We start from the raw sequence: 54,389 nt of genomic DNA on the forward strand, positions 1-54,389 counted from the left end.
CGCGGCGGCTCGGCGTTCGGGGCCTATGTGCTGGGGCTCGCCTTCGCCTTCGGCTGGACGCCTTGCATCGGCCCGCAACTGGGGGCGATCCTGTCGCTCGCGGCCTCCGAGGCTTCCGTGACGCGCGGCACCGTGCTGCTTGCCGTCTATGCTGCCGGGCTTGGCATTCCCTTCCTGCTGGCCGCGTTTTTCATCCAGAACGCCATGGGGGTGATGAACCGCATCAAGCCCTATATGGGCGTGATTGAGAAATGCATGGGCGGCTTGCTCATCCTCGTTGGGCTGGCGCTTGTCACCGGCGCGTTCAGCCGCTTTTCCTGGTGGCTGCTGGAAACTTTCCCGGGCCTCGCGCTTCTGGGGTAACGGGCGCGAAATTGGCTTAATTTCGCCCGCTTCCCTGCCTATGCTGCCCCCATGAGCGAGACAGGCACACAAGAGCAGACAGACCACCAACCGGGGCAGGTGCGCCGCCGCCGGGTGTTCTATATTCCGGGCTACGACCCGTTCCACCCGCGCCGCTACCGCGAGCTGTACCGTAGCGAAAGTCGAGTGCAGGCGGCGATTTCCGGCTACGACATTGCGCAAAAGCCGAAACAGGGCGAGGGCCCTTACGGCTGGCACGTGGAGGCCACCATTGAGGGCCGCGACGTGCAGAGCGATGTCGAGGTGCTCTACTGGTCCGACATCGTGCGTGAGTCGATGAATATCTCCGTGGCGCAGGCCTATTGGCTGCTGATCCGCACGGCCTGGGTGTACATCTCGTCAGGCTCGCTCTGGCGGCTGATGCGGCTGCGCAAGGGGCCCTTGATCGCAGCCTTCTACCCGGTGGGCATGCTGCTGCTGCAGCTGATCGTGGCGCTGTTTGCTGGCTTTCTGGCCTATTCCATCGTCTCCGTCTTCGCCCATCCGATCCTCGGCGTGATCGCAAGCTGGCCGGTGATCGGCGGCCTCCTGCGCTGGTTCAAGCGCAACGACAACAAGTTCTACGCCTATTACCTGATGCATGATTACGCCTATTCGTCGGCCACGCGCGGCGCGAACCCGCCCGCCCTTGAGGCGCGGATCCGCAGCTTTGGCGACGAGGTGGCCAAGGCGCTCACCGATGACGTGGATGAGGTGCTGGTGGTCGGCCACAGCTACGGCGCGCATATCGGCGTGTCGATCCTGTCCGATCTGCTGCGCGAGGGCCGCGTGCCCGCCAATGGCCCGGCGCTGGGGCTGCTGTCGCTGGGCCATGTGATTCCGATGGTCTCTTTCCTGCCGGAAGCCAAACGCCTGCGCGCCGATCTGCAGTTCCTCTCGGAGCGCGACGATATCACATGGGTCGATGTCACGGCGCCCGGCGATGGCTGCGCCTTCGCGCTGTGTGATCCGGTGGCGGTGAGCGGCGTGGCAACGGAGAATCAGCGCTGGCCGCTGGTGTTTTCCGCCGCCTTCACCCAATCGCTGAAACCCGAGACATGGAAAGCCAAGCGCTGGCATTTCTTCCAGCTGCATTTCCAATACCTCTGTGCGTTCGATGCGCCGAAGGATTACGACTACTTCCAGATCACCGCCGGCCCGCGCACGCTGGGGGATCGCTACGCCGGGCGCGCCTCGTCCAAATCCCTGAAAACGCGCCCGCAATCGCCCTATACCTCCATGGCGGCCTAAGCCTTGGCACCCCAGCCGCCCCTGCCTCCCAAGCCGCCGGTGCGGGCCGAGAAGGTCTCGCTCTTTCGCTACATGCGGCTGTTTCGGCGCGACATTCTCTCGGCCCAGCCGGAGAAGCTCTATCGCGCGTGGATGGCGGAGTTCAAAACGCCCTTCTTCCGCTCATACCTCGCCAATGATCCGCAGCTCGTGGATCTGGTGCTGAAGGAGCGGCCCGACGATTTCCCGAAATCCGGCCGCATCAGCGAAGGCCTGCGCCCGCTTCTGGGGGAGTCCGTCTTCCTCACCAATGGCGAGGTGTGGAAGCGCCAGCGCCGCATCATTGACCCGGCGTTCGAGGGCGGCCGCCTGCGCGATACTTTTCCCGCGATGAAGGCCGCCGGGGAGGCCGCCGTGGCGCGGCTTGCGGGGCAGGGGGGCTATGTGGAATTCGAGGAAGAGGCCAGCCATGCGGCGGCGGATGTCATCTTCCGCACGCTGTTTTCGATCCCGATCACCCATGATGTGGCCTCCCGCGTGTTTTCGGAGTTCCGCGCCTACCAGCGCACCCAGCCGATCCTGAACCTCGGCGCCTTCCTGCCCCTGCCGCGCTGGATGCCGCGCCTGCACCGGCGGCGCACGAAGGATACCGCGCGCAGCATCCGGGCGCTGATCACCGGCCTCACGAAAGAGCGCATGGCCGACATCGAGGCTGGCACCGCGCCCGACGATCTGGCCACCAAGATCATGACAACGGAAGATCCGCTCCACGGCGGGCGCTTCACCACCGAAGAGATGGTCGATCAGGTCGCCATCTTCTTCCTTGCTGGCCATGAAACCAGCGCCTCGGCCCTCGGCTGGGCGCTTTACCTGCTCGCCACCCATCCGGAGGCGCAGGAGCGCGCAGCGGCTGAAGCCAAAGCGGCCTTCGCGGCGGGGGAGGATTTCTCGGTGATGGGCCGGTTGAAATTCACCCGCGATGTCTTCCGCGAGGCGCTCAGGCTGTATCCGCCGGTGCCGATGATGGTGCGCGAAACCACCTGCCCGGAGGTCTTCCGCAAGCGGCCTGTGAAACCGGGCGCGCAGGTTGTGCTCTCGCCTTGGCACCTGCACCGCCACCAGCGGCTCTGGGACGCGCCCGACGCTTTTGACCCGGATCGTTACGCGAGCGAGAACGGCCGCGCCTGCCTGCGCTCGGCCTTCATCCCGTTCTCTGCCGGGCCGCGCGTCTGCACGGGCGCAGGCTTTGCGATGGTGGAAGGGCCCTTGCTACTGGCCCAGATGCTGCGCGCCTACCGCTTCTCTGCCGATCCGGCGCGTGTGCCCAGGCCCGTCGCGCATCTCACGGTGCGCGCGGAAGACGGGATCTGGTTGAAGGCGGAAAAGCGCTAAGAGGCGCGCCGCATCGACGCCTGCACCTGCAGGTGCCGCAGCACGTAAAGCCGGATCGACGAGGCCAGCCCGCTGTCTGCATCGCGGTTTTCGTCGATCTCCACGGCCAGCGCGTTGATCGGCATGTTCCGCTCCGCCGCGATCTCGCGGAAAGCTTCCCAGAATTCATCTTCCAGCGAGACGCTGGTGCGGTGGCCCTTCAGCGTCAGCGAGTGTTTTTGCGGGCGTGTGTTCATGCCGTCCTGTCTCCTGCAACATCGTCCGTGCCATGGCCTGCAGCGCGTTCTTCCTGCCCGAGCGGCCCGCAGCCCATGTGACCCTGTTTACGCAGCCATCCGCAAGGCCTTGATACACCCCGCGAAAGACTGAACCGTTTACGCAACCGCAGCGGCGCTGCCACCGGAACCTGACACGTCAGGCCGCATGGGGCAGACCCCTGCTGTAGTCGAGATAGAACGGGAACGGAGGCCGGACAGGGCAAAATCCTGCGACAGGATCACGCGGGTTCACTTTTTCTCGGGATCAGACGGCGTTTCGGCTTTGCGATGCTGATCCAGAAGGCGTGCCTTGCGCGCGTTTTCCGCCTTGAGCGCGGCCTTCTGTGCCTTGGTCAGGCCGTGGCGCAGAGCGTTGGCATCCGCCGCTTTGCGCTTTTCATCCCGCGCGCGGGCCTTCCGCGCGCGGTTTAGGTTGATGGGCGTGTCGCCCATCAGTCCTTGGGGCCGATCATCTGCTCAGGGCGGACAACGGCGTTAAAGGTGGCCTCATCCACGAAGCCAAGCCGCACGGCCTCTTCCTTCAGGGTGGTGCCGTTCTTATGCGCCGTCTTGGCGACCTTGGTGGCGTTGTCATAGCCGATGGTGGGGGCCAGCGCGGTGACGAGCATCAGGCTTTCCTTCATCAGCTTGTCGATGCGCGCCTCATTGGCCTCGATGCCCATCAGCATGCGCTCGGTGAAGCTGTCGGCCACATCGCCCAGCAGCTGCATGGATTGCAGCAGGTTGTAGCTCATCATCGGGTTGTAGACGTTCAGCTCGAAGTGGCCTTGCGAGCCGGCGAACTTGATCGCCGCATCGTTGCCCATCACATGGGCAGCGACCTGCGTCATGGCTTCGGCCTGCGTCGGGTTCACCTTGCCCGGCATGATCGAGGAGCCGGGCTCGTTTTCTGGCAGGATCAGCTCGCCAAGGCCGGAACGGGGGCCTGAGCCGAGGAAGCGGATGTCGTTGGCGATCTTGTACATCGCACCGGCCACCGTGGTGAGCGCGCCGGACATGAAGACCATCGCGTCATGGGCGGCCAGCGCTTCGAACTTGTTGGGCGCGGTGACGAAGGGCAGGCCGGTGATCTCGGCCATGTTCGCGGCCACGGTCTCGCCCCAGCCTTTGCGGGTGTTGAGCCCGGTGCCCACGGCGGTGCCGCCCTGTGCCAACTCGTAGATGCCCGGCAACGCCAGCTCGATGCGCTTGATGCCATTGCGGATCTGCATCGCGTAGCCCGAGAACTCCTGCCCCAGCGTGAGCGGGGTGGCGTCTTGCGTGTGAGTGCGGCCGATCTTGATGATGTCCTTGAAGGCCTCGGCCTTCGCCTCAAGCCCTTCGGCGAGCTTGGTGAGCCCCGGCAGCAGCACGTCGCGCGTCATCATCGCGGCGGCGATATGCATGGCGGTGGGGAAGGTGTCGTTGGAGGATTGCCCCATGTTGCAGTGATCGTTGGGGTGCACCGGATCCTTTGAGCCGATCACGCCGCCGAGGATCTCGATCGCGCGGTTGGCGATGACCTCATTGGCGTTCATGTTGGACTGCGTGCCCGAGCCCGTCTGCCAGACGACGAGCGGGAAGTTGTCGTCGAACTTGCCAGCCACCACTTCGCTCGCGGCCTGAATGATCGCATCGGCCAGTTTGGGGTCGAGCGCACCGCTCTCCTTGTTGGCCATGGCGCAGGCCTGCTTGATCACGCCCAGCGCGCGCACGATGGCCACGGGTTGTTTTTCCCAGCCGATGGGGAAGTTCATGATCGAGCGCTGCGTCTGCGCGCCCCAGTATTTCTCGGACGGAACCTCCAGCGGGCCAAAGCTGTCGGTTTCGGTGCGGGTCTCGCTCATCCCAGGCTCTCCTCAATGGTCAGATGACGTTGCGTATAAGCGCTGCCCCGGCAAAGAGCAATTGGGGCAGGGCGGCCGGATCGCCGCAGATTGTGCTGCATTTCGGCGCATTTGGGGCTAGGCTTATCGGATGTGATCACAAACGCATGGGCATGAGGGGAAGGCCATATGGACAGACCGGCGGAAGCCACACGGGACGCGCTCCGCTTCACCGCCTGTGTCTGGGGCAGCTACGCGGTGGCGGAACTGGCCGATGTGCCGCTGGCCTATATGACGCCCGTGTTCCTCGTACCGCTGCTGCAACTGCCCCAGCCGCTGCCGCTTGGCTTTTCGCTGCGGCTGCTGGCCTTTGCCTTCGCGGTGTTTTTCGGCGGTGCTTTCGCCTTCCTCTCTCTCGGCGCGCTCCCCCTGCTGTCCCTGGCGGTGCAGGCGGTCTGCCTCGGGCTCGTCTTTTGGTATGGGGCAAAAGGCGGCAACGGGCTTTTCGTGCTGATTGCCCTGATCGCACTTCTGCTGGTGCCTCTGCTCGTGCAACTGAGCGGGCGACAGGGAGCGGATCTGGCCCTTGTCATGATCGGACATCTCGGCGCGGCCCTCGCCCTGGCCCGGCTGGCGTGGGCGGTGCTGCCCACGGGCCGTATACCGGTGGCTCCCCCCACGCCGCCGCTGCCGGTGGAACGGCTCGCCCGGGTGATTGGCCTCGTGCTGGCGGTACTGCCCCTGATCGTCTGGCTGCAACGCTTCGCCGCGCCCTATCCGTTGCTGCCGGTCTTCGTCGCGGTGCTGCTGCAGAAACTCACCGCCATTTCCACCGAAACCGAGGGCCGTAAGGTGATTTACCGCCATATCCTTGGCAAAGGGCTGGAGCTCGCTGCCGCCAGCGCGCTCGGCGGCCTCGCCGCCCTTGCCACCTACCGGCTGCTCACGCTCGCGCCGAGCTGGCCGCTGCTTCTGATGATCGCCCTTTTGGTGATCGCAACCTGTGCTGGCTTCATCTGGTCGGGCAGGAGCTGGGGCAGCTTCGCCGGCTCCACTTGTTCGGCCTATGTGATCCTGATCGGCGCAGCGCTTGCGGGCGTGGAAAGCGAGGTGGACGCGCAGCTCGAAAGCCGCCTCTGGCAACTGACCTGCGCCGTTATCTACGTCTTTCTCTCCACCGGCCTCGTCATCCGCCTCGCCCTCGGCCTCCACCTGCGCCACCACAAGCTCCAGCCCGCAAGTTCCGACGACTGACAAGCAAAGAAAACCGCCCCCTTCCTCTCGCCGGAAATACCTCGGGGGTGCGGGGGCAGAGCCCCCGCTCTTTACCTGTGGTGCGGGGGCAGAACCCCCGCCGCCGTCAGGCGCAAGGCACGCCTGAAACCGGATTACTTGCGGAAACTGTCGAGACTCACCACTTCCGCGTCGCGCGGCGGGTTGCTTTCCTCTTCCACCATCTCCGACATCGGCGCCTCGTCGTGCTCCTCGGCGAGGAAGCCGTCCTCGTCTTCCTCATCGTCGCCGGACTGCTGCGTCTCAAACCGCAGGCCGAATTCGACGGAAGGATCCACGAAGGTCACGATGGCGTCATAGGGGATGTAGAGAGGCTCGGGGGAATCGCCGAAGTTCAGCGTGACCGAGAAGCCGTCTTCGCCCACTTCAAGGTTGTCATACCAATGCTGCATCACAACCGTCATTTCACCTGGATAGCGGTCCGAAAGCCAATCGGCCAGTTCCACATCGGGATGAAGCGTGTCGAAAGTGATGAAGAAATGGTGCTGGCCGGGCAGGCCATTGTCGGCCACGTCCTGCAGGACGGTGCGGATCAGGCCGCGCATCGCCGTGTGCATCAGGTTTCCGTAATCAATGGTCCGAGACATGCGGGCACCTTCCACTTCAACGGCTCCACTGTAGAAGCAGAGGGGGCGGATGAAAAGGGAGCAGCCGCATTATATTTTACCCCGCCAGCGTCAGCCCGGCTGCCCCCGCGGCAGCCATGACGGGCAACACCAGCAAGAGGTTGATCCGAAAGCGCAAAAGCAGAATTGCAGCCAGCGCGGTGAGGGCAATGGCGAAGGGCTGAAGGCTTGCAAGCTCAGGCATCAGCAGCCGCGCCGGGCCCAGCTCTGCCACCTCGAGCCGTGCGAAATAGACGTGCAGCGCGAACCAGATTGAGAGGTTCAGGATCACCCCCACCACGGCCGCCGTTATCGCCTTCAGCGCACCGGAAAGCGCGGGCCGCGCCGAGATCCATTCGATGTAGGGCGCACCTGCGAAGATCCAGAGGAAGCAGGGCGTGAAGGTCACCCAAAGCACCATCAGCGCCGCCGCCAAACCAAGCGCCGCGCCGCCTGCGGCATGGCCGGCCTGAAAGCCCACGAATTGCGTCACGAGGATCAGCGGCCCCGGCGTGGTTTCAGCCAGCCCCAGCCCGTCCATCATCTGGGCTGTGGTGAGCCAGCCGTGCTCCACCACCACGGCCTGCGTCATATAGGCCAGAACCGCGTAGGCGCCGCCGAAGGTCACCACGGCGAGCCTGGAGAAGAACAGCCCGATCTCGGTGAGCAGCGGCCAGCCCGCCAGCATCGCCAGTGCAATCGGCGCGGCCCAGAGCGCGCCCCAAAGCGCGACCGTGCGCAAGGTGGCGGCAAGCGGCACGTTTGCGGCGGGCGCGGCCTCGCTGGAAGCCCCCCGCGACGTGAGGTAGCCCCAGACAGCGGCCACCGCGATGATCAGCGGGAAGGGCAGGTTGAACAGGAAGATCGCCGCGAAGCTCATGCCTGCCACGATCCAATGCCCCCGCGAGGTGAGCGCCTTCTTCGCCACCTTCCGCAGCGCCTGCAGCACGATCACCACCACGGTACATTTGATCCCCAGAAACAGCGCCTCCACGAGCGGCACATCGCCAAGGGCCGCGTAAAGGCCCGAGAGCGCCATGATCACAAGCGCTCCGGGCACAACGAAGAGCAGGCCTGCGATCAACCCGCCGCGCACGCCCTGCATGCGCCAACCGGCATAGGTGGCAAGCTGCATCGCCTCCGGCCCCGGCAGCAGCATGCAGAAGGAAAGCGCGTTCAGATATTGCTGTTCGGTCAGCCAGGGGCGTTCTTCCACCAGCTCGCGGTGCATCAGCGCGATCTGGGCGGCAGGCCCGCCGAAGGACAAAAGGCCGATGCGACCGAACACCGAGACCATCTCGGAAAGGCTGGGCGTTGTCATCGTGTCTCCGTCCTTGCCACGCAGACCCGCGCGGCCTCTCTTGCTGTGAGGCCTAGCGCCCGGCGCTACGGCAATCAAGCGCTGTGCACGAAGCAGCCGCCAGCACGTCACAAATACCTGTGATCATCGCAAGGGAGGGGGGAGGAAGTGCAGGCTTCTGTTGCCAGGTGCCTGCGAACCCCGCCTGACGCGGCTAGGCGACAGGGCTTAAGATTTCGGCTTTTCGCACTGCATTAAGCAGCGAGAGCGACCGGAGCACGATTGTCGTTGGCAATTATGCTTAGCGAACCGATAACGGTGGTATCTCACCGGGACAAAGCAAACCCCTTTAGACGTTCGTCGATCCTGTTTCGACCCCATCTGCCCCCAACGAGGGTTGTTTGGTGGAGTCGCCGGGTACCGCCCCCGGGTCCGATCCGCTTATTACGAGCGCGTTTATGTCCATAGTCGGCGAACCGACCCCCCATATTTAGGCGCTTCACGGGGGGGATGCAAGCGGCGCGCGCGGTGGGTAAGGGGCGTATTTGGGGTATCATGTGTCGTGTTCGGGAAGCGGCGAATCGATTCGGAATTCGCGCAAGTAAGAAATGGCGCAAATGTGGCGGCCGATTTCCGCATCGAGAACGATCCCCTCAGGCGGCTTGGATTGTTTTCAGGGTTCCGCCAATAAAACAGGCCAAGGCTGAAGGGGCTGTCCAAATTTCGCCTTAATTCATATGAAATTAGCCGATCTTGCTGTATAGAAGTTTAAGGAAAAGTTGACGCTGCCTTGGCATCGGGTCCCAATTAGGATGACTGGCAAGACAGTATGTGCGGCGCCTGACGGAGTGCACCGACAGCGCGCAAATGGAGGTAATTGTGGTAGCGAACCCATCAAACCCGAATAACGTCACCGATACGGACAGCGGCCTCATCGATGGCGGGGTTGTCGGCGATATCGACGTGACCCTTGGCTCGGTGCTTGCCTACCCGGCGACGGATGAGCAGGCGGAACTGAGTTCGAACGTGACCTTCACCGAGATTGCCGAGACGATCAACATTGCGATTGTCATCGACTCATCCGGCTCCACGGCAAACAGCTCCGGCACCGATTTCGATGGAGATGGCAACAACGAGACCATTCTCGAGGCGCAACTCTTCGCGGCCAACGAATTGTTTCAGGCTTACATTGATGCCGGCTACACGCCGGAAGAGGTGAACATCACGCTCATCGATTACGCCTCGACTTCGGATGAACGCGGCACCTTCAACCTGACCGAAGGCGATGCATTCCGTCAGGCGCTTCAGGACATTGCAGATGACGGCCCCAACGGCTGGACTCGCTATGATCTCGGCCTCGAGGAAGTCGAGGAAAACTGGATCGCAAACGGCGTAAGCGCAGATGACACCAACATCGTGATCTTTGCATCGGATGGTTTCCCCAATCCGGATGGTCAGGACTTCAATACGCCTGCGCGTGCCCTGGAAAATGATTTCGGCGCCGTGATCAAAGCTCTTGGCCTTGGCGTTAACTCGTCGCTTGAGGATCTGAATACAGTCGCGACGGGAGATGCTGTCCTGATCACCTCCGGCGAGCAGTTGCTGGATGTCATCGTGGAGCCGCTGATTCCGGTGGAGTTCGCCGGTTTCGAGATCTTTGTCGAGGGCGAACTGTTCGAATTCATCCCGGTGGACGACCCGCGCGTGATCCTGACGCCGACAGGCTGGTCTTTCGAGTGCCTTGTGCTTGACGGATACAACTTGATGCCGGGCGATGTTCTGGACGTTCAGGTCAATGCTGTCTTTGGTGAGGATCCCAATATCCAGACGATCACCAACAACCTGTCGATTGGCGTTGTCGTGTGTTTCGTGGAAGGGACGCACATCCTGACACCGGATGGCCCTGTCGCCGTGGAGACGCTTGCGATTGGCGATCGCGTGGTGACGCGCGATCACGGGGTGCAGAAGGTGCGTTGGGTTGGCTCTTCGCCGGTGGAACCGGAAATCATGGCGATCAAACCGGCGCTCAAGCCGATCTTTTTCGCCGCCGGAAGCCTTGGGAAGGATCTGCCCGAGCGCGATCTGCGCGTCTCCCGCCAGCACCGTTTCCTCGTGCGCGACTGGCGCGCGGAAATGATGTTTGGCGAGCCCGACGGCGTGCTGACCCCGGCCTTCACGCTGTGCAATGACTCCACGATCCGCATGGATCATGGCAAGGAGCGGGTCGTCTACTATCACGTGGCTTTCGAAAACCACGAGGTGATCTATGCCGAAGGGGTGGAGACGGAGAGCTTCTTCCCCAACCGCAAGACGATCGAGGCGCTGCCCGAAGACATGCGCGAAGAGCTGCTGACGCTCTTCCCGGAACTGCTGGACAAGGACGAGCCCGACAGCATCTACACCTCGGCCCGCGATCAGCTGAAGCCGCGCGTGGGTGTGCTTCTGTCCTGAAGCCTCTGACATTGCAGAACAATCAGCGCCGCCCCTCGGGGCGGCGTTTTTCGTTTCTCAATCGGGCTTGAGGTATTTTTTCACCTTTTTCGGCCTTCTTTCCTGCGCGCGAGTGATCCATGCGCAGGGGCGGCGCGTATGTCTTTACAGAGATCGCGCCCCGCTCTGCGGGGTCACAACAGGATCCGGCCCGCATCAGTGGTGCGTTGCCGATCGCATAGAGGCGGCAGGGAGCAGATATGAGTGAAAACCAGCCTGTAATTTATTGGCTGCGCAGGGATTTCCGGCTTGAGGACAACCCGGCACTGAGCGCGGCTCTTGCCAGCGGCCAGCCGATCCTCTGCCTCTGTATCCGGGAGGCCCGCATCGATGCGCTAGGGGCCGCACCTGCACAGCGCTACGAGGCGGCTGTCGCGGCTTTTGCCGAGACGCTCGGCAAACTGGGCCAGCGCCTGATCCTGCGCAGCGGCCCGGCGCGCGAGGTGCTGCTGGAGCTGTGCCGCGGCACGGGCGCAACGCAGGTACATTGGAACCGCCTTTACGACGGCCTTTCCCGTGAGATCGATGCCGATGTGAAGTCCGCCCTGCAAGCTGTTGATATCCGTGCAGAAAGCCACGGCGGGCACCTGCTGTTTGAGCCCTGGACGGTGCAGACCGGCAGCGGTGGATTTTACCGCGTTTACTCACCCTTCTGGCGCGCGGTGAAGGATCTGCCGGTGGCCGAAGCCATCCCCGCGCCCAAGGCGATCCCTGCGCCCAAGGCGTTCCCGGCTTCCGAGGATCTCAGCGATTGGGCCTTGAGCGCCGCCTTGAACCGGGGCGCCGCCGTGCTTGCCCCTTACATGTGCGTGGGCGAGGCCGCGGCTGGCGCCCGGCTAGCGCAGTTCATCGCAACCCAGGCCGATGGCTACAAGGCGCGGCGGGATTACCCGGCGGAGCCGGCCACCTCCGGCCTGAGCGAAAACCTTGCCGTGGGTGAGATTGCGCCGCACAAGATCTGGCGCGCCGGGCAGGCCGCGCAGGCTGCCGGAGCGAAGGGGGCCGAGCATTTCCTGAAGGAATTGGTCTGGCGCGAGTTTGCCTACCATCTGATCTACCACACCCCCCATATCGAAACCGAGAGTTGGCGGCCCGAGTGGGAGAGCTTCCCCTGGCAGGACGGCAGCCCCGATGTACTGGCGTGGAAACAGGGGCGCACGGGCGTGCCCTTCGTCGATGCGGCGATGCGGCAGATGTATATCTCCGGCGTGATGCACAACCGCGCGCGGATGATCGTGGCCTCCTACCTGAACAAACACATGGGCGTGCACTGGCGGGTGGGCCAGCAGTGGTTTGCCGATTGCCTGATCGATTGGGATCCGGCCAGCAACGCCATGGGCTGGCAATGGGTGGCCGGCTCCGGCCCCGATGCCGCACCCTATTTCCGGGTGTTCAATCCGGTGACCCAGCAGGAAAAATTTGACGCCGACGGCGCCTATGTACGCCGCTGGCTGGCCGAGGCCAGCCGCGATCCGGGGGCGCAGGCGCTCAGTTTCTTTGACGCCGTGCCGCGTAGCTGGGGGCTTACGCCAGATCAGCTATACCCGGAACGACCAGTGGTTGACCTTGCGGAAGGCCGGGCGCGTGCATTGAAAGCCTATGAAATCCATAAACAACAACAGGAAGAAAACGTTGAATAACAGCGGTGTATCTGCTCAAGTGGCAGTCGGGACAGGAGAGATGTTGATGCAGGCCAGCAAGGGGAGCGCGCCGGCAGATAAGTTGCCGCGCTATTTCCCGCAGATCCTAGAGACTTTGAAGCGCGTGCCTGGCGGGCGCCTCGATGTCACGCTGTTTGATGGCCGCACATTCCGTGTGCAGGGCGCAGCGCCCGGCCCGGTGGCCGAAATCACCCTGCATGACCCCGAGATTTTCACCCGCCTGATCCGCGAAGGCGACGTTGGCTTTCTGGAAGCCTACATGGAGGGCAGCTGGAGCACGCCCGACCTGATGGCCTTCATGGACTACGTGCATCTGGCCAAGGACAGCCTTGTGCATGGGTTCTCCGGCGGCGCTTTGGTGCAGGCCTATGAGCGGCTGCGCTTTTGGCTGAAGTCCAACAGCAAAGCGCAGGCACGGCGCAATATTTCTTACCACTACGATCTTGGAAACGCCTTCTACGGGCTTTGGCTCGATGACACGATGACCTATTCCAGTGCGCTTTATGAAACCGGGCAGGAAGATCTGGAGAAGGCACAGGTGCAGAAATATGCCGCCATGGTGGATTCGATCGGCGCGAACCCCGGCGATCACATTCTGGAAATCGGCTGCGGCTGGGGTGGCTTTGCCGAATATGCGGCAGCTGAGCGCGGGCTGAAGGTGACGGGGCTCACCATTTCGCGCGAGCAATATGACTTCGCCGTGGCGCGGATGGAGCGGCTTGGCCTGAGCGATCGCGTCACGATCAAGCTGCAGGATTACCGCGACGAAACCGGCACCTATGACGGCATCGCCTCCATCGAGATGTTCGAGGCCGTGGGCGAGCGCTACTGGCCTGTCTATTTCGACTGTGTCCGCGAGCGGCTCAAGCCCGGTGCGCAGGCCACGCTGCAGGTGATCACCGTGCCGGATGAGAACTTTAAGGTCTACCGGAAGAAGGTTGACTTTATTCAGAAATACATCTTTCCGGGCGGGATGCTCCCAAGCCCAGAAGTGCTGCGCCGCGAAGTGGAACGCGCCGGGCTAGCGGTGCGCGGCTCCATCGAGTTCGGCGAGAGCTACTCGATCACCATGCGCCGCTGGTTCGAGAGCTTCAACGCCCAATGGGACAAGATCCGCGCCCTTGGCTTTGACGATCGCTTCCGCCGGATGTGGAACCTTTACCTCACCTCTTGCGCGGCCACCTTTCATAGCGGAAACTGCGACGTGACGCAGATAACGATAACAAGACCGAGCTAAGATCATGCCCACCGCCGCCAAACTCGTCGCCAGTATTGCCTTCGCACTTCTGGCCTACTTCACGAGCGAGTTGGTGAAGCCCCTGCTGGATGAAGGCACGTCCACGAAGTGGTTTTCCGAAGGCAATGCGCTGATCGGCCTGATCGCGGGCTGGCGCATCATGGGGCCGCGGGGCGGGCAGGGCCTGCGGGCCGGCATCGGCATCGGGCTGACGACGAGCGTGGCGATGACGGCGGTTGCCATTTTCCTCTATGCCTGTATCGAGATGCTCAAGCTGTCCCTGCGCAAGACCTACAAGGGTCCGATGGAAGCGGTGGCGGCTGTATTTGAAATAAGCATTGATAACGCGCTGGTGATTGCCGATCCCACGATCATCGGCACTTTGGCGATAGGTGGTATTTTCTGTGGTCTCCTCAGCAACTGGGCCGGGCGGCAATGGCGCTGATCCGGCGGTACGAAAGCTCTTCTTTTACGGCACCCTGAGGCATATTCCCCTTCTGGAACTGGTGCTTGGGCGCAAGCTGCCCGAGGCGCAGCTCGTCGCAACGCGGCTGCCGGAGCACCGCGTCTATGCGGTTCAGGATCAGATTTTTCCGATGATCGTCCAGTCGCCCGGCGGCATGGCCGAGGGGCTTTTGTTCTCGGGGGCTACGGCGGCGGACGTTGAGCGGCTGGAGTTCTATGAGGGCGGGTTCGACTTCGATCTGCGCCCGGTGACGTTGGAAAATGGCGAAGAGGCGCTGGTGTTCTTCCCCGAAGCCAGCCACTGGCAGCCGGGCGCGCCGTGGGATCTGGAGGCGTGGATTGCGGCTTATGGCGCTGTCAACCTGATGGCGGCAGAGGAGTTCATGAGTTATCTGGGCCGCTTCTCCTTTGAGGAGCTGACGCGCCGCTACCCGATGATGTGCAACCGCGCCTGGAGCCGGATGCTTGCGCGCGAAAAGCCACCAGTCAGCCTTGGCAGCGGCAAGGGCAGGGCGGATGTGGAAATCCTATCTCACACAAGGCCTTACAGCTCGTTCTTCGCGCTCGATGAAATCCGGCTCAGGTTCAATCGCTTCAACGGCATCAAGAGCGGTGAGATCATGCGCGAGGTCTTCGTGGGCACCGATGCCATCATCGTGCTGCCCTATGATCCGGTCCGGGATCGGGTGCTTGTTGTCGAACAGATCCGCATGGGCCCCTTCGTGCGCGGGGCCGATGTCTTGTGGATGCTGGAGCCTGTGGCGGGGCTGATCGATCTGGGCGAAAGCCCGGAAACAGCCGTGCGGCGCGAGACGCTGGAAGAAACCGGGCTTAACTTGGGCGATCTGCATCTGGTGTCGCGGGCGTATCCTTCGCCGGGTGCGACGACGGAATATTACCACACCTATATCGCCATCGCGGATCTGCCCGATGATGCGGGGGGCGTGGCCGGGCTGGCCAGCGAGGAGGAAGACATCCGCTCCCATGTGCTCAGTTTCGACCGGCTGATGGAGGTGGTGGACAGCGGCGAGGCGCAGACGGGGCCTCTGGTGATGTGCGCCCTCTGGCTGGCACGGAACCGTGAGCGGTTGCGCGGCGATGCTTGAAGTCCCCATGTGGGGCGCATACTAAAGGGAAAACCGGAACTTCTTGGGCGAGAAAACATGCGCGTGTGCAAAGACCTGCCGGACATGATCGGCAACACCCCCCTGATCCGACTGAAAGGGGCGAGCGAGGCCACCGGCTGCGAGATTCTCGGCAAGGCGGAGTTCCTGAACCCCGGCCAGTCGGTGAAGGATCGCCCGGCTCTGAAGATCATTCAGGAGGCCGTGGCCAGCGGGGCGCTCAAGCCCGGCGGCACCATCGTGGAAGGCACCGCTGGCAACACCGGCATCGGCCTTGCGCTGGTAGGTGCGGCGATGGGGTTCAAGACCGTGATCGTGATCCCGGAAACCCAATCCGAGGAAAAGAAGGACATGCTGCGGCTCGCGGGTGCTGAGCTGGTGCAGGTGCCGGCGGTGCCCTACCGCAACCCCAACAACTACGTGCGCTACTCCGAGCGGCTGGCAAACGAGCTGGCCAAGAGCGAGCCCAACGGCGCGATCTGGGCCAACCAGTTCGATAACGTGGCCAACCGTAAGGCCCACTACGAAACCACCGCGCCCGAGATCTGGGAGCAGACGAACGGCAAGGTCGATGGCTTCATCTGCGCCGTCGGCTCCGGTGGCACGCTGGCCGGTGTGGCCGCTGGCCTGCGCGAACGCTCCGCAGGCGTGAAGATCGGCCTTGCCGATCCCGATGGCGCGGCGCTCTACAACTTCTACGCCCATGGCGAGCTGAAAAGCGAAGGTGGCTCGATCACCGAAGGCATCGGGCAGGGGCGCATCACCGCGAACCTCGAAGGGCTCAAGGTGGATCACGCCTATAACATCCCCGACGCCGAGGCGCTGCCGATCGTATTCGATTTGCTGCAGCACGAAGGGCTCTGCCTTGGCGGCTCCTCCGGCATCAACGTGGCCGGGGCGATCCGGCTCGCAAAGGATCTGGGGCCGGGCCACACCATCGTGACGATCCTGTGCGATTACGGCACGCGCTACCAGTCCAAGCTGTTCAACCCTGATTTCCTGCGCGAAAAAGGCCTGCCGGTGCCGGGCTGGCTTGATGCGGGCCCGCGCTCGATCCCGGGCGTTTTCGTGGACTGATGCGGAACAGGATCCTCGCGCTCTGCTTCGCGGCATGCGCCGCACTGGCCGCTCCTTTAGCGGCTCAGGACGCCACGGCGGAGGATCCCACGCTCACCGCAGCAGGTGACACCGCCGTTGCCGAAGCTGGCGCGGCGGTCGGTCAGGCGATTGGCCTCGAAACGGCACCTGACCCGAAAGAGGAACTTCTCGAGAAACTTCAGGCGGATCTCGCGGAGGGCGGGCCGGATTACGACGCCTGGTTCAAGACGGTCGAACGGGCGCAGGAGGCCATCGAGAACAACCGGGCCTCCGACGCCGCCATGGAGGATCTGCGCGGGCAAGTCGTGGAATGGCGCAGCATCTTTGAGCAGGCGCAAGGGGTCAACGCCGCCCGGATCCGCACGCTTCAGGCCCAGATCGATGCGCTGGGGCCGCTTCCGGAGTCCGGCGAAGAGCCGGCCAATATCGCCGAACGCCGCGAAGAGCTGACCACCCGCATGGCGGTGCTGCGCGAGCCGGTGATCGAGGCGGAAGAAGCCTTCCTGCTGGCCGATGGTATCATCCGCGAGATCGACTCGCTGCTGCGCGAACGCCAGTCCGAGCGATTTTTCGAGCGTGGCCCGAGCCCGCTGAACCCGGCAAGCTGGGTCGCCGGGGGCGAGGCCGTGGAGCGGATGTTCTATCCGGTCTGGACGGAGATCCAATCGGCCTATGCGGTGGAACGGCAATCCCAGCAGCTGCGCCGTCACTTGCCGGAAACGCTCTTTTTCCTTGCGCTTGGCCTGATCTTCACGGTGCGGGGCAGGCGGCTGATGGTGCGCATGGCGCTTGCCGTGCAGGGCGAAGATCCTTCACCGGCGCGTTGGATCCTGGCCTTCATCGTCTCGCTCGGGCAGGTGCTTGTGCCGACTCTGGGCATCGGCCTTCTGGTGCAGGCGGCCTATAGCACCCAGCTCGTGGGGCTGCACACCGATGCGGCGCTGTCCTCCGTGGCCAGCATGGGCTTTGCCTTCTACGTGGCCAGCTGGCTTGGCTCCAACATCTTCCCCAAACGCGGGGCAGGCGGGCGCTTCCTGATCCTGACCCCGGCCCAATGCGCACAGGGCCGCTGGTTCTCCGCCGCCCTTGGCCTGACCTTCGGCATCTACTCGCTGATCGTGGGGATGATCCAGTTTCAGGACATCCCGGCCTCCTCCAAATCCGGCGTCGCCTTCCCGCTGATCATCACGGCAGCGGTGCTGCTGATGCGGGTGGCGCAGCTCATGGTCATCCACGCGCGCAACGTGGCCGAAGACGGCGAGAGCATGACCGTCTTCAACAACCCGAGCTACCTCTTTGGCCGCGCCACCATGGCGCTGGCGGTGGCCGGGCCGGTTCTGGCGGCCATCGGCTATTACAACGCGGCCGTGTCGATCGTCTTCCCCACGATTGCCTCGCTTGCGCTGATCGGCTTCATCGCTCTGATCCAGCGCCTGTTCCGCGAGGCCTTCGCGCTGGCCACCGGCGACAAGGATCGCGTGCAGAACGCGCTGGCGCCGGTGATCCTGAACATTTTCATCATCCTGCTCAGCCTGCCGGTTTTCGCGCTGACATGGGGCGCGCGCTGGACGGACATCACCGAGGCCTGGAAAAAGTTCCAGGACGGTTACGCCTTTGGCGACGTGCGCATCTCGCCCACCGATCTGATCCTCTTCTTCGTCGTCTTCGCCATCGGCTACACTGTCACGCGGCTGGTACAGAGCGCGCTGCGCACCACGGTTCTGCCGCGCACCAAGATGGACGTGGGCGGCCAGCATGCCGTTGTGGCCGCCGTAGGCTACGTGGGCCTCGGCCTTGCCGCGCTGGTGGCCGTGACAAGCGCGGGCATCGATCTTTCGGCCTTCGCGCTGGTGGCCGGGGCGCTCTCGGTCGGCATCGGCTTCGGCCTGCAGACCATAGTGTCAAACTTCGTGTCCGGGCTGATCCTGCTGGCGGAACGCCCGATCTCGGAAGGCGACTGGATCGAGGTCAACGGCCAGATGGGTTACGTGCGCGACATTTCCGTGCGCGCCACGCGGATCGAGACTTTCGACCGCACCGATGTGATCATACCCAATGCCGATCTCGTGTCCGGCGTGGTGACGAACTGGACACGCGGCAACCTGACGGGGCGGCTGATCGTGCCGGTGGGCGTGGCCTATGGCAGCGACACCAAACATGTGGAAACGGTCCTGCGCGAGATCGCCAATGCTCACCCGATGGTGATCGCCAACCCGCCGCCCTCGGTGCTGTTTCGCAATTTCGGCGCCGACGCGCTGGAATTCGAGATCCGTTGTTTCCTGCGCGACGTGAACTGGAAGCTTGCGGTGCAATCGGACATGAACCACGAAATCGCGCGGCGCTTCTCCGAAGAAGGCTTCGAGATCCCCTTCGCGCAGCGCGATGTCTGGCTGCGCAACCCCGAAACCCTGCCGGGCGCGGCCCCCGCACGGCCTGCGAAATCGACGCCGGTGACGGCCAACACCGCCCCGCGCGCGCCGGATACGTCGCCTTCCGATGTGCTGCGCGAAACGCCCGACCTGCCGCCGCCTGACGAGGATGAGTCCGGCGGATCGTGAGATCGTGAGAGGAGATGCCCTGACATGACCACCACCCGCGCGCTGTTCACAGAGAACGCCTATCACAACCTGCTGCCGGGCCGCGTGATCGCCCATACGCCCGAAGGCGGCGTGGTGCTGGAGGCGAGTGTGTTCTACCCCACAGGGGGCGGGCAGCCGGGTGATAGCGGGCGGCTCGAATGGCAGGGCGGCGCGCTTGAGATCGCGACAACGGTGAAGGGCGAGGCCGGTGCCATCGTGCTGGTGCCCGGAGAGCCGAGCCCGCTGCCGCCGGTGGGCAGCGAGGTGCTGCAGCGGCTCGACTGGGATCGCCGCCACCGCCACATGCGCATCCACACCGCGCTGCACCTGCTGTCGGTGGTGATCCCGCTCCCCGTCTCGGGCGGGGCGATCACGGCGGAGAAGGGTCGGCTTGATTTCGACATGCCCGACGCGCCGCAAGACAAGGACGCGCTGCAGGCCGCGCTCAACGCGCTGATCGTGCAGGATCTACCGGTGAGCGAGACCTGGATCACCGATGCCGAACTGGCCGCGAATCCGGGTCTTGTGAAAACCATGTCCGTGATGCCGCCCTCAGGCGCGGGCCATGTGCGGCTGGTGCGGATCGGGGTAGGGGAGCAGCAGGTGGATCTGCAACCCTGCGGCGGCACCCATGTGGCCAGCACAGGTGAAATCGGCCCGGTGCGGCTTGGAAAGATCGAGAAAAAAGGTCGCCAGAACAGGCGCGTGACCCTGTTTCTGGAGGCATGATCCTGGGTGGGAATGCCTTGGGGTAAGAGGCTGAAAAAAATGGCTCAGCCCCCCTTGCATCCCCGCCGCGATTGAGGGTAAACCCCGCGCAACGGAGAGGTGGCCGAGTGGTCGAAGGCGCACGCCTGGAAAGTGTGTAGGCGGGAAACCGTCTCCAGGGTTCGAATCCCTGTCTCTCCGCCATTTACCCAAATTTGATCGAGCAGCGCGCTTTTAAGGCGCGTTCAGGTTTTGCCCATCCAGCCCAGTGTCGCTTCGGTGCTCCCGCCCGGTTTGTATTCCGCACCCAGCGGGGCTGTGTGGCCGAGCGCGGCGATTTGCTCGAACACAAAAGGATAATGCACTTCGCCCACATCGGGCCGGCCCCGCGCAGGGACGCCAGCGAACTGGATGTGGCCGATGATCGGCAGGAGGCGCTTGAGTCGGTTGGTCAGATCACCTTCAGAAAGCTGTACGTGGTAGCAGTCAAACATCAGCTTCAGGTTTTCCGCCCCCACCTGCGCGATCAGGGCTTCGGCTTGCGTGGTGGTGGAGAGGAAATAGCCCGGCGCATCATAGCCGTTCAGCGGCTCGATCAGAATGGTGAGGCCCTTCGGGGCGGCTTGGGAGCAGGCGTAGGCGAGATTGGCCACGAAGGCGTCATGGGCTTTTTCGCCCGAGGCAAAGCCGGCCATCACGTGGATATTGGGCACGCCGAGCGCCACGGCCCAGTCGATGGCCTCATCGATGGCAGCGCGGGCGTCTGCCTCGCGGCCCGGGAGCGCCGAAAGCCCATTTTCACCCGCCGCCACATCGCCGCGCCGGGTGTTGAGCCCCAGCATTGGCAGGCGGGTTTCATTCAGCGCGGACCGAACGGCGGCGCGGTCCTGGTCGTAGGGCCAGTGGCATTCCACCGCGTCAAACCCGGCGGCTTTCGCGGCGCGGATGGCGTCAGGCAACGGCAGTTCGGCCCAGAGGAAGCCGAGGTTGGCGGAAAAGCGCGTCATGCGTCCTCTCCCGGTAGGGTGAGCTGCGCGTTGCGGGCATAGACCTTGGCCACGGCCGCATCGTCTTCGCCGCCCAATCCCATGCCGGCTGCTGCAAGGAACTGCTGGAGCGCGGCGGCGGTAATCGGCGCGCTGAAGCGGGCGTCGCGGGCGATGTCGAGCACGATCCCGAGATCCTTAGGCCAGATGTTGACGGCGGAGTGGGGCGTGTAGTCGCCGTCCACGATATGGGGCGCGCGGTTTTCCAGCATCCAGCTGGAGCCAGCGCACTTCGGGATCACCTCCATGAATTTCTCGGGGCTCACCCCCTGCGTCATGCCGAAGGTCAGCGCCTCGGCCATGGTGGCGATGTGGACCCCGGCCAGAAGCTGGTTCACCGCTTTCATCGCGCTGCCCGCACCGGCGGCCTCGCCCAGTTCAAACACCGTTTCCGCCATTGCCGAAAGCGCGGGGCGCGCGGCGGCGAAGGCCTCCGCCGTGCCCGAGGCCATGATGGAGAGCTTGCCCTGCGCCGCCTTTACGGCCCCGCCGGAGATCGGCGCGTCGAGGTAATGCACGCCGTGCTCCGCACAGCGGGCCGCCATGGCGCGGGCGAAGGCGGGCGGCACCGTGGCGCAGGCGATCACCACCGCGCCGGGGCGCATGGCGGCCACGATCCCGGTCTCGCCGAACAGCACCTCTTCCGTTTGCGCCGCGTTCAGTACCACCACGACAACTGCATCCAGCGCGCCCGCGTGATCGGCCAGAGCGCTGGCCTCGCCGCCGTCCGCGCGGAACCGCTCGGCCTGTGCGGCGTTCACATCGGTGCCCCATGTGCGGTGCCCGGCGCGCAGCACGGAAGACGCGATTCCGTAGCCCATGGAGCCAAGCCCGATCACTGCAATCTGTTGTGCCATTCTATCCCTCGCTGAAAAGTCCGCCCACCGGGGCTTTGACTCCCAGAGTATCGCGCCGCGCGGCGCTGGCAATCGCAACATGGCCCTTTTCGCGCGTAAAAGATTGCAGGCTGGCGCGCGGATTGATAGCGGTAACGCAAACGCGCCATGCCCCGGCGTCACCCGGATTTCAGGAGGCCCCATGTCTGCCAGTTCCACGCCCGTTACCGCCCCCGGCGACAGTGCTTCCCAAACGCCCTGGCGCGCCAGCGAGGCCCACCGCGCCTTCCTCAAGGCCGACGCGCTGCGGCAGTACGATTTCTTCCGGGCGAGCCTCGGGCAAGGCGCGGGATTTCACGTGCTGGGGGTGGACGGCGCTCCGCTGGCAAGCGCAAAGCAGGAGTTGCACACCACCACACGGCTCGTCCATTCCTACGCGCTCGGCCATCTTGCGGGCCTTTCGGGGGCCACGGCGCTGGTGGATCAGGGCATGGCCTACCTGTGGTCCCACCACCGAGACGCCGATCACGGGGGCTACCTCTGGGCGTTGGAGGGCGAGGGCATCGCAGACGCGCGCAAGCTCGCCTATGGCCATGTCTTCGTGCTGCTCGCCGCTTCGAGCGCCAAGGCGGCGGGACATGAGGATGCCGACAGGCTTCTGACGGATGTGGACGGCGTGCTGGATGCGCACTTCTGGGAGGAAGAAAACGGCCTCTTCTGCGATGAGTACAACCGCGATTTTACGCCGTTTTCCACCTATCGCGGCATGAACGCTAATATGCACGGCGTGGAGGCCTTGCTCGGCGCTTTTGAGGCCACGGGGCGGGAGAAGTTCTTGGCCCGCGCGGGCCGGATCCTTGATTTCTTCCTTCGCCGGATTGCGCCTGCGCATGATTATCGGCTGCCCGAGCATTACACCGCTCACTGGCAGGTCGATCCTGATTACGCGGGCGATCCGATGTTCCGCCCCGCGGGCACCACGCCGGGGCATTCCTTCGAGTTGGCCCGGCTTCTGCTGCAGCATTGGGATTTGTCGGGCCGTGCGCAGGATGACAGCCTCAGCATCGCGCGCGCGCTCACCTATCGCGCGTTACAGGACGCATGGGACAATGAGAACGGCGGCCTCTTCTACACGCTGAAAGCGGGCGGTGCGCCAGATATTCGCAGCCGCTACTGGTGGCCCGTGACAGAAGCCATCGGCGCGTTGGCGGCGCTGCAGAAGGCCGATCCGCAACCAGAGGATGAAGACTGGTACCGCAAGCTCTGGGTGTTTGCGTCTGAAGCTTTCATCGACCCCACCCACGGTGGCTGGTTCCCGGAGGTGGCGGTGAACGGCCGCGCTCCGGAAACGCAATTTGCCGGCAAGCCCGACATTTATCACGCGGTGCAGGCCGATCTTCTGCCGCTGCTGCCGGGGCTTTCCGGGGCTTATGGCGAGATCCGAGGGCTCCTAGCTTAAGCGCTGCGCCTATTCGAGGGCCGACAGGCCGCTCGTGTCCATATCGGCAACGGCGTCATTGGCAATGCGGTCAAAATCCTGAGATTTCTTCACGTCTTCGTTGACCTCTTCGGCGAGGATTGCGGCCGAGGCTGCTGTCGAGGCCGCACGCACTTCGTTTTCGCTCACGTCGCAAGCGGAGAGGGCCGCAAAGCCGATCAGCGCCACCCACGGCACCCGTTGTGCTGTGGTGGCCAAAGTTTTGATTTTCGATACACGCATTACCAATTCCTGTCGCTTTGAGAGTAACAGGGAGAACGTAACACGAACATGTTCATTGTCATCTCCCAATTTCGGATTGACCTAACGTAAGCGCGTCCCGCAGGAAATCGATCATCACCCGCACCTTGAGCGGCAGAAACGCCCGGCTCGGGTAGAGCGCCCAGGCGCCGGTGTCAAAGCTCGTCGCGGTGCAGTCGAGATCGGGGAAGAGCGATACCAAACGCCCTGCCGCCAGATCCCGCGCCACCAGCCAATCGGCCAGTAGCACGGGGCCGAGCCCGTCCACCGCCGCCTGCCGCAGCGATAGCCCGTTGGCTATGACAAAGTATCCTGAAACCGGCACCTCGAAGCTGCGGCCGTCGGCCGCGCGGAAACGCCAGCGGTTGCGGTATTCGGGCAGCGCCAGCCGCAGGCAGGGGTGATGGGCCAGATCCTCGGGGTGGGCGATGGGTCCGTGTTGCGCCAGATAGCTGGGCGCGGCGCAGACCAGATAGCGGGTGCGCAAGAGCCGGGTGGAAATCAGGTCGCCGCTGGGGGCGGCGGCCAGCCGGATCGCCAGATCGATGCCGCCTGCGATCAGATCGAGGTTCGTATCCGTGGGCAACAATTCCACCGAAACCTCCGGGTAGCGCGCCCGGAACGCGCCCAGATGCGGCACCACGCACTCATGGGCGAAGGCAACAGAAGCCGTCATCCGCAGGGTACCCGAAGGTTTGCGCGTGGCCTGCGCTGCCGCTTCGCGAGCGTGGTCAAATTCTTCCAGCAGCGGCGCGATGCGGCTCAGGTAGACCGCGCCTTCCTCGGTGAGCGCAAGGGCGCGCGTGGTGCGCTGGAACAGGCGCAGGCCGAGGGTGGCTTCCGCCGTGCCGACGGCGCGGGACACCGACGATGGATCGAGGTTCAATACCCGCGCGACGGCGGCGAAACTGCCGTGTTGCGCGACAAGGGCGAGGGTTTTCAGGGTTGCGATATCCATTAATGCACTATGCGCAATTCATACGCAAATAGAAGCGCTTTCGATTCCATTTCCTCTCGTGAAGCGCGGATTTTTGATCGAAATAGGCCTGAAAATACTAAAACAACAGGCCGGATACATTCATGCGCATTGCGCACGATACCCCTGCTCACAAGTGGATTTTTCCCCGCCACGCGGTCCGCCATGGTGCCTCCATCGCAATTCATGCAAACGGAGAAACCCATGAAACTGCAAAACGCGACCCTACTTATCACCGGCGCAAACCGGGGCGTGGGCAAAGCCTATGTGGAGGAGGCGCTGGCCCGCGGTGCGGCGAAGATCTACGCCGCCGCGCGCGATCCCGAAACCCTCGGCCCCGTCGTGGCGCTGGACCCTGAGCGCGTGGTGCCGATCCGGCTCGACATCACCGATGCCGCGCAGATCGCGGACGCCGCACGCACCGCAAACGACGTGACCCTGTTGATCAACAACGCAGGCGTATTGAGCTTTGGCGGCGCGCTCGACGTGGCCCAAAGCGCAATCGACCGCGACATGGCCGTCAACCACAACGGGCTGCGCGACATGACCCGCGCCTTTGCCCCGGTGATCGAGGTCAATGGCGGCGGCGCGGTGGTGAACATGCTCTCGCTTCTGAGCTTCCTCGCCGCGCCCGGCTTCTCGGCCTACAACGCCTCCAAGGCGGCGGCGTGGTCCATGGCGATGTCCCTGCGCGCCTACCTGCGCCCGCGCGGCGTGCTGGTGGTGAACGCCTTCCCCGGCGGGATCGATACCGAAATGCTCGCCGGGATCGAGGGCCCAAAGGACACAGCCCAGGCCGTGGCAAGCGCGGTGCTCGACGGGCTGGAAGCGGGGGAGGAGGACGTTTACCCGGCGACGGCGGCGGATGTTTATGCCGGCTGGCGGGCCGATCAGAAAGGGCTGGAGGCCGCCTTCGCCGCGATGATGTAGCCTGAAAACGAAAACGGCGCCCCGCGTGGGGGCGCCGTAATCCATCTAGCGATTTACCGCGATCAGAAGTGGGCCGACTGTGTGGTGGCCGGTTTCTGCAGGGGCGGTGCGAATTTGGTGAGGTCTATGCCCTTCACCGCGTTCTTATACTCGGTCAGCGTCGGCGTGCGGCCCAGGATGGCGGAGAGCACGACAACCGGCGTGGAGCCCAGCAGGGATTCGCCCTTCTTGGTTTCCGAGTCCGCCACGACGCGGCCCTGGAACAGGCGGGTCGAGGTGGCCAGAACCGTATCGCCCTTGGCAGCCTTTTCCTGGTTGCCCATGCAGAGGTTACAGCCGGGGCGCTCGAGGTAGAGGATGTTCTCGTACTCGGTGCGGGCTTTCTGCTTGGGAAAGAGATCGTCGAACTCGAAGCCCGAGTATTTCTGCAGGATTTCCCAATCCCCCTCGGCCTTCAGCTCTTCCACGATGTTGTAGGTCGGCGCGGCCACCACCAGCGGGGCCTTGAACTCGACCTTGCCGTGCTCTTCCTCGATGTTGCGCAGCATCTGGGCGACGATCTTGATGTCGCCCTTGTGCACCATGCAGGAGCCGACAAAGCCCAGATCCACCTTCTTCTCCGCCCCGTAGTAGGAGATCGGGCGGATCGTGTCGTGGGTGTAGCGCTTGGAGACATCGGCGTTGTTCACATCCGGGTCCGCAATCATCGGCTCGACGATTTCGTCAAGGTCCACAACCACTTCCGCGAAATACTTCGCGTTGGCATCGGGCTTGAGCGCGGGCTTCTCGCCCGAGCGCACCTCGTTGATGCGCTTCTCGGCCAGATCGATCAGGCGCTGCAGCATGCCGTTTTCATGCTCCATGCCCTTGTCGATCATGATCTGGATGCGATCACGTGCGATCTCCAGCGACTCGATGAGCGTTTCATCCTCGGAGATACAGATGGAGGCCTTGGCCTTCATCTCGGCAGTCCAGTCGGTGAAGGTGAAGGCCTGATCGGCGAGCAGCGTGCCGATGTGCACTTCGATCACGCGGCCCTGGAAGACGTTGTCGCCATGTTGTTTGAGCATCTGCGCCTGGGTGGCGTGCACCACGTCGCGGAAGTCCATGTGATCGGCCATTTCGCCCTTGAAGGTCACCTTCACGGACTCAGGGATCGGCATCGCCGCTTCCCCGGTGGCCAGCGCCAGCGCCACGGTGCCGGAGTCGGCCCCGAAGGCCACGCCCTTGGACATGCGGGTGTGGCTGTCGCCGCCGATGATGATGGCGCGGTCGTCCACGGTGATGTCGTTGAGCACCTTGTGGATCACGTCCGTCATCGAGTGGTAGACGCCCTTGGGGTCACGCCCCGTGACAAGGCCGAACTTGTTCATGAAGGCCATCAGCTTGGGCGTGTTGGCCTGCGCCTTGGCATCCCAGACAGACGCGGTGTGGCAGCCGGACTGGTAAGCACCATCCACGGAAGGAGACAGGATCGTGGCGGCCATGGCCTCCAGCTCCTGCGCCGTCATCGGGCCTGTGGTGTCTTGCGAGCCCACGATGTTGACCTTCACGCGCACGTCGGAACCGGCGTGCAGCACCTTGCCCGGAGTCGCGCCCACGGAATTGGCGTTGAAGATTTTCTCAACAGCCGTAAGGCCTTGGCCCTCAACGCTGATCTCCTTGGAGGGCGCAAACACAACCGGCGGCTCAACACCGAGGATCTCGGCAGCGGTTGTTTGCAGCTTCTTGCCGAAAACAACAGCATAGGAGCCGCCTGCGCGCATGAACTCGAGCTTCTGCGGCGTGAAGGAGGAGGCCATGTCGGCCAGCTCGTTTTCGCCGGTTGCGTCGAACAGCTTCTTCTTCTTCGTGTTGATCTTCAGCACGGTGCCGGTTTCAACGGAGTATTTCTGCTCCAGAACCGGGTTGCCGTCGTTGTTGAGGATCGGCTTGCCGTCCTCATCGACCTTCTTGACCCAGTTCTTCAGATCGACCCCGATCCCGCCCGTCACGCCGACGGTGGTGAGGAAGATCGGCGAGATGCCGTTGGTGCCGGCTACAACGGGGGCGATGTTGACGAAGGGCACATAGGGGGAGGCCTGCTTGCCCGTCCAAAGCGCGACGTTGTTCACGCCGGACATACGGGAAGAGCCCACGCCCATGGTGCCTTTCTCGGCGATCAGCATCACGCGGGCGTTCGGGTGCTGCAGTTTCAACTCCTGAATGTGCTTCTGCGCGGCTTCGTCGATCATGCATTTGCCGTGCAGCTCGCGGTCGGCGCGGGAGTGCGCCTGGTTGCCGGGCGAAAGCAGATCAGTAGAGATATCGCCTTCGGCGGCGATGAAGGTCACGACCTCCACTTCTTCCTCCACTTCGGGAAGCTTGGTGAAGAACTCGGCCTTGGAATAGCTGTCGAGGATGTCGGCGGCGATTTTGTTGCCGGCCTCATAGGCGGCTTTCAGGCGGTCGGTGTCGGCCTCGTAGAGGAAGACCTGCGTTTTCAGCACCTCGGCGGCTTTCGCGGCCGTTGCGGCATCCTCGCCAAGCGCCAGATCCAGCAGCACGGCCACGGAGGGGCCGCCCTTCATGTGGGAGAGCAGCTCGAACGCATAGTCCGAGGTGATCTCGGCCACGGTGGCCTCACCAAGGATGATTTCCTTCAGGAAAGCGGCCTTCACACCGGCCGCGCTCGTGGTGCCGGGCAGCGTGTTGTAGATGAAATACTGCAGCGAGTCGCCCCGGTGGGCGTTGCCGGTGTCCTTGATCTGGGCAATGATTTCAGCAAGCAGCGCGCCGTCATCGATGGGTTTCGGGCTCAGGCCCTCGGCTTTGCGGGCTTCGATTTCTTCAAGGTAGCTGGCGTAAAGGCTCATCGGCGTTTCCCGGGAGTTGAACGTGGCAAGACTGGTGTGACTTTTGGGAGCGGTGAATCCCCGCGCCCTTTCAGTATACCGTTGTATGCAAAATGCACGGGAAATGCAAGAACCCTAAGCGCGACATATCGCACGGCCCGCAGGAAAAACAGGCGAAACCTTGCCGCTTGCGCCGTCCTACGCGAAGCGCCCAAGGCCCCCATTCTGGAGGTCACGCACCGTGAATGCCGCACCCGGCCCGCAATCGGCGGAACCGGAGGCGGCGAAGGCCGAGGGTTAACCGTCGATCTTATGGACAGCCAGCACCGCGGCGATGCCATTTTCGCCGTCAGCCTTGAACTCGATATGCACCTCGTCCCCGCTGCGCAGATATTCCGGCACTTCAAGGTCGCCCGGCAGCGTCCAGACCGTTTTGTCGGTGAGGATCAGCACGCGGTCCACACGGTCAAAAGCGAGCACTTCGCCCTTGGTTTCATCGGCCAGCACCGGTGCCGCCACAAGCAGGAGCGACGCGGCCGACATCATCAGAGTTTTCTTCATTTGGTGGTGTCCCTCCCGAGGACCAAAACGCCCTCCGGCAATCATTACCGAGGAGGCGATCGGGCGGAGCCTCGCGCACGATGAGCGGGATTTGGCCCCGGCTAACCCCCGCGACAAGGCCCCGTGAACATTTATTTGCGCAGGGCCCTTGCAAGCTGATTTCCGGCATCAAATCTCTGTCAGGCCCGCCGCAGACAACCCACGGCCGCTCACATTGCGCCCGCGTCTTGCATCCTTCGACGGACGGTCGAAGCGCCCCGGTACCGTCGGGGCAGTTGAGGGCGGATTTTGGAGACACTCCCCGGGCTTGTTTGGTCATCTCGCTGCGCTCATACGCGCGGCCCCAGACCCCGTGCCTCGACCCATTCGAGCAAAATGCACCGCCTTTATCGGCACAGGTTTCAAGCCCGCCCCGGCAAAACCGGCTCCGGGCACAGTTCGGAAAGAGACATCCCATGAACCATACCATTGCTATTGCCGCCAGCTTCGCCTCGCTGGGTTTGCTGGCCGCCATCTACGCCTGCAACGTGCTCTCCCACCCGGAGAGCTGGCTGCGCAAGGATCTGCCCACGATGATCCTTCTGGCGCTGTTTACCGGTATCTTCCCGCTTGCGCTCACCGCTACCGGGCTTGGCCTGTGGACGGTGGCCACCAACGGGCTTTCGCTGGCCACGCTGCTGGCGGCGGGCACGGATCTTGCGGCGTTCGTCATCGTCGTGGCCACCACGCTGCTGTTCCGTGCCCTGCTCAGGAACACCCGGTTGCCCGGTCATGTCACCGTAACCGTTGCCCCGGCTGCGCCGCGTCCGGCCAACACGCCCGGTGCCCCCTCCAGCGTGAAACACGCAGCCTGAGAGCGGCTGACCTTTTGGAAAGCAATCCATTTTGATTGAAGACTTCTGGCAGATCGCCGCCGTCGGCTTTGCCGCTCAAATGGTCGACGGCGCGCTCGGGATGGCCTACGGGCTGACCTCGACCTCGCTCCTGCTGACATTGGGATACAGCCCGGCGGCCGCCAGCGCAGCTGTGCACCTGGCCGAAAGCGCCACCACGGCCGCGAGCGCCACGTCTCATGGCGTGGCACGCAACGTGGATTGGAAACTCGTCCGCCCCCTCGCCATCGCCGGTGTGCTGGGCGGGATCGTGGGCGCGAGCCTTCTGGCCACGGGTATCGGCGCCTTTCTGGTGCCCTTCGTATCGGTCTACCTGACGATCATGGGCGGGGCGATCCTTTGGAAAGCCTATCGCGCCACGCCAGGGATCCACCCGCCGCGCGGACTAAAGCCACTGGGGGCGATCGGTGGATTTCTGGACGCCATCGGCGGCGGCGGCTGGGGGCCGATCGTGTCGGGCACGCTCGTGGCCTCGGGCAGTTCAGCGCGCCATATGATCGGCTCCTCCATCGCGGCGGAGTTCTTCGTGACAACGGCCATCGCCATCACCTTCGCCGGCCACCTCGGCTGGAAGGAGTTCGGCTGGGCCGCGCTGGCGCTTGTTGTGGGCGGCCTTCCGGCTGCACCATTTGCCGCCGTGATGGTGCGCTACACCCCGCGCCGGGCCTTGATGGTGGGCGTTGGCCTGCTGATCATCGGCCTCGGCCTTTACGGCGCGATCCGGGCGCTCGCCGCTCTCTGACATTAGCGCCACCCCTCAAAGGGCGGCGCAACACCGTCTTCCTGCAAGCGCGCGAGACACGCAACGCAAAAAGCGTCACGCAAACCTGCACGAACTGATTGAAACGCTGGGGTAAATGGCGGAGAGACAGGGATTCGAACCCTGGGTGGAGTCACCCCCACAACGGTTTTCGAGACCGCCCCGTTCGACCACTCCGGCACCTCTCCGCGAAGTGGTGCGCGCGGTGTAGTCTGCCTGCGCGGCCGCTGCAACCGGTTTTTTCACTCCGGTGCCAGCAAGTTGCGTGTGATCTGCGCGCGCCAATCGAGGAAGGTTGAAAGCCGGGCAGGGGGCTCTGCCCCCGCCGTCCTGTCGGAAGGCCCCCCGGGATATTTCCGGTCAGAAGATGGGGCCTTTTCAGCTTGGCCAAGATATCCCCGCCGGAGGTAGGAAAGTGTTTGATCCCGTTGCCCGCTAACGTGCCGGTTTTCACAGGCGTGCGAGGCTGCTTTCCTTGGGGCGGGGTGCGGGCTATCCTGTGGGCAGACAATTCAGGAGCAGACATGACCGTTTCGTTTCGTTTGACCTCGGCGGCCGTTTTCGCAGTCTCGCTGGCTTTGCCGGTACGGGCGGAGCCTGTCGATGATCTGCTTGCCGCCCTGCAGCTTGAGTCGGTTCTGGAGATCATGCGCGAGGAGGGGCTTGTCTATGCCGAGGAATTGGAAGCCGAGCTGTTTCCGGCCGCAGGCGGCGCGAACTGGCAGGAGAGCGTCGCGCGGCTCTATGCGCTGCCTGTCATGATGGAGAGTTTCTCGACCCGTTTCGCAGCCGAGATGCCGCAAGCCGATATCGCCCCGGCGCTGGCGTTCTTCGAAAGCGAGGAGGGGCAGCGCATCATCGGGCTCGAGATCTCGGCGCGCATCGCGCAGATGGACGACAGCATCGAGGAGGCCAGCCGCGACACGCTGGCGACGATGGAAGCGCAGGGCGATCCCCGGCTGGCGTTGCTCGAGGAATTCTCCGAGGCCAACGATTTGATCGAGGCCAATGTCGTCGGGTCGCTCAATGCCAATTATGCCTTTTACACCGGGCTCGTGGATGGCGGGGCCTTCGCCTTTGACCTGACCGAAGATCAGATCCTTGCCGATGTCTGGCAACAGGAGCCCGATATCCGCGCCGACACGCGCGATTGGCTCTTCTCTTATCTGGCGCTGGCCTACCAGCCCCTGAGCGACGAAGAGGTGCAATCCTACATCGATTTCTCGCAAACCGAGGCCGGGCAATCTCTGAACCGGGCGCTCTTTGCCGGGTTTGACACCATGCTCGTTGACATCTCGCGTGGCTTGGGCCTTGCGGCGGCGCGCTTCATGGGCGGGCAGGACATCTGATTGTCGCCTTTCGCCGCTGCGCCGGGCGGTGTATGAGGGCCTTCAAACAGTTCAGGTAAGGCAAACCCTTGAAATCGGTGATCCTCATCCCGGCGCGCTATGCGTCCACGCGTTATCCCGGCAAACCTCTCGCGCTGCTCAAGGGCGCAGGCGGGGAAGCGAAATCCCTGATCCAGCGCAGCTGGGACTGCGCCTGCAGCGTGGCCGGGGCCGATGCCGTCTATGTCGTCACCGATGATGACCGCATCCGCGCGGCAGCCGAAGGCTTCGGCGCGAAAGTGCTGATGACATCCTCGTCCTGTCGCAATGGCACCGAGCGCTGCGCAGAAGCCGTAGCACTGCTGCCGGAGACTCCCGAGATCGTGGTGAACCTGCAAGGCGATGCGCCCTTGACGCCGCCGTGGTTCGTGGAGGCGCTGATCGAGTCCATGGCAGCCGATCCCGGCACCGATTGCGCTACGCCGGTCCTGCGCTCAAACGGCGCGCATCTGGCGCGGCTGAAGGCCGATCGCAAGGCCGATCGCGTCGGTGGCACCACGGCCGTGTTCGGCCGCGACAATGCCGCGCTCTATTTCTCCAAGGAAGTGCTGCCCTTCACACCGGGGGATTACCGGGCCGAGGCCGAGACGCCGGTGTTCCACCACGTGGGCGTCTACGCTTATACACCGCAAGCGCTCGCCGCCTATGCCGCGCTTGCGCCGGGGCAGGCGGAGGAGCTGGAGGGGCTGGAGCAGCTGCGCTTTCTGGAAAACGGCATGCGGGTGCGCTGCGTGGAGGTCGAGGCGCGGGGCCGCGACTTCTGGGAGCTCAACAACCCGAGCGACATTGACACGATCGAGGGCATTATGTCCCGGGAGGGCATCGCATGAGCATTGAGGCGCAAACTGTTGCTATCGGGGAGATTTCCGTCTCCAATACCCTGCCGTTCAGCCTGATTTCCGGCCCCTGTCAGCTGGAAAGCCTAGAGCATGCGCGCATGCTGGCGGGCACGCTTGTCGAACTCTGTGCCGATCTAAGCATCCCCTATGTGTTCAAGGCCAGTTTCGACAAGGCCAACCGCTCCAGCCTTTCCGGCCAGCGCGGTGTGGGCATGGAGGCGGGGCTCGATATTCTGGCCGCGATCCGCGACGAATTCGGCTGCCCGGTGCTGACGGATGTGCATGAGGCCAGCCAATGCGCCCGCGCCGCTCAAAGCGTCGACATCCTGCAGATCCCAGCTTTCCTCTGCCGCCAGACCGATCTTCTGCTCGCCGCCGGCGAAACCGGCGCGGTGATCAACGTGAAGAAGGGCCAGTTCCTTGCGCCCTGGGACGTGCCCAATATCGTCGACAAGATCAAAAGCACCGGCAACGAGAAGATCCTGCTCACCGAGCGTGGTGCGAGCTTTGGCTACAACATGCTGGTGAGCGACATGCGCGCGCTGCCGATCATGGCGCAAACCGGCTGCCCGGTGATCTTTGACGCCACCCATTCGGTGCAGCTCCCCGGCGGGCTAGGATCCTCGACCGGCGGGCAGCGCGAATTCGTGCCGCCGCTGTCCCGCGCCGCCGTGGCTGTGGGCGTGGGCGGCGTGTTCATCGAAACCCACGAAGAGCCCGCCCGCTCGCCCAGCGATGGCCCGAACATGGTGCCTCTGGCCGAGATGGGCGCCTTGCTGAAAAGCCTGAAACAGCTGGATGAGGTGGTGAAGCCATGAGCGCACAAACGCAGGATCGCGTCGTCATCTGCATGAAATGGGGCACGCTCTATCCGGGCTCCTATGTGAACGTGCTCTACCGCGCGGTCTGCAAGCATCTTGCGCCGCCGTTTCGCTTTGTTTGCCTGACCAATGAGCCGGAGGGGCTGGATCCGAACATCGAGCACTTCCCGCTGCCGGATCTGGATCTGCCGCCGGAGCGCTACGGGGCAGGGGCCTGGCCCAAGCTCGGGATGTTCAAGGAAGATCTCTACGGGCTGACAGGCCGCGCGCTTTTCATCGATCTGGATTCCGTGATCATCGGGCGGCTTGAGCCCTTCTTCGAGATGGAGGGGCAGTTCATCTCCATCGCGGGCGGCCCCGGCTGGCGGCGTGGCAGCGAAAACCCGACACCGCGCTTGGCGTCCGGCGTCTTTGCCTTCGATCTGGGCAGCCAGCCGCAGGTGCTGGAAAACTTCCTGAAAGACAAGGAAGCCGCCTACGCCCAGTTCCAGAACGAACAACAGGTGATCGAACACTACGTGCACGGCTGGAAAACATGGCCCAAGCCTTGGGTGATTTCCTTCAAGAAACACCTGCGCCAGCCGCTGATCGTGGACCGGTTCAAAGCCCCGCGCGATCCCGATCCGGGCACGCTGATCGTGGCTTTCCACGGTGATCCGCGCCCCATCGAGGTGATCGGGCGCAATGACAAGCCTTGGGGCAAGTTCCCGCACTACGGCCGAAAGCCGATCCCCTGGGTGCGCGACTACTGGATCGAACACGGGTTCGAAATGGAGGCCTGAGGGCCCGCCGATGTGCTAAGCTTCCCTTGAGAGGTGCGGTTTTCGCACCCGTTCAAGGGAGGCGCGCATGGGGTATTCACCCGATCAGGTTCTGGATCTCTGGTTTCCTAACACCGGCTTCTGGGACTCGCAGGAGGCCTTCGGGGCATGGATCCGCGAGCGGATGTATGGCGGGATGGATGCCATCATCTGCGCCGATTTCGCCGATCTGACCCGCGCCGCCGCCGCTGGTGAGCTGGACAACTGGGCCGAAACGGCCGAGGGCCGCGTGGCGCTGCTGATCGCGCTCGATCAGTTCCCGCGATCGCTCTGGCGCGACACGCCGGGGGCCTATGCGCAGGACATCAAGGCCAATCTTCTGGTGCTGGAGGGCGTGCGCAACGGCCATTTCGCGCAAGTGGCCCCCTACAAGAAGCTCTTCTTCCTCATCGCCCTTGGCCATTGCGAAGGCCCCGATCATCTGGACAGGCTCGATCTGATCGACACGCTCTCTGAGCAACTGATCGCTGAGCTGCCGGAGGCGCTTGCGCCGCTGTCTGAAGGGCTGCTTTCCCAAAACGCGCGGGTGCGCGGTGTGATCGAAAGCTTCGGGCGCCACCCGCACCGCAACCCACATTACGGGCGCGTCTCAAGTGCTGCGGAAGAGGCCTATATCGCCACGGGGGATTTCCCCCATGTGCAAAGCAATGCGCCGGGGCCTTGAGGCCGGGCACGCGTTCCGAGGCGAGAAAAGGAGAGACCAATGAAAGCTCAGGAAGGTGTCTGCCTGTGCGGCGAGATCCGCTTTGCGATCGGTGCGCCGCCAGCGCGGGTGACGGTCTGCCATTGCCGTTACTGCCAGAAAGCCACCGGCTCGGCCTATATGGTGGAGCCCATATTCAATGCGGCGGACCTGCACGTGATCAAGGGGAGCCCGGCGGTACACAGCCAGCGCTCCGAGGGCTCCGGCAAGGCGGTGCACGCCCATTTCTGCGCGGCCTGCGGCACGCGGCTCTGGCTTAGCTTCGAGCGGTTTCCCGAGGCGGTCGGCGTCTATGCCGGGGTGTTTGACGACCCCTGCTGGTTCGAGATTGCACCCGAGGCCTCCAAACACATCTTCACTGGTGTTGCGCGCAGCGACACAGTCCTGCCGCCCGGCGTGCCGGTGTTTTCGGAACATGCCACCACCAATACAGGCGAGCCCTGCGCGGCGGTGGTCTACGAAAGCTTCCACCAGATCGGCAGGAAAGGGGCCTAGAGACTGTCCTTATAGCCCAGCAGCGCGAAGTCGGGCTTGTAAATCTCGCGCACCACGGCCTCGGTCTCGGGCGTGTAATAGTCCTGATAGGGCTTCTTGTCGGATTTGCTCTTCGTCTTGTTGATGTGGCGCAACTGGAAATCCGGCAGTTTCAGCTCTTCGGCGATGGCGGAAAGCTCGGCGTTCAGATCCTCAAAGCGCGCCAGCCGCTTCACGAGCAATTCGCCCGTCTCGTCGGTCAGGTAGTAGCTTTGGTTCGGCAGGCGGGCAAAGATCGTGTCCTTGCCGCTGGGGGGCTGCTGGCGGTAGTCGAGATATTCCTCGAAGGTCAGCTTGCCCACTTTCTCGGCCGTGTCCTTGATGCGGAACTGCTTCATGTATTCGTAGTGGCTCACCGCGTGATCGAAGGGGTTGCGGATCACCGAAAAGCTCAGGAAACCGTCAAACACCTCACGCCCCAGTTTCTGGGTGAATTTGCGCGCCGGATCATGGACGCGGAAATGCGCCTTGGCGGGGCTTTCATGGAAGGGCAGGCGGCGGCTCACCGAGCGCAGGAGCGTGCGCTGTTGTGGGCGACCGTATTTCTGGAAGGCGTCCGTCACGCTCATCCCGGCGGTTTTGGGGATATGAACGAAGATGAAATTATACTGCGTCGAGATGATCATCGCCGGGGCCTTCCTTTGCGTTGCAGCCCCTTTACCCTGAGCCGGTGGCGGGGGGCAAGCGGCAGGGCCAGCCATTGATGCGCGGCGGGCTTTGGCGTAAGCGAAGGAAAACGGGCGCAAGCTTTCAGGAAGGCCGGGCGATGACAACCGACAGCGACCACGTCAAACAGGCGATCACCATCAACCGCGAAGGCATCGACGCACTGATCGCCGCGCTGGACACGCCCGAACTGTCCGCAGCCACGCAGGCGGCTGTGGAGACTGTCTTCGCCATGAAAGGCCGGCTGATCGTGACGGGGCTCGGGAAATCCGGCCATATCGGCAGCAAGCTCGCCGCGACCTTCGCCTCCACCGGCACGCCGTCTTTCTTCGTGCATCCTTCAGAAGCTAGCCACGGCGATCTGGGGATGATCATAGGCGATGACGTGATCCTGATGCTCACGTGGTCGGGCGAAACCAAGGAACTTTCAGATATTGCCGCCTACAGCCGCCGCTTCGGCGTGCCGCTGATCCTGCTCACCGGCAATGGCGAGAGCAGCCTTGCGAAAGCCGCCGATGTGGTGCTGGCCCTGCCCAAGGCGCGGGAGGCCTGCCCGCACAATCTGGCCCCTACAACTTCCACCATGATGCAGCTGGCCATGGGCGACGGCATCGCCATCGCGCTTCTGCAGAAGAAGGGCTTCTCGGAGACGAGCTTCCACCGCTTCCATCCGGGCGGCAAGCTGGGGGCCTCGCTCACCCGCATCGCCGACATGATGGTGCCGTTTGAGGATCTGCCGCTGGTGCGGCCCGATCAGCCGGTGATCGACGTGATCGCGGCGCTGTCGGACAAAAGCTTCGGCATCGTGGGGATCATCGGCTCGGATGGCGCTTTGCAGGGCGTGGTCACGGATGGCGACATCCGCCGCTATCTCGAACGCCAGTCCGATGCGCCGATGCAGCAAGCCATGCGCGAGACATTCGCCGAAACGATCATGACGCGCGATCCGATCACGCTGGAGCCCGGCAGGCTCTCCGCCCGCGCGCTGCACACGATGCAGGAGCGCAGGATCTCGGCGGCCTTCGTGGTGGAGGCCGGCAAGCCCGTCGGCCTTGTCACCGTGCTGCAGCTGCTCAACGTCGGGGCGGCCTGAGCCTTGGGCTGGATGCTCTCGGCTTACCTCGGGTTTGCGCGCGTCTCCGGCCCGCTCTGGCGGCGCGCGCTTGAGAAACGGGTGACCAAGGGCAAGCTAGCGGCGGATCGCGTAGACGAACGCTTCGGCAAGGGCCTGCCTGCGCGCCCGGAAGGGCAGGTGCTGTGGTTCCATGCTTTGAGCGTGGGGGAAAGCCTCGCGCTGTTGCCGCTGATCGAGCGGGCAGGGCAGGCGCTGCCGGAGGCGCATTTCCTGCTCACCACCACCACACAGGCCTCCGCAGACGCGCTGGCAAAGGTCGGCCTGCCGCCGCGCTGCCAGCATCAGTTTCTGCCCGTTGATACGCTGCCCGCCGTGCGCCGCTTTCTGGATCACTGGCAGCCTGCGGTGGGGGTGTTTTCCGAGATGGATTTCTGGCCGGCCGTGATCGTGGAGGCCGACAAACGCGGCATTCCGCTGGCGCTGATCAACAGCCGCTTCTACGCGCGCAGCGTGGAGAGCCGCGGCAAGCTGCGCGGGCTCTATGCGGATGTGCTGTCGCGCTTCTCCATCTGCCTCGTGCAGGAGGCGGAGTCTGCCAAACACTTCGCCGAGTTTGGCGTGGCGCCGGAGAAGATCACCGTCACCGGGGCATTGAAAGGTGCGGCCCAGCCGTTGGCAGCGGATGCGGACACGCTTGCGGATCTGAAAGCCCGGATCGGGGCGCGCCCCGTCTGGCTGGCGGCGGCCACGGAAGCGGGCGAGGATCACGCCATGCTCGCCGCGCACAGCACTTTGCGCAAAACCCACCCGGACGCGCTTCTGATCATGGCCCCGCGCAACATCGCTGTGGGCCCCGCCCTTGCGGCCCGCGCGGGCACATTGTTTGACAGTGTGGGCCTGCGCTCGGCGGGCGATCTGCCGGATGCGGAAACGGCCGTCTACGTGGCTGACACGATGGGCGAGATGGGGCTCTGGTATCGCCTCGCGCAGGCGGCTTTCGTGGGCCATTCGCTGCCGGTGCGCGAAGAACCCTACCTCGGCAAGAACCCGTTTGAGGCTGCCGCCCTTGGCTGCGTGATCCTGCACGGCCCGGAGGTTGAGGATTTTGCCGAAACCTACGCCAAGCTTCAGGCCGCCGATGCCGCCATCGAAGTGCCCATGACTGCCGCCTTGCCCGGCTTGCTGAGCCGCGCGCTTGATCCGGTTCTGGCGGAGGCCTATACCAAGGCGGCCCGTGGCGTTGTCGCGGCCGAGGCGCAGGTGCTGGACACCACATGGCGCGCCATCGCCGCGCTTTTGCCAGCCCCTTAGGAAGAGCCCTCCAACGGGGCTTGACAATCAAAGCGATCCCTCCGATAAGCGCGCACTCCTGCGGGCATGTGGCGCGCAGGCTATGGTGAATCACGCCCCAAGCAGGGCGCGCCGTTCGCAGGCACCAAACGCCGAAACACTTGATTTCGGGGCCGAAGGACGCGGTATACGAAGGAAAAGCACATGTTTGCGGTTCTGAAAACCGGCGGCAAACAGTACAAGGTTCAGAGCGGTGACGTTCTGCGCGTTGAGAAACTGGCTGCAGATGCTGGCGAGAAAGTTCAATTCAACGAGATTCTGATGGTTGGCGCCACCGTGGGTGCACCGACCGTCGATGGGGCTGCCGTGCAGGCCGAAGTGATCGACCAGATCAAGGGTGAGAAAACCATCCACTTCGTCAAGCGTCGCCGGAAGCACTCCTCCAAGCGCACCAAGGGCCACCGTCAGCAACTGACGCTCGTCCGCGTGACCGACATTCTGGAATCCGGCGCCGATAAATCCGGCGTGAAAGCCGCCATCGGCGCGGGTTCCGTCTCCGCTGCTGCTGTCGAGGCTGCCGCTCCGGCACCGAAGAAAGCCGCCAAGAAAGCGGAAAAGAAGGCAGACGCCCCCGCCGCCGCGGCCGGTGCGGATGACCTGAAAAAACTCTCCGGCGTCGGCCCGGCTCTGGAGAAAAAGCTGCACGCCGCCGGTGTGACGTCCTTCGCGCAAATCGCCGCCTGGACCGAAGCCGACGTGGCCGATTTTGACGAGAAGCTCTCGTTCAAAGGCCGCATCGAGCGTGAAGGCTGGATCGAACAGGCCAAAGAACTGGCCAAAGGCTAAGGAGAGAACGCATGGCACATAAAAAAGCAGGCGGTTCATCCCGTAACGGTCGCGACTCCGCTGGTCGCCGCCTTGGTGTGAAGAAGTTCGGTGGCGAAGCCGTCATCCCGGGCAACATCATTGCGCGTCAGCGCGGCACCAAATTCTGGCCGGGTCAGAACGTGGGTATGGGCAAAGACCACACCATCTTCGCAACCGAAGAAGGCAAGGTCACATTCCACAAGGGCCTCAAGGGCCGCACCTTCATTTCGGTTCTCCCGGTGGCGGAGGCCGCTGAGTAAGCCGAACCTTCCGAAGGTTGAATTTCAGGGGATCGGCGGAACCGCCGGTCCCTTTTTCGTTTTGGTGTTTCGAAAACTTCTGGTGATCAGATGGGCGTTGCAACGGGATCCTTCCTATTGTTTGCCGCCAGCCAGGTGGCAACGCCCGGCCCGGCCAACATGGCCTTGCTCACCACCGGTGCACGCTATGGGCTTCGGGCCGCCATGCCTTTCGTTCTGGGGGTTGTCGCGGGAAAACAGCTGGTTATCTGGCCGGTTGGCTTCGGGCTCATGGGGCTTGCCACAAAAGTGCCATGGGTGTTCGAGATACTGAAATGGGCCTCGGCGGCCTATATCTGCTGGCTCGCCTGGCGCGTGGCGCATCTGCGTCTGGCACCGGGCACGGCTGAGGAAAAAGCACCAGGTTTCTGGGCGGGGCTGCTCGTGCATCCCTTGAACCCGAAAGCCTGGGCCATGATCACCGCCGGATTCACGGCTTTCGTGAGCCCCGGCACCCCCGCCTTGCAGGCAACGGCCACAATCGCCATCTGTCTGTGTATGTGCCAGCTGGTGTTTCACCCGATCTGGACCTGGGGCGGCGAAAAGATTGCTGCGCGTGTCGCTGGCACGCCGGCGGAACGATATCTCATGGGGACATTGGCCGCCCTGACCGTGGCCAGCGTTCTCTTCGTGCTCTTCGGAGGAGGAACGGCATGAAACTCGAACCCATCGTCACCCAATCGGTGATCGAAACTGAGCGCTTCACTCTGCGCCCGCTGCGGCGGTCGGATGCGGGCCTTCTGGCCATGTATGCCGGCGACAAGCGCGTGGCCGAGGGCACCCGCTCGATCCCGCACCCCTTGCCACCCGGCGCGACGGAAGCCTTCATCACGCGTTCCTCTGCCGAGGACCGGATCGAGGACGTCTGGGTCATGGACGGCACCGCCCATGGCGCGGCGGAAGTGCAGGGGCTGATCAGCCTGAAGCCCGAGGGCGAAGGCCGCTCCGTTATCGGCTACTGGGTCGCGCCGCTGTTCTGGAACACGGGCCTCGCCTCGGAAGCCGTCGCGGCGCTGCTGGCGGCCAACCCGCAGAACAGCAAAACGATCTTTGCCGAGGTGTTCCAAGACAACCCGGCCAGCGCGCGGGTGCTGACCAACGCCGGCTTCGCCTATATCGGCGACGCCGAAACCTACTCCGTGGCCCGGGAAGCCAACGTGCCCACCTGGACCTACCTAAAAAAGCTCGGATAAGCCGCGCTTGCTTTGAGCCTTTGCAGCCGATCGCGCTGCAAAGGCTTGAGCCCGCAGCCTTTCTGAATTATCGCAAGCCCCAGAAAGGTACGGCTCATCATGAAGTTTCTCGATCTCGCAAAGGTCTATATTCGCTCCGGCGCGGGGGGCGGGGGCTGTGTCAGCTTCCGGCGCGAGAAGTTCATTGAATACGGCGGCCCCAACGGCGGCGACGGCGGGCGCGGCGGCTATGTCTGGGCGGAGGCCGTGGACGGGCTCAACACGCTCATCGATTTCCGCTACCAGCAGCATTTCTTCGCCAAGAACGGCCAGCCGGGCATGGGCAACCAGCGCACCGGCGCGGATGGCGATGACATCGTGCTGCGCGTGCCCGTGGGCACCGAGATCCTCGATGAGGACGAAGAAACCCTGATCGCCGACATCACCGAAGTCGGCCAGCGCGTGCTGCTGGCCAAGGGCGGCAACGGCGGCTTCGGCAACCTGCATTTCAAAAGCTCCACCAACCAGGCCCCGCGCCGCGCCAACCCCGGCCAGCCCGGTGTGGAGCGTACGCTCTGGCTGCGGCTCAAGCTTATTGCCGATGCGGGCCTGCTGGGCATGCCCAACGCGGGCAAATCCACCTTTCTCGCCGCCACCTCCAACGCGAGGCCCAAGGTGGCCGATTACCCCTTCACCACGCTGCATCCCAACCTTGGCGTGGTCGGCGTGGATGGTGTGGAATTCGTTGTCGCCGATATTCCCGGCCTGATCGAGGGCGCGTCCGAAGGCCGTGGCCTTGGCGATCTGTTCCTTGGTCACGTGGAACGCTGCGCGGTGCTGCTGCATCTGGTGGACGGCACCTCGGGCGATCCGGTGAAGGATTACGAGACCATCATCGGCGAGCTTGAAGCCTATGGCGGCGATCTGGCCGACAAGCCCCGCGTGACGGTGCTGAACAAGATCGACACGCTGGACGAGGAAGAACGCGCTTTCATCAAGGAAGAGCTGGAGGCCGCCGTGGGTGGCCCGGTGATGCTGATGTCGGGCGTGTCCGGTGAGGGCGTCGAGAATGTGTTGCGCACCCTGCGCGGCCAGATCGACGAGAACCGCCTACGTGTGCGCATCGAGGAAACCGGGGGGGAGGAGCCGGAAGAATGGCAACCCTAGGCGCCGCGCGCCGGCTCGTTGTCAAGATCGGCTCGGCCCTGCTGGTGGATCGCACCAGCGGTGATCTGAAAACCCATTGGCTGAAGGCGCTGGCCGAGGATGTGGCCACGGTGAAGGCGCGCGGCACCGATGTGGTGCTGGTGTCTTCGGGCTCCATTGCGCTGGGGCGCGGTGTGCTGGGCCTGCCCAAGGGCGCGCTTTCGCTGGAGCAGAGCCAGGCGGCCGCCGCGGTGGGGCAGATCCGGCTCGCGCGTGCCTATGAGGAAGTGCTTGCGCCGCATGGGATCACCACTGCTCAGGTGCTGGTGACGTTGGAAGACAGCGCCAACCGCCGTCGCTACCTCAACTCCCGCGCCACGCTTTCACAGCTGCTGAGCCTTGGCGCGGTGCCCATCGTGAACGAAAACGACACCGTCGCCACCGATGAGATCCGCTTCGGCGACAACGACCGTCTCGCTGCGCAAATCGCCGTCACCGTTGGGGCAGATCAACTGGTGCTGCTGTCGGATGTGGACGGGCTCTACACCGCAAACCCGGCACAGGATCCCACCGCCACGCGGTTTGACGTGGTGGAGGAGATCACGCCCGAGATCGAGGCGATGGCGGGCGATGGCATCTCGGGCCTCTCCAAGGGCGGTATGAAAACCAAGCTGCTGGCCGCCAAAACCGCCATGGGCGCGGGCTGCGCCATGGTGATCACCGAAGGCAGCACGCTGAACCCGCTGGCCGGGCTGCGAAACGGCGCGCCCTGCACGTGGTTCCTGCCCAAGGAAGATCCGCAAGCCGCGCGCAAGCGCTGGATCGCGGCGATGAAGCCGCAAGGCGAATTGCGGGTGGACGCAGGCGCGGCCCGCGCGCTCTCGCAAGGCAAATCCCTGCTCCCGGCAGGGGTGACGGAGGTTATCGGGGATTTCGGACGCGGTGATCCGGTCTCCATCCTTGGCCCAGCGGGGCAAACGCTGGGGCGGGGTCTTGCGCGCTACACCGCGGAAGAAGCCCGCCAGATCCGGGGCCTGCGCTCCGGTGACATCGAGGGCGTTCTCGGCTACACAGGCCGCGCCGCCCTCATCCACAGGGATGACATGGTGCTCTAGGCGCGCCGGCGTGAGAAGATCGCCGCCCCGCGAGCACCGCGAGGAAACGAGGAACACGCACCATGAAAGACATGGACACCATCGAAGGCCTGATGGCCGATATCGGCGCCCGCGCCAAAGCGGCCTCCGCCGAGCTGGGCTTTGCCAGCGCCGAACGCAAACACGCCGCCCTCATTGGCGCGGCCGAGGCCGTCTGGAACCGCCGGGCCGATATCATCGCCGCCAATGAAAAAGACATGGCTTATGGCCGAGAGAAGGGCCTGAGCCCGGCGATGATGGATCGCCTGATGCTGGATGAAGCCCGCATCCGCGGCATCGTGGACGGCCTGCGCGCCGTGGCCGAGCAGAAGGATCCCGTCGGCGAGGTGATCACCGAATGGGACATGGCCTCAGGCCTGCACATCCAGCGCGTGCGCACGCCGCTCGGCGTGATCGGCGTGATCTATGAAAGCCGCCCCAACGTAACGGCCGATGCCGGCGCGCTCTGCCTGAAAGCGGGCAACGCCGTGATCCTGCGCGGTGGCTCCGAGAGCTTCCACTCCTCCGGCGCGATCCACGCCTGCCTGCAGGAGGGCCTGCGGTCCGCTGGCCTGCCCGAAGACGCGATCCAGCGCGTGCCGACCCGCGATCGCGCGGCGGTGGCCGAGATGCTGAAAATGGTGGAAACGATCGACGTGATCGTGCCGCGCGGCGGCAAGGGGCTCGTGGGCCTCGTGCAACGCGAAGCGCGCGTGCCCGTCTTTGCCCATCTCGAAGGCATCTGCCACATCTACGTGGACGCCAAGGCCGACACGGAAAAGGCCAAGGCCGTGGTGCTCAACGCCAAAACCCGCCGCACCGGCATCTGCGGCGCCGCCGAATGCCTGCTCATTCACAAGGACGTCGCCGCCACGCTGGGGCAGGCGCTCGTGGACATGCTGAAAGAGGCGGGCGTCGAAGTGCGCGCGGGCGAAGGGCTGGAAGGTACGATCCCGGCCAGCGACGAGGATTTCGGCAAGGAATTCCTCGACATGATCATCGCCGCGAAAGTGGTGGAGGATGTGGACGGGGCGATTGCGCACATCCGCCAATATGGTTCCAACCACACCGATTGCATCCTCACCGAAGATGATGCGGCAGCGGCGCGGTTCTTCACCCGGCTCGACAGCGCCATCCTGATGCGCAACGCCTCCACGCAGTTTGCTGACGGTGGAGAGTTCGGCATGGGCGCGGAAATCGGCATCGCCACCGGCAAGATGCACGCGCGCGGCCCCGTCGGGGCCGAGCAGCTGACCAGCTTCAAATACCTTGTGACGGGCGACGGCACCATCCGGGGCTGATCCTTGCCCTGCGGGGCGGGGAGGGGGGGCTGTGCCCCCCGTCCTTTCAGGACTCCCCCCGAGGTATTTTGGGCAAGAGGAAGGGGCCCCAAACCGCGTGTTGGGGCCCCACTTTGTTCTGAAAATATCTCCGCCGGAGGCAGGAAAGTTTTAAAGCTGCCGGATTCAGAGTGTGAAGCGAAGGGAGGAGGCGGTGGTGTCCAGATGGGCCCGTCTGCCGGTGGCGTTTTCGCGTCCGATCTCGAGGGCGAGCAGGGCGAAATGAACGGTTGCCGCGCTGGTTTCAGGTGGGAATTGGCCCTCCAGCAGGGGATCCCAAGCCTCTGCGGAAGCGGAAATGCGCGGGGCCTTGGCAGAGACGGTCAGGGCTGCGCCGTCGCTGTCGATGAGGATCTCGCCACCAAGGGGCAGGGCGGAGAAGACGCAAAGCAGCATCAGGAAGGCGCGCCGTTGTTCACTGCGGGGCAGATCTTCGTCGATCTGCCAGGCCACCTTGTGGCGCATGCCGTCGCAATAGGCCGCCAGCACAGCCCGGCTCTCCGCGGCCCCGACGGGGGCTGGGTCTACCGCGGCCCCGAAAGCAATCCGGAGGAATTTCACGCGGGCCTGTGCGTTTTTCACGGAGGCTTCGAGTAGATCCAGTTCCGGGCTTTGGGTGCCGAGTGTGAGCATCAGAAGCTCCAGCCCATTTCCGATCGCGCCCAAAGGGTTTATCACATCGTGGCAGATGCGCGCGCCGACATATCCGGCGAGATCGTCTGTGGTGGTATCAGGCAAAAGGAGCGTCCTTGTGGCAGAGACTATGGGGTCGTCGAATGATTTTCTGGAGCCCGGCATGCTGGTAAGGCATCCCGTCCAGCCCGATTGGGGGCTTGGACAGGTGCAATCCAATATCGGCGGCAAGATCACTGTGAATTTTCAGGAGGCGGGAAAGGTCGTCATCGACGGACATCACGTGCAGCTCCTGATCGTTTACGAGTGAAGGTGGCAATCGGTAGGGCGGATCAATTTTCCCTCGACTCAACCCTAGGTGGTCAGCCTGACAGAAGCAATGTTGCAATTTCACATGCGCGCTCCTAGAACCCGCGCAACTGAAAAAGTTTTTGCGGAGCCCATGATCGCGCAGGCGCAGAAATTCACCGTCCGGCTAGCCGAAACCGAGGCCGATCTCAGGGCCGCGCAGCGCTTGCGCTACGAGGTCTTCGTGGCCGAGCTCGGGGGCGACGGAGCCTTGGTGGATCACGACGCGCGCCTTGAGCGCGATGCGTTTGATCCGCATTACGACCACCTCCTGCTGATCGATCCTGCCGCACCGTCCGAGGTGTTGGGCGGGGTTGTGGGCGTCTACCGGCTGTTGCGCAGCGATCAGCTCGCCGCTGTGGGGGGCTTCTATTCGGAAAGCGAATACGATGTGGCGGTGCTGAAGGCCTCCGGCCGAAAGCTGCTCGAGTTGGGGCGCTCCTGCCTGCATCCGGCCTATCGCGGCGGCACGGCCATGTATCACCTGTGGAACGCGCTTTCGGCCTATGTGCGCGACCACGATATCGAAGTCTTGTTCGGGGTGGCGAGTTTTCACGGCACCGATGTGCAGGTTTTGGCCGAACCTCTATCGCTGCTGCACCACCGCCATCTTGCGCCCGCCGATCTGCGCGTACGCGCCCAGCCTGATCACTTCCAGCCGATGGACTTGCTCACCGAGGATGCCATCGACCGCAAGGCCGCCATGCTGGCCACGCCCGCGCTGATCAAGGCCTATCTGCGGCTTGGCGGTTTCGTGGGCGAGGGGGCCTACGTGGATCATGCCTTCAACACCACCGATGTCTGCCTCATTCTGGATGTGGCGCGCATGAACGAACGCCAGCGCGCGATCTACTCGCGGGAAAGCGGGCAATGAACGTGACATGGACCTCGCAGGACACGCCCGAGGCTGCCGCGCCGCTGGGCTGGCAGGATTGGCTGCGCGTGGTCTGGCGGGGCGCGGCGCTCGGGGGGCTGACCTTCGGCTGCCTGCTGATCCTGCTGCTGTTGCGCCTGATCGAAAAACCGCTCTACGGCGTGGAGCGCCCGATCACGCCGCATATCACCCAATTCGTCTGCCGCAACGCCTTCCGTATTCTCGGGATGGACTACGCCACCGTGGGCACGCAGATGCGTCAGAAAGGGGCGGTGGTGGCCAACCACGCCTCTTGGCTTGATATTTTCACCCTCAACGCGCGCAAGCGGGTCTATTTCGTGAGCAAATCCGAGGTGGAGGGCTGGCCCGGCATCGGCTGGCTCGCGCGCGCCACGGGCACTGTGTTCATCACCCGCGACCCCAAGCAGGCCCGCGCCCAGCAGGAGATCTTTGAAGCGCGCCTGAAGGCAGGCCACAAGCTTCTGTTTTTCCCCGAAGGCACCTCAACCGATGGGCGCCAGGTGTTGCCCTTCAAGCCGACTCTGTTTCAGGCCTTCTTCGCTGACGGTTTGAAAGAAATTCTCTGGGTACAACCCGTCAGCGTGATCTACCACGCGCCCGAGGGTGAAGATGCGCGGTTCTACGGCTGGTGGGGCGACATGGATTTCGGCACGCATCTGATCAAGACGCTGGCCGCCAAACGGCCCGGCGGGGTGGAGGTCGTCTACCACGCGCCGGTCAAGGTGGCCCATTTCAAAGGGCGCAAGGCGCTGGCGCTGCATTGCGAAAAAGCGGTGCGACAGGGGGTGAGCGACTACATCCGGTAGCCGCTCGGGATATGCTTCAGCTCATCTCGGCCACGAAGGCGCGCAAGGCGGCGGCCGGATCCTCGGTGCGCCAGATTTCCTCGCCGATGCCGAAGAAATCGGTGAAGGGCGCAAGCTTGCGGATCAACGCGTCCGACAGCGCCCCTTCGGCCACCACCGGCACTTCGATCATCTCGCTCCACCACTGGAAGAGATCGGCCTCCGCCACGGAGCCATCACCCAGCGGCGTGGTGCCGACGGGGCCAAACGCCACGTAATCCGCGCCCGCTTCGCCCGCGACCATCCCGTCATGGGTCGAGGCCCCGCAGTAAGCGCCGACGATGGCATCAGTGCCCAGATCCTTGCGCACCTTGCGCAGGCTGCGGCCGCCATCGCCCAGATGCACGCCGTCCAGCCCCAGACGCTCCACCAGCATCATGTGGTTCTCGATCACGATGGCGATGTCGCGCGCATGGCAGACCTCGCGCACCGCGTCCGCCGCACGGGCCACGCGATCCTCGTCGCGGGTGGCCAGCGAGAGCCGCACGCAGGCGATCTCCTCGGCGTCCAGCACGCGGGCCAGCACGTCGGGGTAGGTGGAAAGCTCGATCTCCGGGGGGGTGATCAGGTAGATCTGCGGGCGCTCGATATCGGCCATAAGCCAGTGTCCTTCTTTGTCTTGGCGCCCCTATAGCGCGGATTTTTCGGCTTGGCTACTTCAGCGGAAGGCTGGCCGCATTGGTGAGCGCCAGCGCGATCCACTGGGCGCGGCGGGGATCATCGGCGAGCGCCTCATCCGTCACCTCGACCATGCCGCCCATGGGCCGCCCGGTGAAGCTCAGGGGGGCTGCGCCTTTGATTGCCAGTGCCTCCGCCTCGCGCGGCTTGCCGACGCGAAACATCCCGCCGCCCGCATGCACCCCACAAACCATATAGCCGTGCAGCAGAAAGCACAGCCCACCGAACATCTTCTTTTCAGAGATGCCGTCCTGACCGGCCAGATCATCGCGCATCAGCTGCGCCAGCCCCTCGTCATAGGCCATTTTGGCCTCCTTGATCTCTCATCCCCTGCAGCGTATCACGCGCCAGCCCCGTAAATCCAAGGAAAGACGCCCAGATGACGCCCGCTCCGCAGCCCGCCATGATCCTCGTGCGCCCCCAGATGGGCGAGAACATCGGCGGCGCGGCGCGTGCGATGTGGAACTTCGGGCTGGACCGGATGCGCATCGTCGCGCCGCGCGACGGCTGGCCCAACCAGAAGGCCGTGGCCATGGCCTCGGGCGCGGGCCGGCTGCTCGATGAAGCCCAGCTGCATGATGATCTGCAGGGCGCGATTGCCGATTGCAACTTCGTCTTCGCCACCACCGCCCGCCAGCGCGGCCTCACCAAGCCGGTGATGAGCCCTGAGCGCGCCATGGCCCATGCCCGCGCGTTGATCGCGCAAGGCCAGAAGGTCGGCGTGCTCTTTGGCCCGGAACGCGCCGGGCTGGAAAACGAGGACGTCGCCCGCGCCAATGCCATCATCTCGGTGCCGGTGAACCCCGAGTTCGCCTCGCTGAACCTCGCCCAATGCGTGCTGCTCACCGCCTATGAGTGGCGCCGCCAAACCGAAGAGGTGGTGCCCGAGGTGATGGAAATGGCGAAAACCGACTTCGCACAGGCCCATGAGGTCACCAAGCTCGCCGACCATTTCGAGGAACGGCTTGAGGAGGCCGGCTTCTTCTTCCCTGAGGCCAAGGCCGAGTCGATGAAAACCAACCTGCGCAACCTCTGGTCCCGCATGCCGCTCACCCGCGCCGATGTGCAGGTCTTCCACGGCATGATGCGCCAGATGGTGCGCTGGAAGGACAAGGGCAACTGAGCCTTTTCACTTTGTTCTGAAAATATCCCCGCCGGAGGCCCGCCGCGCATAGCGCGGCAAACCATGAGTCTTTCGCGCGCAGCGCGGCAATTTGCTTTACCTGACACACCCGCCACACCGGGCTCTGGGCCTTGCCCCTGCAGAGCCCTGCGCCTAGGTTGCCCGGCAAGCAAGAACCAGCCGATGAGTCCGCATCCATGAGCCAGAAACGAGCGATCTTCGAAGAGGTAGGCACCGCCGAGAAGGCCCAGGTGGCCGCGCCCAATCCGGGGCTGATCGACAAGGCCTCCGCCGGGGGCCGCAGAGCGATCCGCATCTGGCTGATGATGCTCTTCGCGCTGGTGGCGGCGATGATCCTCGTCGGAGGGCTGACCCGCCTCACCGATTCCGGCCTTTCCATCACCGAATGGAACCTCGTCACCGGGGCTGTGCCGCCGCTCAACGAAGCTGACTGGCAGGCGGAGTTCGACAAATACCGCGAGATCCCCCAGTACGAGCTGATGAACAAGGGCATGACCCTTGCCGAGTTCCAGTTCATCTATTGGTGGGAATGGGGCCACCGCCAGCTTGGCCGCTTCGTCGGCCTCGTCTGGGGCGTGGGCTTCCTGTTCTTCCTCGCGACCAAGCGCATCCCCACCGGCTGGGCTCCGCGCCTGCTGGGCCTTGGTGCGCTTGGCGGCCTGCAGGGCGCGATCGGCTGGTGGATGGTCTCCTCTGGCCTCACGGGCCGCATGGTCAGCGTCGCCTCCTACCGGCTGGCGATCCACCTCGGGCTCGCCTTCATCATCCTCGGCCTGATCACGTGGTTTATCCTGAAACTGGGCCGCAGCGAGGCCGCGCTGATGCAGGCGCGCCGCGCGCGTAACCCCAAGCTCTTCTCCATGGGCACCGGGCTGATGCATTTCGCCTTCCTGCAGATCCTCATCGGCGCTCTCGTGGCAGGGATCGACGCGGGCCGTGGCTATATCGACTGGCCGCTGATGGCAGGCCAATGGATCCCGGACGACATGTTCAACTACACGCCGTTCTGGAGCAATTTCTTCGAAAACCCCGCGCTGGTGCAGTTCATCCACCGCATGGCGGCGTACTTGCTCTTCATCTTCGGCATCGTCACATGGCGGCACGCCCGCGCCTCCGGCAATGACGCCACCAAACGTGCGTTCGACTGGATGGCGGTGATGCTCTTCGGGCAGGTCGTGTTGGGCATTGTCACCGTGATGCATGCCTCACCGTGGAACATCGCGATCCTGCACCAGCTGGGCGGCATCGCCCTGTGGGTGCTGATCATCCGCGCCCGCTTCTACGCCCAATACCCGATCACCCAAACCATCCGGAGCACCAAGGCATGAGCGCTTTTGACGAGCTGATGAGCCACCAACGCGAAACCGAGGCGCTGGGGGCCATTGCCGGGCGTCTGGGCTGGGATCAGGAAACGGTCATGCCGCGCGGGGCGGCTGCCCAGCGGGGCGAGGAGATGGCCGCCATCGAAAGCGTGCTCCACGCCCGCCGGACCGACCCAAAGTTGGGCGACTGGCTCGCCGGGATCGACGCTTCAATCCTGACGCAAGCCGATCAAGCCAAGCTGCGCCTGATCCGCAAATCCTTCGAGCGCAACACCAAGGTGCCTGCCAAGCTCGCCGCCGCGCTCGCCAAGGAAACCTCGATTGCCCAAGGCATCTGGGCCGAAGCCCGCGCCAATGAGGATTTCGCCGCCTTCGCGCCGACGCTCGAAAAAGTGGTGGCCTTGCGCCGGGAAGAAGCCGCCGCGCTGGCCGCTGGTGGCGATCTCTACGACGCGCTTTTGGATGATTACGAGCCCGAAGCCACCGGGGCCGAGCTTGAGGCGATGTTCTCCGCCCTGCGCCCGCGCCTTGTGGATTTGCGCGAAAAAATCCTCGGCTCCGGCAAGGTGCCGCAGCCTCTTGCCGGTGAGTATCCCGAAGGCAAGCAACTGGCGCTTTCGGAAAAACTCGCCCGCGCCTTCGGCTATGATTTCTCCATGGGCCGGATCGACAAGGCGGTGCATCCGTTCTCCTCTGGTTCCGGGCAGGACGTGCGCATCACCACCCGCACCGCTTTGCAGGATCCCTTCAACTGCTTCTATTCCACCATCCACGAAGTCGGCCATGCCGCTTACGAGCAGGGGGTGAGCGATGATTACCTCCTCACTCCGCTGGGCCGGGGTGTGTCGATGGGGGTGCATGAAAGCCAGAGCCGGATCTACGAAAACCAGCTTGGCCGGGGTGAGGCCTTCACCAGCTGGCTCTATGGCGAGATGCGCGAAAGCTTTGGCGATTTCGGCGTGGCGGATGCGCGCGCCTTTTACCAGACGGTGAACCGCGTTTCCTCCGGCTACATCCGCACCGAGGCCGACGAGATCCACTACAACCTCCACGTGCTGCTGCGCTTCGATCTGGAGCGCAAGATCATCATGGGCGATCTGGAGGTCGCCGATCTGCCCACCGCGTGGAACGAACGCTTTGAAGCCGATTTCGGCGTGGCGGTCGACAAACCCTCCAACGGCGTGCTGCAGGATGTGCATTGGTCGGTGGGCCTCTTCGGCTATTTCCCGACCTACACGCTGGGCAACGTATACGCGGGCTGCCTGAACAAGGCGATGCGCGCGGCACTGCCCGATCTGGACGCGCAACTGGCGCAGGGCGATACCTCCGCCGCTACTGGCTGGCTGCGGGAGAACCTGCAGCAGTACGGATCGTTGCGCACCCCGAAAGAAACCATCACCCGCGCCTGCGGCTTCGCGCCGTCTGAGGGCCCGCTGCTGGATTACCTGGAAGCCAAGTTCGGCGATCTCTACGATCTCTGACGCCGCGTCAGTCATCGCGCCCCCTTGCGGGGTGCGGCGGTGGCGGAAAAGATCGCAAGCGAGGAGGATCGCCCATGCCTATCGTGATGGACGCCGAGGCGTTAAACGCGTTTCTGCACAGCGTGTTTGAACAGGTTGCCGATGATTTCGTCGTGGAAAGCGTTTCGGAAGAGGCGCTGACGGTGCGCCTGCAGGTGAGCGAAAAACACCTGCGCCCGGGCGGCACGATCTCGGGGCCGTCAATGTTTGGGCTGGCCGATGTGGCAGTTTACTTGGCGGTGCTCTCCAAGATCGGCCCGCAGGCGTTGGCCGTCACCACCAATGCCGGGCTTGATTTCCTGCGCAAACCGGCCGCCGGCGTGGATCTGATCGCCACCTGCCGCCTTCTGAAGCTCGGCAAGGTGCTCGCTGTGGGCGAGGTGCTGATCCATTCTGAGGGCATGGCCGACCCTGTCGCCCGCGCGAACATGACCTATTCAATCCCGCCGAAAAAGTAGCGCATCTGCGTCCTCAGCCAAGGCCAGCGGAAGGCCTAAACCTCCAGCCCATTGGCCTTGCCGAAGTCCGTGTAAAACGACGCGCTGCGCAGGTTTGACAACGACCCTTCGTCCAGCGCCCTCGGATCGCTCCGCGCTCTGGTGACACCCGTTCCTTCGATAAGCCGGTTCACAAGATTGAACACCCCACAGACCTGGATCGCGTCAAACAAGGCATTTTCGGACCAGCCGGCCTCATGGACCGCTGCGGCATCGGCCTCGGTGATACGCGATGGCGTTAGGGTGAGCTTGCCGACATAGGCCAAGAGCGGCCTGAGCCGATCCTCTATAGGGGCCGTGTCGAGATCGCTCAGAAGGGCTTCGATTGTCTCCGGATCAATTCCGTAGGCGTAGGCAAAAACGGTATGGGCATCGTGGCAATAAGTGCAGGCGTTCAATCCCGAGACATAGGCGGCGATCAGCTCGCGTTCGGAGAAGGAAAGATCGCTTTCGCCACGCATGACGAGGCTTTCATAGGCGCATAAAGGGGACATTTTGCCCGGAAAACGCTGGTAAACGCTGCCTAGGGTCGCGTCCGCTGGAAGCGAAGGAAAAAGTTGTTTCATGGGCTGTCTCCTTTGCGGCTGTCGCCCGGCAAATGAAACAGGCCATGGCGCTGAACCGTGAGCAGGCTAGCAGGTTCGCTTTCAACGTCAAACGGCACCCGGCTTCACATGCGCGGTGCGCGATGACCGGCAGAAGGCTCGCATGCCGTTCGGTCTTCGTGTTTCGGCCTTGATCCATGGCGGCGCGGCACAAGGTTTTGATTGAACTCCTTCAGGTTCCCGTCCATGAAGACGCGTCGCGCTGGGGCTGGCCATTCCATCACACGCGGCGGTGCGCGTTGCACCCCATGACCGGCCACCAGACCCCGTGCACGTCGGGGCCAAAGCCGGTGCTCTCGCATGCATGATCCAGCCACCACCCCACCGGGCGCATTTGCCCGGATCCTGCGCCGCGCGGCGCTTGTGATCGTGGGGCCGTTCTATTTTCTTGCCATCGCCTTCGCGCCGCTGCTGTGCCGCAACAAGGCAGGTTTTCGCGGTTGGTACTGGCGCACGGTAAAGCGCGCCTGCTCGCAGCTCTTGTGGCTGCTGAGCATCCGCGTGGAGATGTCGGAAGCCGACAAGGCGCGGCTGGCCACGGATACGAACAGCCTCATCGTGATCAACCACCGAAGCCATCTGGACGGCTTCACCCTGATGGATGTGGTGCCGGATCAGAAATGGTTCACTTTCGCCGCCAAGAAGGAGTTCTTCTCCTCCCGCCTGTTGAAGGTGGGCTTCACGGCGGCTGGCCTCGTGCCGATTGACCGATCCAACGGCAAAGCGGCGCTGGAGACCCTCGTGGCGGCGGTGAAAGCGATGCCTGAACGGCGCTCTGTGGTGCTCTTTCCCGAAGGCACCCGCAGCGAGGCCGAGGTGCTGGGGCCGTTTCGGGCCGGGGCGGTGCTGGCCGCGCGGGAAACTGGCCGCAGCATCCTGCCCATCGTGATCTGCGATTCCGATGCGCTGCTGCCGCGCGGGCGGTTTTCGCCCAAGCCCGGCACGATCCATCTGAAAGCCTTGCCCGCGATCCACTGTGATCCGGAGGCGAGCGTGGACGAAGACGTGGCCCGCCTGCACAACGCGATGCGCGAAGCCCTTCTGGCGCATAAGGCCAGCGCCTGAGGCGATCAGGGTTTGCGCGCGATTGCCGTGCCGATGGCCTGATAGCCATAGAGCGCGCCGTCTTCGGCTCGCCTGTCATGCTCCGTGATCAACGCATCGGCCAGCGCCGTGCCGATCTGGCCACGCGCCTCCATCAGCCGCGCCGTCTGCTCGACCCAGGGCAACATCTGCTGCGGAGTCACCACCACGCGGCTGTCGACGCCGAAATGCGTGAGCGCAAAGCCCGCGCCGCGCATCAGCCCGCGCAGCTTGCCGACGATGAAGGGATCGGTGACAAACTCCGCAACGAAGGCCCGCGCGCAGGCGTCCAGCGGATCATTGGCGAAGCTCGCAAGTGCGGCCTTGGAAAAATCCACGTCGCAGGCCACGAGCCAGCCGCCGGGCTTGAGCACACGGAAGGCCTCCGCCAGCAGCGCCTCGGGCGCAGTGACATGGGTGAGCACCGTATGCATGACGGCCACGTCGACGCTCGCGGGTTCAAGCGGCAGATCCGCGCCGTTTG

56 protein-coding genes, 2 tRNA genes and 1 other RNA gene (2 of these 59 running past the window's edge) are annotated in these 54,389 nt (G+C 63.9%); 40 read left to right on the forward strand and 19 right to left on the reverse strand.

Annotated elements, in window-relative coordinates; all coding sequences use genetic code 11:
• From KVX96_RS09655 to KVX96_RS09665, 3 genes are all read left to right on the forward strand, one after another.
• Nucleotides 1-363: the 3' end of a cytochrome c biogenesis CcdA family protein gene (locus KVX96_RS09655; protein WP_261194193.1), read on the forward strand. It extends 390 nt beyond the left edge of the window; 363 of the gene's 753 nt are visible here — the last part of the coding sequence; the start codon falls outside the window, past its left edge; it ends in the stop codon at nt 361-363.
• A gap of 51 nt (nt 364-414) precedes the next feature.
• Nucleotides 415-1,653 carry a hypothetical protein gene (locus tag KVX96_RS09660; RefSeq protein WP_261194194.1) on the forward strand — a complete coding sequence of 413 codons (1,239 nt, stop codon included), beginning with the start codon at nt 415-417 and terminating at the stop codon, nt 1,651-1,653.
• 72 nt (nt 1,654-1,725) lie between these two features.
• Nucleotides 1,726-3,024: a cytochrome P450 gene (locus tag KVX96_RS09665; protein WP_261195429.1), complete on the forward strand. Its 1,299-nt coding sequence runs from the start codon at nt 1,726-1,728 to the stop codon at nt 3,022-3,024.
• Here the strand turns inward: KVX96_RS09665 and KVX96_RS09670 are convergent.
• From KVX96_RS09670 to fumC, 3 genes are all read right to left on the reverse strand, one after another.
• Nucleotides 3,021-3,260 (reverse strand): ribbon-helix-helix domain-containing protein, encoded by a 240-nt coding sequence (locus KVX96_RS09670; RefSeq protein ID WP_261194195.1) that lies wholly within the window; start codon nt 3,258-3,260, stop codon nt 3,021-3,023. The two genes, KVX96_RS09665 and KVX96_RS09670, sit on opposite strands and share 4 nt — an antisense overlap.
• A gap of 270 nt (nt 3,261-3,530) precedes the next feature.
• Complete coding sequence (locus KVX96_RS09675; RefSeq protein ID WP_261194196.1) at nt 3,531-3,734, reverse strand: DUF4169 family protein; 204 nt, start codon at nt 3,732-3,734, stop codon at nt 3,531-3,533.
• Nucleotides 3,734-5,128, reverse strand: coding sequence for a class II fumarate hydratase (fumC, locus tag KVX96_RS09680; RefSeq protein ID WP_261194197.1), 1,395 nt, complete (start codon nt 5,126-5,128; stop codon nt 3,734-3,736). Before fumC ends, KVX96_RS09675 begins: the two co-directional genes overlap by 1 nt.
• Nucleotides 5,129-5,296: 168 nt before the next feature.
• On the opposite strand from fumC, the gene KVX96_RS09685 reads away from it, so the two are divergent.
• The gene (locus KVX96_RS09685) at nt 5,297-6,361 is read left to right on the forward strand and encodes a hypothetical protein (protein WP_261194198.1); all 1,065 of its coding nucleotides are present in this window, start codon (nt 5,297-5,299) and stop codon (nt 6,359-6,361) included.
• Nucleotides 6,362-6,495: 134 nt separating this feature from the next.
• On the opposite strand, the gene KVX96_RS09690 is transcribed toward KVX96_RS09685, so the two are convergent.
• The 3 genes from KVX96_RS09690 to ssrA all read right to left on the reverse strand — a co-directional run bounded on the left by KVX96_RS09690 (nt 6,496) and on the right by ssrA (nt 8,825).
• Entirely contained in the window at nt 6,496-6,987 is a 492-nt protein-coding gene (locus KVX96_RS09690; RefSeq protein ID WP_261194199.1) for an SspB family protein, read from the reverse strand.
• A gap of 76 nt (nt 6,988-7,063) precedes the next feature.
• A complete protein-coding gene (gene chrA / locus KVX96_RS09695; RefSeq protein ID WP_261194200.1) occupies nt 7,064-8,326 on the reverse strand; it encodes a chromate efflux transporter in 1,263 nt (420 codons plus the stop codon).
• Between the two features lie 146 nt (nt 8,327-8,472).
• Nucleotides 8,473-8,825: a transfer-messenger RNA gene (gene ssrA, locus KVX96_RS09700) on the reverse strand.
• 359 nt (nt 8,826-9,184) lie between these two features.
• Between ssrA and KVX96_RS09705 the strand changes: the two genes are divergently transcribed.
• From KVX96_RS09705 to KVX96_RS09745, 9 genes are all read left to right on the forward strand, one after another.
• A complete protein-coding gene (locus KVX96_RS09705) occupies nt 9,185-10,756 on the forward strand; it encodes a Hint domain-containing protein (protein WP_261194201.1) in 1,572 nt (523 codons plus the stop codon).
• A 239-nt stretch (nt 10,757-10,995) separates the two neighbouring features.
• On the forward strand, nt 10,996-12,435 hold the full coding sequence (locus tag KVX96_RS09710; RefSeq protein WP_261194202.1) for a cryptochrome/photolyase family protein: 1,440 nt from the start codon (nt 10,996-10,998) through the stop codon (nt 12,433-12,435).
• 40 nt (nt 12,436-12,475) lie between these two features.
• Nucleotides 12,476-13,693: an SAM-dependent methyltransferase gene (locus tag KVX96_RS09715; protein ID WP_261194203.1), complete on the forward strand. Its 1,218-nt coding sequence runs from the start codon at nt 12,476-12,478 to the stop codon at nt 13,691-13,693.
• Between the two features lie 4 nt (nt 13,694-13,697).
• Complete coding sequence (locus tag KVX96_RS09720) at nt 13,698-14,138, forward strand: TrgA family protein (protein WP_261194204.1); 441 nt, start codon at nt 13,698-13,700, stop codon at nt 14,136-14,138.
• Nucleotides 14,098-15,264, forward strand: a complete 1,167-nt coding sequence (locus KVX96_RS09725; RefSeq protein ID WP_261194205.1) for an NUDIX domain-containing protein — start codon at nt 14,098-14,100, stop codon at nt 15,262-15,264. Before KVX96_RS09720 ends, KVX96_RS09725 begins: the two co-directional genes overlap by 41 nt.
• Before the next feature lie 57 nt (nt 15,265-15,321).
• Nucleotides 15,322-16,359, forward strand: a complete 1,038-nt coding sequence (locus KVX96_RS09730) for a cysteine synthase A (RefSeq protein WP_261194206.1) — start codon at nt 15,322-15,324, stop codon at nt 16,357-16,359.
• A complete protein-coding gene (locus KVX96_RS09735; protein WP_261194207.1) occupies nt 16,359-18,938 on the forward strand; it encodes a DUF3772 domain-containing protein in 2,580 nt (859 codons plus the stop codon). The genes KVX96_RS09730 and KVX96_RS09735 overlap by 1 nt, the downstream gene beginning before the upstream one ends.
• Nucleotides 18,939-18,962: 24 nt before the next feature.
• Nucleotides 18,963-19,688 (forward strand): alanyl-tRNA editing protein, encoded by a 726-nt coding sequence (locus KVX96_RS09740; protein ID WP_261194208.1) that lies wholly within the window; start codon nt 18,963-18,965, stop codon nt 19,686-19,688.
• 93 nt (nt 19,689-19,781) lie between these two features.
• A tRNA-Ser gene (locus tag KVX96_RS09745) sits at nt 19,782-19,871 on the forward strand.
• Nucleotides 19,872-19,912: 41 nt separating this feature from the next.
• On the opposite strand, the gene KVX96_RS09750 is transcribed toward KVX96_RS09745, so the two are convergent.
• Nucleotides 19,913-20,674 (reverse strand): hydroxypyruvate isomerase family protein, encoded by a 762-nt coding sequence (locus KVX96_RS09750; RefSeq protein ID WP_261194209.1) that lies wholly within the window; start codon nt 20,672-20,674, stop codon nt 19,913-19,915.
• Nucleotides 20,671-21,570, reverse strand: a complete 900-nt coding sequence (gene ltnD / locus KVX96_RS09755) for an L-threonate dehydrogenase (protein ID WP_261194210.1) — start codon at nt 21,568-21,570, stop codon at nt 20,671-20,673. The genes KVX96_RS09750 and ltnD overlap by 4 nt, the downstream gene beginning before the upstream one ends.
• Before the next feature lie 181 nt (nt 21,571-21,751).
• Here ltnD and KVX96_RS09760 point away from each other — a divergent pair, with 181 nt between their 5' ends.
• A complete protein-coding gene (locus tag KVX96_RS09760) occupies nt 21,752-23,008 on the forward strand; it encodes an AGE family epimerase/isomerase (RefSeq protein ID WP_261194211.1) in 1,257 nt (418 codons plus the stop codon).
• A 9-nt stretch (nt 23,009-23,017) separates the two neighbouring features.
• Here the strand turns inward: KVX96_RS09760 and KVX96_RS09765 are convergent, their stop codons facing one another.
• Together KVX96_RS09765 and KVX96_RS09770 are read right to left on the reverse strand one after the other, a co-directional pair.
• Complete coding sequence (locus KVX96_RS09765; protein WP_261194212.1) at nt 23,018-23,269, reverse strand: hypothetical protein; 252 nt, start codon at nt 23,267-23,269, stop codon at nt 23,018-23,020.
• A 58-nt stretch (nt 23,270-23,327) separates the two neighbouring features.
• Nucleotides 23,328-24,245, reverse strand: coding sequence for a LysR family transcriptional regulator (locus KVX96_RS09770; protein WP_261194213.1), 918 nt, complete (start codon nt 24,243-24,245; stop codon nt 23,328-23,330).
• Nucleotides 24,246-24,467: 222 nt separating this feature from the next.
• Here KVX96_RS09770 and KVX96_RS09775 point away from each other — a divergent pair, with 222 nt between their 5' ends.
• Nucleotides 24,468-25,193, forward strand: coding sequence for an SDR family NAD(P)-dependent oxidoreductase (locus KVX96_RS09775; protein ID WP_261194214.1), 726 nt, complete (start codon nt 24,468-24,470; stop codon nt 25,191-25,193).
• Between the two features lie 62 nt (nt 25,194-25,255).
• Here the strand turns inward: KVX96_RS09775 and KVX96_RS09780 are convergent, their stop codons facing one another.
• Both KVX96_RS09780 and KVX96_RS09785 read right to left on the reverse strand, forming a co-directional pair.
• The gene (locus KVX96_RS09780; RefSeq protein ID WP_261194215.1) at nt 25,256-28,048 is read right to left on the reverse strand and encodes a bifunctional aconitate hydratase 2/2-methylisocitrate dehydratase; all 2,793 of its coding nucleotides are present in this window, start codon (nt 28,046-28,048) and stop codon (nt 25,256-25,258) included.
• A gap of 276 nt (nt 28,049-28,324) precedes the next feature.
• Nucleotides 28,325-28,588 carry a hypothetical protein gene (locus KVX96_RS09785; RefSeq protein WP_261194216.1) on the reverse strand — a complete coding sequence of 88 codons (264 nt, stop codon included), beginning with the start codon at nt 28,586-28,588 and terminating at the stop codon, nt 28,325-28,327.
• A 455-nt stretch (nt 28,589-29,043) separates the two neighbouring features.
• Between KVX96_RS09785 and KVX96_RS09790 the strand changes: the two genes are divergently transcribed.
• On the forward strand, nt 29,044-29,442 hold the full coding sequence (locus KVX96_RS09790; protein ID WP_261194217.1) for a hypothetical protein: 399 nt from the start codon (nt 29,044-29,046) through the stop codon (nt 29,440-29,442).
• Nucleotides 29,443-29,473: 31 nt separating this feature from the next.
• Nucleotides 29,474-30,223 (forward strand): sulfite exporter TauE/SafE family protein, encoded by a 750-nt coding sequence (locus KVX96_RS09795; protein WP_261194218.1) that lies wholly within the window; start codon nt 29,474-29,476, stop codon nt 30,221-30,223.
• Nucleotides 30,224-30,339: 116 nt separating this feature from the next.
• On the opposite strand, the gene KVX96_RS09800 is transcribed toward KVX96_RS09795, so the two are convergent.
• Nucleotides 30,340-30,429: transfer RNA gene (locus KVX96_RS09800), tRNA-Ser, on the reverse strand.
• Between the two features lie 336 nt (nt 30,430-30,765).
• Between KVX96_RS09800 and KVX96_RS09805 the strand changes: the two genes are divergently transcribed.
• The 6 genes from KVX96_RS09805 (at nt 30,766) to KVX96_RS09830 (ending at nt 35,308) form a co-directional block, all read left to right on the forward strand.
• Complete coding sequence (locus KVX96_RS09805; RefSeq protein ID WP_261194219.1) at nt 30,766-31,590, forward strand: DUF2059 domain-containing protein; 825 nt, start codon at nt 30,766-30,768, stop codon at nt 31,588-31,590.
• A gap of 68 nt (nt 31,591-31,658) precedes the next feature.
• Complete coding sequence (locus KVX96_RS09810) at nt 31,659-32,459, forward strand: 3-deoxy-manno-octulosonate cytidylyltransferase (RefSeq protein ID WP_261194220.1); 801 nt, start codon at nt 31,659-31,661, stop codon at nt 32,457-32,459.
• Nucleotides 32,456-33,286: a 3-deoxy-8-phosphooctulonate synthase gene (gene kdsA, locus KVX96_RS09815; protein ID WP_261194222.1), complete on the forward strand. Its 831-nt coding sequence runs from the start codon at nt 32,456-32,458 to the stop codon at nt 33,284-33,286. Before KVX96_RS09810 ends, kdsA begins: the two co-directional genes overlap by 4 nt.
• Nucleotides 33,283-34,071 carry a hypothetical protein gene (locus KVX96_RS09820; RefSeq protein ID WP_261194223.1) on the forward strand — a complete coding sequence of 263 codons (789 nt, stop codon included), beginning with the start codon at nt 33,283-33,285 and terminating at the stop codon, nt 34,069-34,071. Before kdsA ends, KVX96_RS09820 begins: the two co-directional genes overlap by 4 nt.
• 67 nt (nt 34,072-34,138) lie before the next feature.
• Nucleotides 34,139-34,774 (forward strand): DUF924 family protein, encoded by a 636-nt coding sequence (locus KVX96_RS09825; RefSeq protein ID WP_261194224.1) that lies wholly within the window; start codon nt 34,139-34,141, stop codon nt 34,772-34,774.
• 39 nt (nt 34,775-34,813) lie between these two features.
• Complete coding sequence (locus KVX96_RS09830; RefSeq protein WP_261194225.1) at nt 34,814-35,308, forward strand: GFA family protein; 495 nt, start codon at nt 34,814-34,816, stop codon at nt 35,306-35,308.
• On the opposite strand, the gene KVX96_RS09835 is transcribed toward KVX96_RS09830, so the two are convergent.
• Entirely contained in the window at nt 35,305-35,973 is a 669-nt protein-coding gene (locus KVX96_RS09835; protein WP_261194226.1) for a sulfotransferase family protein, read from the reverse strand. The genes KVX96_RS09830 and KVX96_RS09835 overlap by 4 nt on opposite strands.
• 140 nt (nt 35,974-36,113) lie before the next feature.
• Between KVX96_RS09835 and KVX96_RS09840 the strand changes: the two genes are divergently transcribed.
• The 9 genes from KVX96_RS09840 (at nt 36,114) to KVX96_RS09880 (ending at nt 44,296) form a co-directional block, all read left to right on the forward strand.
• Nucleotides 36,114-37,106: an SIS domain-containing protein gene (locus KVX96_RS09840; RefSeq protein WP_261194227.1), complete on the forward strand. Its 993-nt coding sequence runs from the start codon at nt 36,114-36,116 to the stop codon at nt 37,104-37,106.
• Nucleotides 37,107-37,118: 12 nt separating this feature from the next.
• The gene (locus KVX96_RS09845; RefSeq protein ID WP_261194228.1) at nt 37,119-38,399 is read left to right on the forward strand and encodes a 3-deoxy-D-manno-octulosonic acid transferase; all 1,281 of its coding nucleotides are present in this window, start codon (nt 37,119-37,121) and stop codon (nt 38,397-38,399) included.
• Between the two features lie 183 nt (nt 38,400-38,582).
• Nucleotides 38,583-39,224 carry a 50S ribosomal protein L21 gene (locus KVX96_RS09850; RefSeq protein ID WP_261194229.1) on the forward strand — a complete coding sequence of 214 codons (642 nt, stop codon included), beginning with the start codon at nt 38,583-38,585 and terminating at the stop codon, nt 39,222-39,224.
• An 11-nt stretch (nt 39,225-39,235) separates the two neighbouring features.
• Nucleotides 39,236-39,505: a 50S ribosomal protein L27 gene (gene rpmA, locus KVX96_RS09855; RefSeq protein WP_261194230.1), complete on the forward strand. Its 270-nt coding sequence runs from the start codon at nt 39,236-39,238 to the stop codon at nt 39,503-39,505.
• 90 nt (nt 39,506-39,595) lie between these two features.
• Nucleotides 39,596-40,201, forward strand: coding sequence for a LysE family translocator (locus tag KVX96_RS09860; protein ID WP_261194231.1), 606 nt, complete (start codon nt 39,596-39,598; stop codon nt 40,199-40,201).
• On the forward strand, nt 40,198-40,737 hold the full coding sequence (locus KVX96_RS09865) for a GNAT family N-acetyltransferase (RefSeq protein ID WP_261194232.1): 540 nt from the start codon (nt 40,198-40,200) through the stop codon (nt 40,735-40,737). The genes KVX96_RS09860 and KVX96_RS09865 overlap by 4 nt, the downstream gene beginning before the upstream one ends.
• A 99-nt stretch (nt 40,738-40,836) precedes the next feature.
• Nucleotides 40,837-41,883 carry a GTPase ObgE gene (obgE, locus tag KVX96_RS09870; RefSeq protein ID WP_261194234.1) on the forward strand — a complete coding sequence of 349 codons (1,047 nt, stop codon included), beginning with the start codon at nt 40,837-40,839 and terminating at the stop codon, nt 41,881-41,883.
• Nucleotides 41,871-42,977 (forward strand): glutamate 5-kinase, encoded by a 1,107-nt coding sequence (gene proB / locus KVX96_RS09875; protein WP_261194235.1) that lies wholly within the window; start codon nt 41,871-41,873, stop codon nt 42,975-42,977. The genes obgE and proB overlap by 13 nt, the downstream gene beginning before the upstream one ends.
• A gap of 62 nt (nt 42,978-43,039) precedes the next feature.
• Nucleotides 43,040-44,296: a glutamate-5-semialdehyde dehydrogenase gene (locus KVX96_RS09880; protein WP_261194237.1), complete on the forward strand. Its 1,257-nt coding sequence runs from the start codon at nt 43,040-43,042 to the stop codon at nt 44,294-44,296.
• Between the two features lie 165 nt (nt 44,297-44,461).
• On the opposite strand, the gene KVX96_RS09885 is transcribed toward KVX96_RS09880, so the two are convergent.
• On the reverse strand, nt 44,462-45,073 hold the full coding sequence (locus tag KVX96_RS09885) for a histidine phosphotransferase family protein (protein ID WP_261194238.1): 612 nt from the start codon (nt 45,071-45,073) through the stop codon (nt 44,462-44,464).
• A 25-nt stretch (nt 45,074-45,098) separates the two neighbouring features.
• Here KVX96_RS09885 and KVX96_RS09890 point away from each other — a divergent pair, with 25 nt between their 5' ends.
• The 3 genes from KVX96_RS09890 to KVX96_RS09900 all read left to right on the forward strand — a co-directional run bounded on the left by KVX96_RS09890 (nt 45,099) and on the right by KVX96_RS09900 (nt 47,017).
• A complete protein-coding gene (locus KVX96_RS09890; protein WP_261195431.1) occupies nt 45,099-45,278 on the forward strand; it encodes a DUF3553 domain-containing protein in 180 nt (59 codons plus the stop codon).
• A 132-nt stretch (nt 45,279-45,410) separates the two neighbouring features.
• Nucleotides 45,411-46,190 carry a GNAT family N-acetyltransferase gene (locus KVX96_RS09895; protein ID WP_261194239.1) on the forward strand — a complete coding sequence of 260 codons (780 nt, stop codon included), beginning with the start codon at nt 45,411-45,413 and terminating at the stop codon, nt 46,188-46,190.
• Complete coding sequence (locus tag KVX96_RS09900; RefSeq protein WP_261194240.1) at nt 46,187-47,017, forward strand: lysophospholipid acyltransferase family protein; 831 nt, start codon at nt 46,187-46,189, stop codon at nt 47,015-47,017. Before KVX96_RS09895 ends, KVX96_RS09900 begins: the two co-directional genes overlap by 4 nt.
• Nucleotides 47,018-47,033: 16 nt before the next feature.
• On the opposite strand, the gene KVX96_RS09905 is transcribed toward KVX96_RS09900, so the two are convergent.
• On the reverse strand, nt 47,034-47,654 hold the full coding sequence (locus KVX96_RS09905) for a thiamine phosphate synthase (protein WP_261194241.1): 621 nt from the start codon (nt 47,652-47,654) through the stop codon (nt 47,034-47,036).
• A gap of 55 nt (nt 47,655-47,709) precedes the next feature.
• A complete protein-coding gene (locus KVX96_RS09910) occupies nt 47,710-48,039 on the reverse strand; it encodes a TfoX/Sxy family protein (protein ID WP_261194242.1) in 330 nt (109 codons plus the stop codon).
• 74 nt (nt 48,040-48,113) lie between these two features.
• Here KVX96_RS09910 and KVX96_RS09915 point away from each other — a divergent pair, with 74 nt between their 5' ends.
• The 4 genes from KVX96_RS09915 (at nt 48,114) to KVX96_RS09930 (ending at nt 52,178) form a co-directional block, all read left to right on the forward strand.
• Nucleotides 48,114-48,857 (forward strand): RNA methyltransferase, encoded by a 744-nt coding sequence (locus KVX96_RS09915; protein WP_261194243.1) that lies wholly within the window; start codon nt 48,114-48,116, stop codon nt 48,855-48,857.
• Between the two features lie 197 nt (nt 48,858-49,054).
• A complete protein-coding gene (gene ctaA, locus KVX96_RS09920; RefSeq protein WP_261194244.1) occupies nt 49,055-50,206 on the forward strand; it encodes a heme A synthase in 1,152 nt (383 codons plus the stop codon).
• A complete protein-coding gene (locus KVX96_RS09925) occupies nt 50,203-51,681 on the forward strand; it encodes a carboxypeptidase M32 (RefSeq protein ID WP_261194245.1) in 1,479 nt (492 codons plus the stop codon). The genes ctaA and KVX96_RS09925 overlap by 4 nt, the downstream gene beginning before the upstream one ends.
• A 74-nt stretch (nt 51,682-51,755) precedes the next feature.
• Nucleotides 51,756-52,178 (forward strand): PaaI family thioesterase, encoded by a 423-nt coding sequence (locus KVX96_RS09930; protein ID WP_261194246.1) that lies wholly within the window; start codon nt 51,756-51,758, stop codon nt 52,176-52,178.
• Between the two features lie 35 nt (nt 52,179-52,213).
• On the opposite strand, the gene KVX96_RS09935 is transcribed toward KVX96_RS09930, so the two are convergent.
• The gene (locus KVX96_RS09935; protein WP_261194247.1) at nt 52,214-52,783 is read right to left on the reverse strand and encodes a carboxymuconolactone decarboxylase family protein; all 570 of its coding nucleotides are present in this window, start codon (nt 52,781-52,783) and stop codon (nt 52,214-52,216) included.
• 339 nt (nt 52,784-53,122) lie between these two features.
• Between KVX96_RS09935 and KVX96_RS09940 the strand changes: the two genes are divergently transcribed.
• Nucleotides 53,123-53,887 carry a lysophospholipid acyltransferase family protein gene (locus KVX96_RS09940; protein WP_261194248.1) on the forward strand — a complete coding sequence of 255 codons (765 nt, stop codon included), beginning with the start codon at nt 53,123-53,125 and terminating at the stop codon, nt 53,885-53,887.
• A 5-nt stretch (nt 53,888-53,892) separates the two neighbouring features.
• On the opposite strand, the gene KVX96_RS09945 is transcribed toward KVX96_RS09940, so the two are convergent.
• A protein-coding gene (locus KVX96_RS09945; protein ID WP_261194250.1) for a methyltransferase domain-containing protein crosses the window boundary here: on the reverse strand, nt 53,893-54,389 show its 3' portion. 307 nt of this gene lie beyond the right edge of the window; only the last 497 of its 804 coding nucleotides appear in the window; its start codon lies off the right edge, out of view; its stop codon occupies nt 53,893-53,895.

It is taken from the genome of Pseudoruegeria sp. SHC-113 (assembly GCF_025376885.1).
Lineage (GTDB): Bacteria > Pseudomonadota > Alphaproteobacteria > Rhodobacterales > Rhodobacteraceae > Pseudoruegeria.

What these genes read in the sequence shown, in the direction of transcription:
- KVX96_RS09660 (WP_261194194.1), top strand. Translation starts at nt 415, where the DNA reads ATGAGCGAGACAGGCACACAAGAGCAGACAGACCACCAACCGGGGCAG.
- KVX96_RS09665 (WP_261195429.1), top strand. Translation starts at nt 1,726, where the DNA reads ATGCGGCTGTTTCGGCGCGACATTCTCTCGGCCCAGCCGGAGAAGCTC.
- KVX96_RS09670 (WP_261194195.1), bottom strand. Translation starts at nt 3,260, where the DNA reads ATGAACACACGCCCGCAAAAACACTCGCTGACGCTGAAGGGCCACCGC.
- KVX96_RS09675 (WP_261194196.1), bottom strand. Translation starts at nt 3,734, where the DNA reads ATGGGCGACACGCCCATCAACCTAAACCGCGCGCGGAAGGCCCGCGCG.
- fumC (WP_261194197.1), bottom strand. Translation starts at nt 5,128, where the DNA reads ATGAGCGAGACCCGCACCGAAACCGACAGCTTTGGCCCGCTGGAGGTT.
- KVX96_RS09685 (WP_261194198.1), top strand. Translation starts at nt 5,297, where the DNA reads ATGGACAGACCGGCGGAAGCCACACGGGACGCGCTCCGCTTCACCGCC.
- KVX96_RS09690 (WP_261194199.1), bottom strand. Translation starts at nt 6,987, where the DNA reads ATGTCTCGGACCATTGATTACGGAAACCTGATGCACACGGCGATGCGC.
- chrA (WP_261194200.1), bottom strand. Translation starts at nt 8,326, where the DNA reads ATGACAACGCCCAGCCTTTCCGAGATGGTCTCGGTGTTCGGTCGCATC.
- KVX96_RS09710 (WP_261194202.1), top strand. Translation starts at nt 10,996, where the DNA reads ATGAGTGAAAACCAGCCTGTAATTTATTGGCTGCGCAGGGATTTCCGG.
- KVX96_RS09715 (WP_261194203.1), top strand. Translation starts at nt 12,476, where the DNA reads ATGTTGATGCAGGCCAGCAAGGGGAGCGCGCCGGCAGATAAGTTGCCG.
- KVX96_RS09720 (WP_261194204.1), top strand. Translation starts at nt 13,698, where the DNA reads ATGCCCACCGCCGCCAAACTCGTCGCCAGTATTGCCTTCGCACTTCTG.
- KVX96_RS09730 (WP_261194206.1), top strand. Translation starts at nt 15,322, where the DNA reads ATGCGCGTGTGCAAAGACCTGCCGGACATGATCGGCAACACCCCCCTG.
- KVX96_RS09735 (WP_261194207.1), top strand. Translation starts at nt 16,359, where the DNA reads ATGCGGAACAGGATCCTCGCGCTCTGCTTCGCGGCATGCGCCGCACTG.
- KVX96_RS09740 (WP_261194208.1), top strand. Translation starts at nt 18,963, where the DNA reads ATGACCACCACCCGCGCGCTGTTCACAGAGAACGCCTATCACAACCTG.
- KVX96_RS09750 (WP_261194209.1), bottom strand. Translation starts at nt 20,674, where the DNA reads ATGACGCGCTTTTCCGCCAACCTCGGCTTCCTCTGGGCCGAACTGCCG.
- ltnD (WP_261194210.1), bottom strand. Translation starts at nt 21,570, where the DNA reads ATGGCACAACAGATTGCAGTGATCGGGCTTGGCTCCATGGGCTACGGA.
- KVX96_RS09760 (WP_261194211.1), top strand. Translation starts at nt 21,752, where the DNA reads ATGTCTGCCAGTTCCACGCCCGTTACCGCCCCCGGCGACAGTGCTTCC.
- KVX96_RS09765 (WP_261194212.1), bottom strand. Translation starts at nt 23,269, where the DNA reads ATGCGTGTATCGAAAATCAAAACTTTGGCCACCACAGCACAACGGGTG.
- KVX96_RS09770 (WP_261194213.1), bottom strand. Translation starts at nt 24,245, where the DNA reads ATGGATATCGCAACCCTGAAAACCCTCGCCCTTGTCGCGCAACACGGC.
- KVX96_RS09775 (WP_261194214.1), top strand. Translation starts at nt 24,468, where the DNA reads ATGAAACTGCAAAACGCGACCCTACTTATCACCGGCGCAAACCGGGGC.
- KVX96_RS09780 (WP_261194215.1), bottom strand. Translation starts at nt 28,048, where the DNA reads ATGAGCCTTTACGCCAGCTACCTTGAAGAAATCGAAGCCCGCAAAGCC.
- KVX96_RS09785 (WP_261194216.1), bottom strand. Translation starts at nt 28,588, where the DNA reads ATGAAGAAAACTCTGATGATGTCGGCCGCGTCGCTCCTGCTTGTGGCG.
- KVX96_RS09790 (WP_261194217.1), top strand. Translation starts at nt 29,044, where the DNA reads ATGAACCATACCATTGCTATTGCCGCCAGCTTCGCCTCGCTGGGTTTG.
- KVX96_RS09805 (WP_261194219.1), top strand. Translation starts at nt 30,766, where the DNA reads ATGACCGTTTCGTTTCGTTTGACCTCGGCGGCCGTTTTCGCAGTCTCG.
- kdsA (WP_261194222.1), top strand. Translation starts at nt 32,456, where the DNA reads ATGAGCATTGAGGCGCAAACTGTTGCTATCGGGGAGATTTCCGTCTCC.
- KVX96_RS09820 (WP_261194223.1), top strand. Translation starts at nt 33,283, where the DNA reads ATGAGCGCACAAACGCAGGATCGCGTCGTCATCTGCATGAAATGGGGC.
- KVX96_RS09825 (WP_261194224.1), top strand. Translation starts at nt 34,139, where the DNA reads ATGGGGTATTCACCCGATCAGGTTCTGGATCTCTGGTTTCCTAACACC.
- KVX96_RS09830 (WP_261194225.1), top strand. Translation starts at nt 34,814, where the DNA reads ATGAAAGCTCAGGAAGGTGTCTGCCTGTGCGGCGAGATCCGCTTTGCG.
- KVX96_RS09835 (WP_261194226.1), bottom strand. Translation starts at nt 35,973, where the DNA reads ATGATCATCTCGACGCAGTATAATTTCATCTTCGTTCATATCCCCAAA.
- KVX96_RS09840 (WP_261194227.1), top strand. Translation starts at nt 36,114, where the DNA reads ATGACAACCGACAGCGACCACGTCAAACAGGCGATCACCATCAACCGC.
- KVX96_RS09845 (WP_261194228.1), top strand. Translation starts at nt 37,119, where the DNA reads ATGCTCTCGGCTTACCTCGGGTTTGCGCGCGTCTCCGGCCCGCTCTGG.
- KVX96_RS09850 (WP_261194229.1), top strand. Translation starts at nt 38,583, where the DNA reads ATGTTTGCGGTTCTGAAAACCGGCGGCAAACAGTACAAGGTTCAGAGC.
- rpmA (WP_261194230.1), top strand. Translation starts at nt 39,236, where the DNA reads ATGGCACATAAAAAAGCAGGCGGTTCATCCCGTAACGGTCGCGACTCC.
- KVX96_RS09860 (WP_261194231.1), top strand. Translation starts at nt 39,596, where the DNA reads ATGGGCGTTGCAACGGGATCCTTCCTATTGTTTGCCGCCAGCCAGGTG.
- KVX96_RS09865 (WP_261194232.1), top strand. Translation starts at nt 40,198, where the DNA reads ATGAAACTCGAACCCATCGTCACCCAATCGGTGATCGAAACTGAGCGC.
- obgE (WP_261194234.1), top strand. Translation starts at nt 40,837, where the DNA reads ATGAAGTTTCTCGATCTCGCAAAGGTCTATATTCGCTCCGGCGCGGGG.
- proB (WP_261194235.1), top strand. Translation starts at nt 41,871, where the DNA reads ATGGCAACCCTAGGCGCCGCGCGCCGGCTCGTTGTCAAGATCGGCTCG.
- KVX96_RS09880 (WP_261194237.1), top strand. Translation starts at nt 43,040, where the DNA reads ATGAAAGACATGGACACCATCGAAGGCCTGATGGCCGATATCGGCGCC.
- KVX96_RS09890 (WP_261195431.1), top strand. Translation starts at nt 45,099, where the DNA reads ATGGGGTCGTCGAATGATTTTCTGGAGCCCGGCATGCTGGTAAGGCAT.
- KVX96_RS09895 (WP_261194239.1), top strand. Translation starts at nt 45,411, where the DNA reads ATGATCGCGCAGGCGCAGAAATTCACCGTCCGGCTAGCCGAAACCGAG.
- KVX96_RS09900 (WP_261194240.1), top strand. Translation starts at nt 46,187, where the DNA reads ATGAACGTGACATGGACCTCGCAGGACACGCCCGAGGCTGCCGCGCCG.
- KVX96_RS09905 (WP_261194241.1), bottom strand. Translation starts at nt 47,654, where the DNA reads ATGGCCGATATCGAGCGCCCGCAGATCTACCTGATCACCCCCCCGGAG.
- KVX96_RS09910 (WP_261194242.1), bottom strand. Translation starts at nt 48,039, where the DNA reads ATGGCCTATGACGAGGGGCTGGCGCAGCTGATGCGCGATGATCTGGCC.
- KVX96_RS09915 (WP_261194243.1), top strand. Translation starts at nt 48,114, where the DNA reads ATGACGCCCGCTCCGCAGCCCGCCATGATCCTCGTGCGCCCCCAGATG.
- ctaA (WP_261194244.1), top strand. Translation starts at nt 49,055, where the DNA reads ATGAGCCAGAAACGAGCGATCTTCGAAGAGGTAGGCACCGCCGAGAAG.
- KVX96_RS09925 (WP_261194245.1), top strand. Translation starts at nt 50,203, where the DNA reads ATGAGCGCTTTTGACGAGCTGATGAGCCACCAACGCGAAACCGAGGCG.
- KVX96_RS09930 (WP_261194246.1), top strand. Translation starts at nt 51,756, where the DNA reads ATGCCTATCGTGATGGACGCCGAGGCGTTAAACGCGTTTCTGCACAGC.
- KVX96_RS09935 (WP_261194247.1), bottom strand. Translation starts at nt 52,783, where the DNA reads ATGAAACAACTTTTTCCTTCGCTTCCAGCGGACGCGACCCTAGGCAGC.
- KVX96_RS09940 (WP_261194248.1), top strand. Translation starts at nt 53,123, where the DNA reads ATGCATGATCCAGCCACCACCCCACCGGGCGCATTTGCCCGGATCCTG.